This is a genomic window from Paenarthrobacter sp. (genome assembly GCF_031180005.1).
In the GTDB taxonomy this organism is placed as follows: domain Bacteria; phylum Actinomycetota; class Actinomycetes; order Actinomycetales; family Micrococcaceae; genus Arthrobacter.
The window spans coordinates 1-57,671 of sequence record NZ_JAPSHI010000020.1; the positions used below are offsets into that span (position 1 = coordinate 1).

The following is a 57,671-nucleotide window of genomic DNA, read 5'->3' on the forward strand; positions in this document are numbered from 1 at the left end:
CCCAACGACTTCGCCTCCCTCGGAGCAGACGGCTTCGGCTTCTCCGACACCCGCCAAGCCGCACGCCGCTACTTCAAAAACGACACCCACTCCATCGTCGCCAAAACCCTCCAGTTACTGGCGGCGAAGGGCGAAGTTGAAGAAGGTGCGCTGGAAAAGGCGATCGAAAAGTACCGGCTGCTGGATGTGAACGCCGGCACCACCGGCGGAGCAGGCGGCGACGCCTAACTGTTCGTCGGGTTACCCGCGGCAAAAGCAACGACAGTTATATCCGCGACGGCGGCTTTCACCGAAAGGTGAGGGCCGCCGTCGGGCGTTAAGGGGGTTGGGACCTACGTGCCGAGGACGTGACCAGCAACAACACGAGTTGTAGCCTTCTCACAAATGGAGCTTGCCCGCGATGGGCCGTATGCTCGTTCCATGGCAGAGCCAAGCAAAACAACCACCAAGCGCAAGGCAGCACCGCAGGCTTTGTCACCCGAAAAGGCAGAAACCCTGCGGCAACTCCGCGCCAACGTGGGCCAACTGTCCACCAGTACCATGCGGCAGCTCGAGAAGTCACTGCCCTGGTATGGCCGCCTGAGCTCCGATGAACGGTCGGCCTTGGGCCTGGTGGCCCAGAACGGCATCGCCGCCTTCGTGACGTGGTACGAACGGCCCAGTTCGCCGTCGTGGATCCTCACTGACGTCTTTGGCAACGCCCCCACGGAACTGACTCGTTCCATCAGCCTGCAAAAGGCCCTGCAACTGATCCGCATCGTGGTGGAAGTCGTGGAGGACCAGGTGCCTGTGATCGCCCCGGAGTCCGACCAGCCGTCACTACGGGAAGCCGTACTGCGCTATTCACGGGAAGTAGCTTTCGCAGCCGCTGATGTTTACGCGCGGGCTGCGGAATCCCGCGGTTCCTGGGATACACGCTTGGAAGCGTTGATAGTTGACGCCATTTTGCGAGGCGAGAACACCGATGCGTTAAGGTCCAGGATCGCAGCCCTCGGCTGGAAAGCGCAGGAGCGATTCACCGTAATGGTGGGAAACTCGCCGTCAGAGCCCAGCGCCAGCTATGTCAGCGAACTACGCCGTACCGCCGGGCGCTTCGCCGAGGATGCACTGGTGGGAATCCAGGGCGACCGTCTCATCTTGATCCTTGGCGGGGTGCAGGACCGCGACACAGCCTATATCAAGCTCAGTGAGCTCTTCGCACCGGGCGCCGTGGTTTACGGCCCGGAAGCAGGCTCCTTGCTTGAGGCGAGCAGTTCCGCCCAGGCGGCGTTCGCAGGGCTGACCGCAGCCCGGGCATGGCCTTCCGCACCACGGCCTGTTGCTGCGGATGACCTCCTCCCTGAGCGTGTCGTTTCCGGGGATGACGCCGCGCGAAGGTCACTGATCAAGAACATTTACCGACCCCTGCTCGCGGCCTCGAACGGGCTCGTGGAGACCTTGGGCACGTACTTGGAGCTCGGCCACTCGCTGGAAGCAACAGCACGCGAACTATTCGTCCATGCCAACACCGTGCGCTACCGTTTGAAGCGTGTCTGCGATGTGACAGGCTGGGATCCGCTCCTTCCCAGGGAGGCGTTTGTGCTGCAAACGGCGTTGGTGGTGGGCCGCCTTTCAGCCCAACCAAAAGCCGCTACCGAACGTCACGCGTCACGTTCTCAGAACTGAACCGTTGTAGACTTCCTACAAACTGACCCAGTGAGCTTGGTGTACCAAAACACCAGTGGATCACGTGGCAATTTGGAAAGCTGGATACGTGCTTGCAATCGTCTGCCCTGGACAGGGCTCCCAGACCCCCGGATTTTTGGCCCCTTGGCTGGAACTCCCCTCCGTCGAAGGCCAATTGGCCGCACTGAGCGAAATCGCAGGCATTGACCTCAAGGCCCACGGAACCACCTCGGATGAAGAGACCATCAAGGATACTGCCGTAGCGCAGCCATTGATCGTCGCCGCCGGCCTGGTTGCTGCCAAGTCATTGTTCGATGTCGAACTCAGCTCCCTTCCGGTCATCCTCGCCGGGCACTCGGTGGGCGAAATCACGGCCTCGGCCCTCGCGGGCGTCCTCACCGAGTCCGAGGCAATGACCTTCGTTCGGGAGCGCGCCAACAGCATGGCCGCAGCAGCCGCCGTGACCCCCACGGGCATGAGCGCCGTTGTGGGCGGAGACCCTGCCGAGGTCCTGTCGGCCATTACTGCCGCGGGTGCCACACCAGCCAATGTCAACGGCGCGGGACAAACCGTCGCCGCAGGTACCTTCGAGCAACTCAAGGCCTTGGCGGACAACCCGCCAGCGAAGGCCCGCGTCATACCCCTCAAGGTGGCCGGCGCCTTCCATACTTCCCACATGGCACCGGCAGTCAGCGCCCTTGAGGCCCTCAAGCCGTCCCTGTCGCCGCAAAACCCGGCAGTTCCACTGTTGTCGAACTACGATGGCAAAGAGGTCACAGCAGGCCATGCCGCCGTCGAAAGCCTGATCGCACAAGTCTCACGCCCGGTCCGCTGGGATCAGTGCATGGAAACCCTCGTTGAACGCGGTGTCACCGGTGTGATCGAACTTGCCCCTGCCGGCACACTCACAGGTCTTGCCAAGCGTGGCATGCCTGGCGTCAAGACGGTTGCTGTCAAAACCCCGGAGGATCTCTCCGCGGCTCTCGCACTCTTTGCTGAATTGGAGGGGCAGGCATGAGCACTCCAGTACTCAACAAGGCTGCTGTCAACGAGAACGCACGCATCCTGGGCATCGGCGCCTACCGGCCGGACGTCATCGTCACCAACGACGACGTGTGCCAGTGGATTGACTCCTCGGACGAGTGGATCCGCCAGCGCACCGGCATCATCACCCGTCATCGTGCAGCCGCGGATGTCAGCGTGATCGACATGGCCGAAGGCGCCGCACGTGAGGCCCTCAAGCAGGCGGGAATTGAACCGTCCCAGCTGGGTGCCGTCATTGTGCCCACCGTGACACACCCCTATGCGACCCCTTCTGCTGCCGCTGCACTTACTGACCGACTGGGTGCGACGCCGGCACCGGCCTTCGACATCTCGGCCGCCTGCGCAGGATACTGCTACGGCGTGGCCCAGGCTGATGCCCTTGTCCGTTCCGGCGCTGCCGAGTACGTACTAGTGGTCGGCGCTGAGAAACTCTCAGACGTCATCGACAACCACGAACGGACTATCTCGTTCCTCCTCGGCGACGGCGCCGGCGCTGTGGTGGTTGGCCCGTCCGACACCCCTGGCATCGGACCTTCCGTCTGGGGCTCGGACGGCAGCAAGTGGGACGCGATCGGCATGACCCACTCCCTTGAGGACGTCAAAAAGCTTGGCGAGTCGGCCCGGCACTCGGATGAGACCGACGACCTCGCCATCATCTCAGCCACCCAGGATGTCTGGCCCACCCTGCGCCAAGACGGCCAGACAGTGTTCCGCTGGGCTGTCTGGGAAATGGCCAAGGTTGCCCAGCAGGCCCTGGATGCTGCAGGCATCGAGGCCAGCGATCTCGCAGCTTTCGTTCCTCACCAAGCGAACATGCGCATCATTGACGAGATGGTCAAGAAGCTCAAGCTTCCCGAATCCGTTGTCATCGGCCGCGACATCGCCCAGGCGGGAAATACGTCGGCGGCATCCATTCCCTTGGCAACGCACCGCTTGCTTCAGGAGAACCCTGAGCTGAGCGGCGGCTTGGCACTGCAGATCGGTTTCGGCGCCGGATTGGTCTTCGGCGCGCAGGTAGTGGTTCTGCCGTAGGTCGGGACTCATCCCGGCTCACCAGCCAACTGAATACGACTTACAAACCCAAGCCGCAACCCGCGGTTTGCCCCCTTTCCGGCAGTAGCCGGTACAACAAGAAAAGGAGCCAACAATGGCTAGCAACGAAGAGATCCTGGCCGGCCTGGCTGAAATCGTCAACGAGGAAACGGGTCTTGCAACCGAAGCCGTGGAGCTGGACAAGTCCTTCACCGAGGACCTGGACATCGACTCCATCTCGATGATGACCATCGTCGTCAACGCTGAAGAGAAGTTCGGCGTTCGCATCCCGGACGAAGAGGTCAAGAACCTCAAGACCGTCGGCGACGCCGTCAGCTTCATCGCCAACGCACAGGCCTAGTACCTGACACCAGCTGTGCCGGGCCAGGATTCCTATCCTTGCGCCCGGCACAGCCGCAGTAACACCCATAGATTTTTATGCCTCCCCCTGTGAACCGCGCATGCGGGACGGCTATCCGACAGAGAGTGATCGCATGGCACGCAAAGTAGTCATAACCGGTCTGGGGGCCACCACTCCCATCGGCGGCGACGTACCCACAATGTGGCAGAACGCGCTGAAAGGGGTCTCCGGCGCCCGCACGCTCGGTGACGAGTGGGTGGCCAAGTACGACCTCCCCGTCCACTTTGCTGCCCGGTGCTCGACGCCGGCACTTGAGGTCCTGAGCCGCGTTGAGGCAAAGCGTATGGACCCCTCCACGCAGTTTGGTGTCATCGCAGCCCGTGAGGCCTGGTCAGACTCCGGGATTGAAGAAATCGACCACGACCGGCTCGCCGTGGCATTCGCCACAGGCATCGGCGGCGTCTGGACGCTCCTTGATGCTTGGGACACGCTCAGGGACAAGGGCCCCCGCAGGGTCCTGCCGATGACCGTCCCCATGCTCATGCCCAATGGCGTGGCAGCGGCGGTCAGCCTCGACCTCGGCGCCCGGGCCGGCGCGCACACTCCCGTCTCGGCCTGCGCGTCCGGAACCGAGGCCCTCCACCTCGGCTTGGACCTGATACGGTCCGGCAAGGCGGACGTTGTAGTGTGCGGTGGCGCTGAAGCTGCCATCCACCCGATGCCGTTGGCAGCCTTCTCCTCCATGCAGGCCTTGTCCCGCCGCAATGACGAGCCGGAGCGCGCCTCGCGCCCGTACGACATCGATCGCGACGGTTTCGTCATGGGTGAAGGTGCCGGTGCGCTGGTACTGGAAGCCGAGGAGCACGCGATCGCCCGCGGCGCCCGCATTTACGCCGAACTCGCGGGGACGTCCGTGACAGCGGACGCATATCACATCACAGCACCGGACCCTGAGGGTCTGGGCGCTACCCGTGCGCTGAAGGCTGCCATGTTCGATGGGCGTATCCAGGCGGAGGACGTGGTCCACGTCAACGCGCACGCCACCTCGACTCCTGTTGGCGACAAGCCCGAGTACACAGCCCTGCGCGCCGCCCTGGGGACCCACGTGGACAATGTGGCGGTCTCCGCTACGAAGTCGCAAATGGGCCACCTCCTGGGCGCCTCAGGGGCTGTTGAAGCTGTACTGACCGTGCTGGCCGTCTACGAGCGCAAAGCACCAGTCACCATCAACCTCGAAAACCAGGATCCCGAAATCCCCCTCGACGTAGTGACGTCCGTCCGTGACTTGCCCAGTGGCGACATCGTGGCACTGAGCAACTCCTTCGGCTTCGGCGGGCACAATGCCGTCATCGCTGTCAGGAACGTCTAAGTCCCGCTTTTCACCGCTGCCCCAATGAGACATGAGAAGGGCCCCACCAGCAGGTGGGGCCCTTCTCATTGCTATGGAAGACGCTGTTGAGTCAGTGCCGCTAATGGATTGCAGCTAGCCGACCTGGTGCAACCAGCGCACGGGAGCACCTTCAGCTGCGTGGCGGAACGGCTCGAGTTCCTCATCCCACGCTTCACCGAGCGCTAAAGAGAGCTCATGGTAGACGGCTGAGGGATCCCCTGCGCCGGACTCATAGGCGTAGCGGATGCGGTCCTCTGTCACCATGATATTGCCGTGCACGTCAGTGACTGCATGGAAAATACCCAGTTCGGGGGTGTGCGACCAACGCGCACCATCCACCCCTTGGCTGGGTTCTTCGGTCACCTCGTAGCGCAAGTGGGCCCAACCCCTCAGGGCCGATGCCAATTGCGCGCCGGTACCGGGCGCCCCGGTCCAGGACAACTCCGCCCGGAACATTCCTGGCGCTGCAGGCTGAGGGGTCCACTCAAGATCGGTTCGCTTATCCACGACCGATCCGATGGCCCATTCAACATGCGGGCAAAGCGCCGTTGGGGCCGAGTGCACGAATAAGACACCGCGGGTTGTTGCAACAGACATTCCATCCTCCATAGCTGTAGGTACGTCTTCCCCAACGACCTCTGCCTGGATGTTTTGCTGTTGCTGCCGGATGCCATGAAACTCATGCGGGCCCTGACAGGCTATTCAGTTTTTAGTACTACAGACGATATTGGCACAGATATAACCCTCAACCGTGAATTGAAGGTTTCCCCGTGGTGCTTTCATTTTGCCGTACGCTGCCCGTTTCCGCCAGTGCGGCACTTGAGGCGTCATGCTCAGGCCCTCGGGTGCGCCTGTTGGTAGCTCTTCCGGAGTCGGTCCACGGACACATGCGTATAGATCTGCGTGGTTGCCAGGCTGCTGTGCCCAAGAATTTCCTGCACAGCCCGCAGGTCTGCTCCGCCATCCAGCAGATGCGTGGCCGCGCTGTGCCTGAGCGCATGCGGCCCTGTGGCGGATGTGTCTCCCAGCGCCTGCAGCAGTTCGCTGACCACCGCGCGGATTTGGCGGGGATCAACGCGGTTGCCACGCGCGCCCAGGAACAAGGCAGCTCCGCTCGTTGCTGTTACCACTGCCGGTCGGCCCCGCCTGAGCCAGTCGTCCACAGCCACAGCCGCGGGTACGCCGAACGGGACAGTGCGCTCCTTGTTGCCCTTACCCAATACGCGGAGCGTACGGCGATCCGGATCAAGGTCATCTATATCCAGCCCAGCCAGCTCACCGACGCGAACTCCGGTGGCATACAAAAGTTCCACCATCGCCCTATTTCGTAAGGCCAGGGCGCCCCCGTCGGCGGCTGCGGTGTTCAGATCATCCACCATCCGGGAGACTTGCTGCTGCTGAAGGACCCCTGGCAAGGACTTGTCCCGCTTGGGCGCTTGCAGGCGGACCGCGGGATCCGTCTTGATGAGTTCTTCCCGAAGCGCCCAACCCGTAAACGACCTGGCGGTTGCCGCTCGACGCGCCAACGTGGCCCGGGCCATGCCGGCCTCACTCTGCGCACCAAGCCAGCGACGCAGGGAACCCAACTCCAGCTGCCCTAGTTCCTGGATTCCCTCCTGCACGGCGAAGCCAAGGAGACTCTCGACATCGGCAAGGTAGGCACGGACTGTGTGCGCAGACCGGGCACGTTCGCCCTCCAAGTACCGGCGAAAGCCATCGACTGCCTTTTGAAGGGGCATTGGTAATGATTGTCCGTCCACCTTCCCACTGTGCCAGTCGCCGGGACAAAAGGGGGCATCAACATGCTTGTCCTTACCGGACTAAGCTTTCTTGACGCGTTTCCACCCTCCCCGTTCCGAGCCCGCCAAACCCAGCAACCCCAGCCGACCAAGGCCAGCGCGGACAGTATCCGCGCTCAGTCCTGCCACCACGGTCAGCTTCTCCACCGAGCTCGCGGACCGGAGGGGCAGTGCGTCCAGGAGGATGAGATCCTCCAAGGACAGGCCATCGTGCACCGCCGCCCCGGAATCCTTTTCCTCGCTTGTGGCTTCTCCTATGGCGCCGGCAAGCTCCGCAATTTCGCCGACGTCGGTAACACAAACGGCTCCTCCATCCCGGAAGAGGCGGTGACAGCCTGCTGAGTTGGCACTGTGGATGGAGCCCGGGACGGCAGCAACAACCCTTCCGATGGTTTCAGCATGGTGGGCTGTGTTGAGGGCGCCCGATCTCCAGCGCGCCTCCACCACCACCGTTACTGATGCCAAAGCGGCAATGATCCGGTTCCGTTGAAGGAACCTGTAGCGGGTTGGCGCGGATCCCGGTGGTACCTCCGAGATGACAGCGCCTTGAATGGACACTGCGCGAAGCAGGTCCTCGTTACCCGATGGGTAGAAACGGTCCACGCCTCCTGCCATGACTGCGATGGTGGGCACGCTGGCGACTCCGCCGCTCAAGGCTCCGCGATGTGCGTGGGCATCGATGCCATAGGCTCCACCGGAAACCACGGTATAACCGCGCTGCGCCAAGCCATAAGCGAGATCACCTGTGACGGAAGCTCCGTAGTTGGTACTGTCCCTGGAACCCACCAGGGCGATGGTTTGGCGGGCGGCGGGCAACTCCTGCTCCTGTCCCCGCCACCACAAACAGAGCGGCTCCTGGAGTCCCAGGTCTTCCAACTGCTCCGGCCACAAGTCATCACCGGGGACGATCAATCTCCCACCCAATCGACGCATGGTCTCCAAGTCGCGGTCAGGCGCGAGGTCGGCGACACGCGGCGCCCATCGTCGAAGGCTGGCCGGAAGCCCTGCCCAGGACGATGCTCCTCCTCCGTCTACAAGCAAGGAAGAGATCTCTTGTTCCAGGTTTGGGCCTGTACCCAGCTCGCCTGTGGCAACACCCAGGGCATCCACGGCACCTACTGCCCGGACCAACGCGAGTCCTACGGAGTCCTGTGGCTCCATGAGCCGGGCCAATGCCGCTCTGGCAATCCGTTCTTTGTCTTGCTTCCCCAATACAGCCATGGCCGTGAGTCCCTTCGCGTCGTTATTACTCATGTCGCAGCCGCAGCTTGCCGCAGGCTCAAGGCCTGGCCAATATGATCGATGTCCGGTGTATCGCTGTGCCCCAGATCTGCCAGCGTCCACGCCAGCCGGAGGACGCGGTCGTAGCCGCGGGCAGTGAGGGCACCACGTTCCAGCGCAGTGTCCAGAATCCGCGTGGTCCCGGGAGGCAGCCGCAATTCCCCCCGCAAGGTCCGCCCCGGCACCTGCGAATTCGTTTCAAGCCCCATGGCGACCAAGCGCTCAAGTTGCCGTTTCCTGGCCGCCAGCACGCGTTTTGCGACGACGCGACTATCTTCCTCTTCACCCGCATGGCCGAAGTCGGCCAAGGACACCCGCTCAACTTGCAATTGGATATCCACGCGGTCCAACAGTGGCCCTGAGATTCGCCCGAAGTACCTGCGCCGCATCATGGCCGTGCACGAGCAGTCCATGCCTTTGCCTGAAGCTTTGCCGCATGGGCAGGGATTTGCGGCAAGTATGAGCTGAAACCGAGCCGGGTATGCCGCAGTTCCCGCTGAGCGGTGTATGACCAGCTCTCCGCTCTCCAACGGTTGACGGAGGGCATCCAGTACCCGGCGCTCATACTCTGGAGCTTCGTCCAGGAACAACACGCCCCGGTGCGCGCGCGAGGCTGCCCCGGGCCGCGGAAGGCCTGAACCTCCACCGATGATGGCAGCGGCGGTGGCACTGTGGTGGGGATTTTCGAATGGCGGCCTGCGGACGAGCCGCACCGTAGACGACCGGACAGCAGCCAGCGATCGGATGGCCGTAACCTCCATGGCCGCTGTATCGGCTAAATCCGGCAGCAAGCCCGGCAAGCGCTCAGCCAACATGGTCTTACCGGCTCCCGGCGGCCCGGTCAGCAACATGTGATGACCGCCGGCAGCTGCTACCTCCAGGGCACGGCGGGCCTCGCCCTGTCCTGACACATCGGAAAGGTCCGGCACAGCGGCCGGGACATCGCCCTCTTCATCCGGCGTATCGGGGTCCGTAGGGTTGTAATCGAGGGCGAGGTCCTTGGGATCCGCGCCAAAGTCGAAGGCGAGCCGGGCCAGTGTCTTGTATCCGCGAACCTTCGCTCCAGGAACCAGCGAGGCCTCCACGGCATTGGCGTCGGCCACCACAATGTCCGGGTAGCCTGCGTGAACAGCGGCCATCACGGCAGGCAGTATGCCACGTACCGGCCTCAGTCTTCCATCCAAACCCAGCTCCGCGATGAACACCGTTCCCCCGATGTCACGGATATCGTCGGCGGCGCGGAGCACGGCCATGGTGATGGCCAGATCGAATCCCGAGCCCCGCTTAGGGAGGGACGCCGGAATCAGGTTGGCCGTGATCTTCCGTCTGCTCAGCGGAATACCGGAATTTTGCGCCGCAGATCGAATGCGTTCCTTCGCCTCATTCAGGGAAGCATCAGGGAGCCCCAGGATCACGAAGTTCGGCAGGGTTTGGCCAATGTCAGCCTCGACCTCCACGATGTAGCCGTTGAGCCCGACGAGGGCAATACTATAACTGCGCCCGATTCCCATCAGCCAACACCCCGCAGATGGTCCAGCTGCGGCTCACTGACGCCGTTATCCACCACGGAGATGACATCGATGCGCCTCCGCGCGGCGTTGAGGTCGTGCTCCCGGCACCACAATGACGAGAGCCGGTGGAGACGGGCCAGCTTGGCCGCGTCCACCGCCTCAAAAGGATGTCCGTAGTCCAGGCTCTTCCGGGTCTTCACTTCGGCAACAACCAGGGTGTCGCCCTCGATTGCCACGATGTCGATTTCGCCGTCCGGACACCGCCAATTGCGATCGACGATCCGCATTCCCTGGTTTTCCAGAAATTCGGCCGCCAGTGCTTCGCCGTTTCGGCCAAGCAGGTCTTTTGCTCTCATGACCACCACCTCCGCTCACCAGCTTTCAGGCTGGCGGAGAGCGGCGGCAGGGGCCTATGAAGCTATGTGGGTAAACGTGGCCAAATAGATGTTGTGGAGGACTACTCCCGGCAGAGAAAGGCGCTAGTTACCGAGATCGCCCAAATCACCGAGCCCGCCGTCCTTGGGCAGGGCCAGCTCCTCATTTCGCGGCAGTTCTTCCACGTTGACGTCCTTGAAAGTGATCACCCGGACGTTCTTCACGAAACGGGCTGAGCGGTATACATCCCAAACCCAGGCATCCTGCAGGGTCAGGTCAAAATAGACTTCACCGTCCGCACTGCGCGCCTGCAGGTCCACATGGTTAGCCAAGTAGAACCGCCGCTCGGTTTCCACTACATAGCTGAACAGACCGACAACGTCCCGGTACTCGCGGTAGAGCTGAAGCTCCATGTCGGTTTCATAGTTCTCAAGGTCCTCGGCGCTCATACTTCCATCTTGCACTATCAGCCGGGCGGCCCGCGTCATGGGAAGCCGGCAGCATCACTCAGGGTGACGTCAGAGCAGTTCCGGCCCAGTGAGGTTCCAGCTTGTCCGGTGGTGCGCGCTTGGGCCCTGCAGCCGGATCACGTCCCGGTGGGCAGAGGTAGCGTAGCCCTTGTTATCGTTCCAGCCGTAGGCAGGAAGTTCCGAATGCAGGTCCACCATGATGCGGTCCCGGGCAACTTTGGCCAGAACACTGGCAGCGGCAACACTGAGGCAACTCATATCGGCCTTTACCTTGGTATGGACAGGCGCTTCGCACCACGGTCCCGAGTCGGACGCATCGAAGAGAGAGGCCTGAACCTCGGGCGACAACCAGTTATGGCTGCCGTCAAGCAGCACAGCATCAGGAGTAACGCCGCCAGCCAGGATCTCGAACCAGGCACGGGTTCCGGCCAAACGGAGCGCCGCGATGATGCCGATCTGGTCAATCTCCCGGGACGATGCGTGCCCAACGGCTGAGGCCACGGCCCACTCCCGAACCAGTGGTTCCAGCCTGTCGCGATCCTCAGGCTTGAGCAGTTTGCTGTCCCGGACGTCTGCCAACAAGCTGTGGTTCTCGAGGTTGACCACGGCAATACCCACGCTCACGGGACCAGCCAATGCTCCCCGCCCAACCTCATCCACGCCGGCCAACAAGCGCACTCCGGAGGACAAAAAAGATCGTTCGACGTCAAGGGTAGGGAAACCCACCGGCTTCTTGGCTTTGGTGGTGGATTTCGCCGTTGTCTTGGAGGCGGCCTTGACCTTCGCCTTGCCCTTCGTGCCGCTAGCCGTTGTTGCCATTACTTTGCCGCGATGCCTTACTTTGACGAGGTGCCTTGAGGAACGTCACGGAAAACGTCCTGATAGTTATCGAGGATGGTCCAGCGGTTGATCGGCCAAGCGATGACGGTGGCTTTGCCTTCAACATCCTCAATGTTAATGAAACCACCGTTGACTTCCTGGTGCGCCCGGGAGTCCTCTGAGTGGTTTCGGTTATCGCCCATCACCCAGACTTTTCCTTCCGGAACAACGATGTCGAATGTCGTGGGCGAAGGCACTTCTGCCGGGTTGATATAGGACTCGTTGACCGGAACCCCGTTGATCGAAAGACGGCCCTCAGCATCACAACAGGAAACCCTGTCACCCGGGAGCCCGATGATGCGCTTAACAAGGTGCTGCTCGTTGTCATCAGGGGCCAAACCTACGAACTCCAGACCGTCTCCCACCCAGTCCATGGGTCCGGCCGGTTTCTTGGCCATTGGCGGCAACCAAGCCTGAGCATCCTTGAAGACCACGACGTCCCCGCGCTCAAGATCGAACGGCCCAGGCACCAGGAGATTGATGAAGATGCGATCGTTAACGTCCAAGGTGCTTTCCATGGACTCGGAAGGAATGTAGAACGCCCTGAACAGGAAAGTTTTGAGAAGGAAGGACAGCACCAGCGCAATAGCCACCACCGTGACGATCTCCTTCACCCACACGAGCACCGGATTTTTGCGCGGCTTCTCTGCAGCGTGGGAGCCGCCTTCAGAATCACGGGAACGGGGCTCGTCCGCGGCGTCGCGCGAGCCGGATGTGACGCCGTCGACCTGGCGCGGCTCAGCCACACCGGCAGCGGCATTTGCCGTTCCGTCCGAGAGCCGGGCGTCGTCGTCGTACCGCTCGGGATTCTCAGGAGCTTTGTCCGGCATTTACTGTCCGTTCTTCGATGATGTTTCAGCCTGCGCTGAGCGAGGCATCTCTGCAAATCTATCAAGTGGCCAAACAATCCGGACCGGTCGCCCGATAACACGCTCGACCGGGACCATGCCGCCACCTGGCGCTCCCAGTAGTCCACGGGAGTCAGCAGAACGCGAACGGTGGTCACCCATGAGCCATAGACGGCCATCAGGAACTACGACGTCGAATTTCTGCGTGCTGGGCTCATCCCCCGGATACAGATATGGTTCCTCAAGAATCTGACCATTGACCGTGAGATGCCCTGCTGCGTCACAGCACTGGACGTGGTCGCCCCCGATCCCAATGACCCGCTTGACGTATGTCGTGTCACTGCCGGTAAGCCCGAACCATTGGCTTGCAGCCGACACCGTGTCAACGAACGGGCCCTGGCCGCTGCTCAAGGGGGCGAAGGAACCGCGGCCGTCGAACACCACAACGTCACCGCGGCGGATCGGCTCGGCGCTGAAGGCCGTCCGCGAAACCAGGATCCTATCCCCTTCAACGAGGAGGGGCTCCATGGACTCGGACGGAATGTAGTAGACATCCAGCCACGAGGACCGGACCAAGCCGCTGATCGCGACCGCCAGCACCAGTGCGAGCAAAACAAAACGCCAGCCCTGTTTACGGGGCTGGCGTTCTGTTGTGTCCATGACTCGTATCCCTGTTGCGTTGCGGATTGCTCCGGAACTACCGGGCACGAATCCTGGACCCGTTGCGTAAGTCGCAGGACTTACTTGGCGAAGTCGCGCTTTTCCTTGATCTTCGCAGCCTTACCGCGCAGTGCGCGCATGTAGTAAAGCTTCGCGCGGCGGACGTCACCCTTGGTGACGACCTCGATCTTGTCGATGATCGGGGAGTGCACCGGGAAGGTACGCTCTACGCCGACACCGAAGGAAACCTTGCGCACGGTGAAAGTTTCGCGAACGCCGTCACCCTGGCGGCCCAGGACGAAGCCCTGGAATACCTGGACACGGGAGTTCTTGCCTTCGATGATGTTGACGTGAACCTTGAGGGTGTCGCCCGCGCGGAACTCCGGAACATCGTTACGCAGCGAGGCTGCATCTACGCTATCGAGGATATGCATTAATCCACTCCTGGTGAACGCCACAGGTCATTCACTTTGGGTTACGGCAGACAAGCCCGGGCATGAAAGCAGCCGGAAATCTCCGCCGAAGTTTCTTAGTGTCCAGCTCCGCCACTGATTGGCGTCGCCGGGTTGTCCGACTGTTGGCTGAACTCCCCCTGTGGCAGGTGTCAGCCCAGCAGACACAAGGGTTAATTCTGCCATAGTCGCCACCATCCGGCCAACTGCCATGACTTCCGGACGTTCGACGGCGGGAAGTGGACTTAGTTTTCGATGTCGCCGCCGGGCCTGGCCTTGAGGCGGCCGTCAACGACGTCGTACCCGAGGTCTGCGAGGGCTTGGCGGTCCGCGCGACTCAACACACCGGCGTCGAACCCCTCCATAAGATCAGGCCTCCGCTCAGCCGTCCGGCGGAACTGCTCGTGGCGACGCCACTGCGCAATCTTGCCGTGGTTACCGCTGAGGAGGATCGGAGGGACGTCGTGTTCCCGCCATGCCGACGGTTTGGTGTACACGGGATACTCCAGGAGGCCATCGGAGTGGGACTCCTCTACCAAAGACTCAGGGTTGCCAACCACGCCGGGAAGGAGGCGGCCAATGGCCTCGACCATGGCCAACACGGCCACTTCTCCGCCGTTGAGGACGTAGTCACCGAGACTTACGGGCCGGACCGTGAAGTGTTCCTGCGCCCAATCGATGACGCGCTCGTCGATGCCTTCGTAGCGTCCGCAGGCGAAGACCAGCTGCTCTTCTTCGGCTAGCTCATAGGCCAAGGCCTGGTTGAACTTCTCCCCTGCCGGCGAAGGGACAATCAGCACAGGCCTGGAGCCCTCACGGGCGGCTGCGACCGATTCGAGCGCCTGCGCCCAAGGCTCGGCTTTCATGACCATTCCGGCGCCACCACCATACGGCGTGTCATCTACAGTCCTGTGCTTGTCCGTGGTGAAGGTGCGCAGATCGTGGACGTTAAGCTCCAACAACCCGTCCTGGCGGGCCTTGCCTATGAGCGATAACTCCAGTGGAGCCAGGTACTCAGGAAAAATGCTGACAACATCAATCCTCATTCAGGCATCATCCCCGGCGTCGTCCTTGGACTCCTTGGGATTCTCGTCATTGATCTCAAAGAGGCCGGCCGGCGGAGTGATCAGGATGTACCCGCCCTCGACATTGACCTCCGGCACGATTTCCTCGACGAAGGGAACCAAGATTTCCTTGCCGTCGTCGGCCTTGACCGTCAACAGATCCTGAACGGGCAGTGTGGTGAGGGCGGCAACCTTGCCCACCACTCGCGAACCGACCCGGGCCTCGAGGCCAACGAGCTCGTGCTCGTACCAGCCCTCGTCATCATCCCCGTCGTCCAGTTCCTCGGTTTCGACGAAGAGCTTCGCCCCACGGATGACCTCGGCGGCATTGCGGTCGGCAACTTCTTCGAAGCCAAGCAGGAGGATGTCCTTGTTCCACCTGGCACTGCGGATGGTCAAAGGTCCAGCGGAGGCGGGCTCAACGACGAACTCCGTTCCGGCGACGAAGCGCTCGGAGGGGGCATCGGTGAGAACCTGCACCGTAACCTCGCCGCGGATGCCATGGGGTTTGCCGATCCGGGCCACCTGGAGCTGCATGGGTTCCTCTGAATTCTTGTAGTGCCCGCGCCACCGGGCGGCAACGGACAGGAAAATGTGGATAAAGCAATCCGGCCCCTCCACCATATTCGGTGAAGGGGCCGGATCTAAGACAAGTAGTGCTGAGCGCGTTACCGGCGACGGTCGGTATCGACGACGTCGACCCTGACCTGCTCGCCACCAGCCAAAGCTGCAACCACAGTGCGCAATGCGCGTGCGGTGCGTCCCTGACGGCCGATCACCCGTCCGAGGTCCTCCTGGTGAACGCGCACCTCGAGGGATTCCCCGCGGCGGTTGTTCTTGGCACTGACCTTGACATCCTCAGGGCTGTCAACGATCCCACGGACCAAGTGCTCGAGCGCTTCTGCCAGCAACTTACTCAGCCTCGGTGGTCTCTGCTTCAGCCTCGGCCGGAGCTTCGGCTTCGTCCTTCTTGGCCTTCTTGGTGATGGCTTCCGGAATGATGACGGAACCCTTCTCCGGGGCTACGAAGGCTTCCTTCGGAGCTTTGGTCTTCAGGGTGCCTTCCTGGCCCGGCAGGCCCTTGAACTTCTGCCAGTCACCGGTGATCTTCAGGATCGCGGCAACCTGCTCGGTGGGCTGGGCGCCAACGGAAAGCCAGTACTGGGCGCGCTCGGAAGCGACCTCGATGTACGACGGCTCTTCGGTGGGGTGGTACTTGCCGATTTCTTCAATGGCACGGCCATCGCGCTTGGCGCGGGCATCCATGACGACAATGCGGTAGTACGGTGCGCGCATCTTACCGAAGCGCTTAAGGCGAATCTTTACGGCCACTTTTGTGGTCACTCCTGTTTCTGAAACGAGGTGAACCCGACGTTTTGCACCCGTGGGGCGGGCCATACTTGACGGTTCGAAGGACAAGATACGAGCACGGAGAGAGGGGCCGCACCGATCGAGTACCTGTCTATTGTGCCAGATGCCCGGAGCAAATACGACTTAGCCCATGTTGAGCGGCGTGTTCTTGCCCACTCCCCCGGTTATAACGTGCCGCGCTTGTCCGGATCAATGCCTCATTCAGACCAGACGAAGAGCCCGGAGCGCTCCGCCTTCTCAACGTCCGTGGCAAGGGCGGCCAACTGCTGGACGTACTGGCGCGATCGCGCTGCATCAAACGGCATATCGTCCTGTGCGGCCCAGGCAGCAGCCACGTCATCGAGGACGTTCGCGTCCCCTTCGCTTTCATAGGTGAGGAGTTCGGCCAAGGCCCGCACCATGGCCTCAGGAACGCCCAGGAGCGCATCACTGGTGACATCAACCAAAGCAAGCTCATAATCAGCTCCGGCGGCGTGGACAGCTTGTCCTGCGAGGTCGCCCAACTGCTCCACCTCGAAGTCGGTGATTCCCTCAATCCTCACGGCGGGGCCGGTTACGTCAGCCCCCTTTTCAAGGGCAGCTGCCCGCTTGAGTGCTTCATCGTGGGTGGCTACAAAAATTTCGGCAAAGCCCATGGAGAGTACTCTCATTCCTTCGTGCTGACGGGGCGGCGGCACGAATCCGAATGGCTTCGTGCCGTCACTGCCCAGCCTAGTGCAGGAGGGAGCCTGTGCAGGAGGGAGCCTGCGCAGGAGTGGCAGCAAGCTGCTAGCGGACGGCAACCCGCAGCTTGTTCCGCCAGGGGTCCTCAAACCGAAGCTCAGCTCCTGTGTGATGATTCTGCACTCCTGCGACCTTCAAGCGATCGGCCAGCGCTGCGACGTCGTCACTGCCGGGGACTTCGATCAGAACCTCCCCGAGGCCGAGCGTGTCCTTTCGGGGGCCTGCTCCGCGACTGTTCCAGACGTTCATGGCCATGTGATGGTGGTAGCCGCCGGCGGAAACGAATAGTGCCTGGCCATGCCAGCCTGCGGTTCGCTCGAAGCCGAGAGTCTCCACGTAGAACTTTTGCGCAGTTTCGACGTCACCCACTTGCAGGTGCACGTGTCCGATCCCGGCAGCGGCCTCGCGTTGACCTGTCACCGCAGCTTCACTCAGGTGCTGCTGAAGGAAGCGCTGCGGTGGCAAAGCCACATTGTCCATCACAACATTCTTGCCGTCCCACTGCCAGAGCTCACGCGGCTTGTCGTAGTACAGCTCAATTCCGTTGCCTTCGGGATCAGTGAAGTAGAACGCTTCGCTCACCAGGTGGTCGGCGCTGCCCGCGAAAGCACGAGGCTCGTACTCCGCGGCCGTAGCAATAGTCGCGGCCAGCGACGGCTGATCTTGGAACAGGATTGCCGTGTGGAACAGACCAGCCTCTCCCCGCCCGGGAATCTGCAACCCAGCAGCGGGGGCAAGGTGGACGACGGGCTTTCCCACGCGCCCCAGGTACAGCCCACCATCCTGCTCGGCCACAACTTCCAGGCCGAGTGCCCGCTGATAGTAGTCGCTCATGACTTTCATATCGCCCACCTTGAGCATGACAGTGCCCATGGTGAGTTCGGCAGGCAGAAGATCCTGGCTGAATGATGAGGTCATGTGAAGCTCCCGGGTTCTGAGGCGGCCGCGCATCGGCACCTTCTTACCTATCTAAATTACTTGAAGCTTCAATTTATTCCTAACGGACGACATTGCCCCTGAGCACGACATGCTTGAGCGCCGCGACGGTACCCGGATGACGACGCGGATCGTCACTGCACAGCACGACGTCGGCACTTGCGCCTTCGCCGATGGCCTCGACTCCCAGCCACTCACGGGCGCCCCAGGTGGCGGCGTGCAGCACCGCCGCCGGCGGAAGGCCGGCGTCGTGCAGTTCCATCATTTCGTCCGCAATCCTGCCGTGTTTGATCACGCTGCCGGCGTCAGTACCTGCATAAATTGAAACCCCTGATTCGAAGGCCTCCAGCACCCGCTCGCGACGACGCTCCCAGAGACGAATCATGTGGGCCGCGTAGTCAGGAAACTTCGGCCCTGCCTGGGCAGCGATATCCGGGAAGGTAGCGATGTTGACCAAGGTGGGGACGATAGGCACTGACTGTTCCACCAAGCGCGGCAGATGCCGCGGAAGGAGACCAGTGGCGTGCTCTATGCAGTCGATATTGGCGTCGAGCATGTCATCTATGGTGGCCTCGCCGAAACAATGTGCGGTGACCCTTGCGCCCTCATCGTGCGCCGCCGAGATGGCTTCCTTGACGATCTTCGCAGGGAACGAGGCTGCGAGGTCTCCAACACCGCGATCGATCCAGTCGCCCACCAGTTTTACCCAGCCATCGCCGTCGTGGGCTTCCTTCCGGACCGTCTCCACTAGTTCTCCGGGCTCAATTTCATGGCCCAACCCGCGGAGATAACGTCGGCTCCGGGCGATATGCCGACCCGACCTGATCAGTCGGGGCAAGTCCGTTCGTTGCTGCACCCAGCGGGTGTCGCCGGGCGATCCGCAATCGCGGATCAGCAGCGTTCCAGCGTCGAGGTCTGCCTGGGCCTGGGCCTGCGTGACCTGTTCGTCCACAGCTCCTCCAGCGCCGAGCCCAATGTGGCAGTGGGCATCAACGAAACCCGGCAGAACCCAGCCATCCAACACCCTGTCCGGCGTCGCAAAGGGACGCTCGAACGTCAGCTTGCCGTCTACGGACCACAGCCCATGGCGTTCTTCGGCTGCCGATACGAGCACGGGTCCGCTGAATTCGATGATGTTGGCCATGGCAAAAGCGTAGCGGGGGGAGGTGCGATGGAGCCTGGTGCCTGCATGTGACTGGGAGCCCGTCGGGAGCTGTGGTAGCTTCGTCTACGACCACACGGGGGCCCCTGCAGGGGCTGAGATCGGACTGACGCAGTCTGCGACCGTTGAACCTGTCCGGGTAATGCCGGCGAAGGAAGTGAGTATTCCCTTGAGCACCACAGAAACACAGCACAGCCCTGCCCAAAACCAGACCAATACAGTCCAAAACCAGATCAATACGGCGGAAACCGTCACGCAATCCTTGAAGTCCCATTCGTTGGCTTGGCTGGAAGATCCAAACAACGGCATACGGGTCCCCGTCACGGAGATCGCGTTGGAGCCCTCCCCCAATGGGCAAGCCAACAAGCCTCTGCAGGTATACCGAACAGCGGGCCCCGGAAGCGATCCCGTGGTGGGCCTTGAGCCTTTCCGTGCACCATGGATCGAATCCCGCGGAGACACGGAGGAGTATTCGGGGCGGGAACGGAACCTGCTCGACGACGGCAAGTCCGCGGTTCGGCGTGGAGCCGCGTCAGCGGAGTGGAAGGGTGCGCAACCGGTGCCGCGCCGCGCCGTCGCGGGTAAGACCGTCACGCAAATGCACTACGCGAAACAAGGCGTCGTGACTCCGGAGATGCAGTTCGTTGCGTTGCGGGAGAACTGTGACGTTGAGCTGGTCCGCAGCGAAGTTGCCGCGGGAAGGGCAATCATTCCGAACAACATCAACCACCCTGAATCAGAACCGATGATCATTGGCAAGGCATTCTTGGTCAAGATCAACGCCAACATCGGCAACTCGGCAGTCACCAGCTCCATTGCAGAGGAAGTGGACAAACTGCAGTGGGCAGCCCAGTGGGGTGCTGACACCGTGATGGACCTCTCCACGGGAGATGACATCCACACCACGCGGGAGTGGATCATCCGAAACTCGCCCGTTCCGATCGGAACAGTCCCCATCTACCAGGCGCTGGAGAAGGTGAACGGCGAGGCGAATCAGCTCACGTGGGAGATCTTCCGCGATACCGTGATCGAACAATGCGAGCAGGGCGTGGACTACATGACCATCCACGCGGGAGTTCTGCTGAGGTACGTGCCCTTGACCGCCAACCGCGTCACGGGCATCGTCTCCCGCGGGGGTTCAATTATGGCCGGATGGTGCCTGGCGCATCACCAGGAGAACTTCCTCTACACGCACTTTGACGAGTTGTGCGAAATCTTCGCCAAATACGATGTCGCGTTCTCCCTGGGTGACGGGCTTCGTCCCGGTTCCATCGCCGACGCGAACGACGCCGCGCAGTTCGCGGAGCTGGATACGCTCGCTGAGCTGACGCAACGGGCGTGGGAATTCGATGTCCAAGTCATGGTGGAGGGCCCCGGGCATATTCCTTTCCATCTGGTGCGCGAAAATGTGGAGCGCCAGCAGGAACTGTGCAAGGGTGCGCCGTTCTACACGCTGGGTCCCCTGGTTACTGATATCGCACCTGGCTATGACCACATCACCTCAGCTATCGGCGCCACGGAAATCGCCCGCTACGGCACCGCGATGCTTTGCTACGTGACCCCGAAGGAACATCTGGGGCTTCCCAACAAGGACGACGTCAAGACGGGTGTGATCACGTATAAGATCGCGGCTCACGCAGCTGACCTCGCCAAGGGACATCCGGGGGCCCATGAGCGTGATGATGCGCTTTCCAAGGCACGGTTCGAGTTCCGCTGGAGGGACCAGTTCGCTTTGTCCCTCGACCCGGTCACGGCAGAATCCTTCCACGACGAGACCTTGCCCGCTGAACCAGCGAAGACCGCGCATTTCTGCTCCATGTGCGGCCCCAAGTTCTGTTCGATGCGCATCAGCCAGGACATCCGTGACGAGTATGGTTCGGCAGAGTCACAGGCCGCAATCGCAGGGATGTACAGCGGGATGCGGGAAAAGAGCGAGGAGTTCCTGGCCTCAGGTGGAAAGGTCTACCTGCCGGAACTTCAGGTACCGGCGAACCAGGGTGGGAGCGAAAGCAGCTCAGGAAGCCTGAGCTGACATTGCCCGTCCAACATCTGCGATGAACGAGCGGATTACCTGAGCGCCATCAACGGAATCCTGGGGCCGGTGTCCACCCGCTGCCACACGGCGGAGGGCACCGGTCTCCTGGAGATAGCCGGCGATCTCCTCATACAAGGGCTCCCAACCGCCAGTGAGAACCAGTGTGGGGACGCCCGGAACAATGTGAAGCGGGGCTTCCCACGGTGGTGCTTGGAGCCGGAGCCTGCGGGCTGACCGCCGCGCCTCCGGAGTGTCCAGTCCGCCGGTCTCGGCAGAGAAAGCGCGCCGGTAATACTCACGTTGGTAATCGGCGTCGTTAAGCTGGCTCCGCACATCGAACAGCGGTTCCATCAGGGCCCGATAGGAAGCAGTCGCCGGAAGCTCAGCGGTCAGGGACAAGCAGGAAGGCTCCACCAAACAAAGTGAGTGCACAAGGTCCGGGCGCTCGACTGCCGCCAGCATGGCCGAAATGGCGCCTTGTTCGTGGGCAACGATATGGCCGCCACCGGAATCAGCCAAGGCGTTGATCACTATTGCGACGTCGGCCGCCACGTTGGACTCTACCGGTTCGGCCACGGAGTCAAAGCCGTGCCGCCGTAGGAAGAGTGCATCATAAGCAAGGGCCATGCCATGTTGCTTCGGCCATGCCGCAGCACCGAAACTTCCCAGGCCGTGGACGAAGGCTACGCGCTGCTTATGCATTGATTCAGCCTATTCCACGGCTCCGACATCCCAACTGCGGCGCGGTTGGGATGTCAGCCACGGTTTACTTTCCCAGGAACTTGTCGAAGCCCTTGGGGAGGTTGAGCGATGAGGGATCGAAGTCTGCCGCGCCTTGGCCGAAAGCTGCGCCCGTGGGGGCTGCCGAGGCTGCGTTTGCCCGTTTGGCTTCTGCATCCCGCAGCTCCTGGGCTGCCTTGGCAGGGTTGCCCGAGCGCGCCTTCTTCTTCGGGGCGTTTTTGCCTCCCTTGCGTCCTCCGCCGGGGCCTCCAAGGCCAGGCATCCCGGGCATACCCGGCATGCCACCACCCTGCGCGAGCTTCTTCATCATCTTTTGGGCCTGGGCGAAGCGCTCCAGCAGGCCATTGACCTCAGACACGTGCACACCGGAACCCTTGGCGATACGGGCGCGACGGGAACCGTTGATGATCTTCGGAGCTACACGCTCGTGCGGAGTCATGGAGCGGACGATGGCCTCGACGCGGTCGATCTCTTTTTCGTCGAAGTTCTCCAATTGCTGCCGGATGTTTTGCGCGCCCGGCATCATCATGAGCATCTTCTTCATGGAGCCCATGTTGCGGATCTGCTGCATCTGGGCGAGGAAGTCATCCAGGGTGAAGTCTTCCTGGTCAGCGAACTTCTTCGCCATCCGGGCGGCTTCGTCTTTGTCCCACGCCTTCTCGGCCTGTTCGATCAGGGTGAGGACGTCACCCATGTCCAGGATGCGGGAGGCCATGCGGTCCGGGTGGAACAGTTCGAAATCGTCCAGGCCTTCACCGGTGGACGCGAACATGACCGGCTTACCGGTTACGGACGCTACCGAAAGCGCGGCACCACCGCGGGCGTCGCCGTCGAGCTTGGAGAGCACGATACCCGTGAAGTTGACGCCTTCATCGAAGGCCATCGCCGTGTTGACGGCATCCTGGCCAATCATTGAGTCGATGACGAAAAGAACTTCGTTGGGGATGATGGCCTGACGGATGCGGCGGGCTTGATCCATCATCTCGGCGTCAACGCCAAGACGGCCGGCGGTGTCAACGATCACGACGTCGTGCAGCTTCTGGCGCGCTTCCTCGACGCCGGCCTTGGCTACGGCCACCGGGTCACCGGCAGGGTGCTCGAGCTCGGACGTAGCACCGGGGTGCGGAGCGAACACCGGGACGCCCGCGCGCTGACCAACAACCTGAAGCTGGGTCACGGCGTTGGGTCGCTGAAGGTCACAGGCCACCAGCATGGGGCTGTGGCCCTGGGCCTTGAGCCACTTGGACAGTTTGCCGGCGAGGGTGGTCTTACCGGCACCTTGGAGACCGGCAAGCATGATGATGGTGGGGCCCGTCTTGGCCAGGCGGATGCGGCGGGTTTCGCCACCAAGGATCTCCTTGAGTTCCTCGTTGACGATCTTCACGATCTGCTGGCTCGGGTTCAATGCTCCTGAGACTTCGGCACCCAAGGCCCGTTCGCGAACGCGGCCTGTGAACTCGCGGACCACGGATACGGCAACGTCCGCATCCAGCAAGGCACGGCGAATCTCCCGAACCGTGGCATCGACATCAGCCTCGGTGAGGCGGCCCTTGCCACGAAGGTTCTTGAAGGTTGCTGTCAAGCGGTCAGAGAGTGAATTGAACACGCGCCGTGCACTTCTTTCGATGGTCTACGAATGGCGGCCAATGCGGCACGCCAGAGTCTTGACGATTGCCCCAACAAATATGTCTCAACCCAGCAAATCTGAATCGACAAGGGGACTCGACTATCTAGGGTACCAAGTCGCACCTGCAAGATGGCATGCTGGCACAGTGACCAGCAAAAGAACCGTAAAAACGTTGCTCATCCTCGGCGCGTCGGGGGACCTGACAGGGAGGCTGCTCCTGCCCGGGCTTGCCGGGCTCCTGGCCTCCGGCCGGGCACCCGGGCTTCGTTTGGTAGGGGCGGGTTCTGACCCGTGGTCCCCTGAACAGTGGCAGGAACGGGTCCAGGGCGCCTTTGCTGCCGCATCGGATGCAGCCGATGCGACAGGCCGCGCTGCTCTGGCTGCTGTAGCCGCGGCAACCGAATACCATCAGCTGGATGTCACGGCAGACGGGCCTTTGGCGGAGCTGCTGGCCCGGTTGGAAGGCCCGGTAGCCATCTACTTCGCCCTACCGCCCCACATCAGCCAGAAGGCCTGCGAGGTTCTTCACAAGGATCAGCTGCCCACGGGTACACGCTTGGTGATGGAGAAGCCATTCGGTTCGGGAACAGAATCTGCGTATGAGCTGAACAAGACACTCGCCGCGCTGGTGCCCGAGGACCACATCCACCGCGTAGACCATTTCCTTGGCAAAGCCACGGTGTTGAACATCCTGGGTCTTCGTTTCGCCAACACGTTCCTGGAACCGGTGTGGAACCGCGATCACATCGAGAAAGTGGAGGTCATCTTTGACGAGGACCTGGCACTTGAGGGCCGCGCCCGTTACTACGACACCGCCGGGGCGCTCCGCGACATGATCCAGAGCCACCTCCTTCACATCATGGCTTTCCTGGCCATCGACGCGCCAGCCACCATCGAGGAAAGGGACCTGCGTGACGCCGTGGGGACGGTCCTGCGAGCCAGCAGCATCAAAGCCCCGTACACCGATTCCACACGCCGTGCCCGATACACCACGGGAACCCTCGGAGAACGAACGGTTCCGGATTACGCTGCCGAGGAAGGCGTGGACCCGGCCCGCAATACTGAAACCCTTGCAGAGGTCCGGGTGGACATCGATAACTGGCGTTGGAAGGGTGTCCCGTTCATCCTTCGCTCCGGCAAGGCCATGGGACGCCGACGCAAGGAGGCCGTGATCACCTTCCGTCCGGTCCCCCACCTGCCGAAGGGATTTTCGGGCGTGGACTCCCCCAACCAGCTGCGGATCGGCTTCGGTCCGGACGTGCTCCGTCTCGACGTAGATGTGAACGGCCCCGGTGACATCTTCACGCTGGACCGCGCCAGCTTGGTTGCTCAACTCAACGCAGACGGAATGCTGCCGTATGGAGAAGTACTGGAAGGTATCCTCAACGGCGACCCCTTGTTGTCCGTTCGGGGCGATACAGCCGAAGACTGTTGGCGGATCATCGAGCCCGTTCTTCGCTCCTGGGAGGGCGGCGACGTCCCGCTCCAGGAGTACGACGCCGGCAGCGCGGGGCCGGCGGACTGGCCCACCGTCGTCGAGGACTAAAGAAGATATGAATTAAAGACACCGCCAACACCGCAAGCGGGCCGGGTACCTTGAACTGGTACCCGGCCCGCTGTGTCTTGGCTGAAGGACTTAGATTGCGGCTGCGCCGCGCTCCCCGGTCCTGACTCGGACTGCTTCGTAGACATCCACGGTCCACACCTTGCCGTCACCGGCGCGGCCTGTGTTTGAGCTGGCGATGAGGACATCCAGGATGTCGTCTGCCTGCTCATCCGTGGCGAGGACCTCGATGCGGATCTTGGGAAGGAGGTCCACGTTGTACTCGGCTCCGCGATACACCTCCGTGTAGCCGCGCTGACGGCCGTAGCCACTGGCCGCGCTGACCGTCAGGCCCTGGACCCCGTAGGACTCGAGGCCTTCCCGGACTGCTTCAAGCTTTTCGGGACGGACGATCGCTGTAATGAGCTTCATGCCTGGACACTCTCCTTGCCTTCTGCGGGGCTCTTGGCATCTTCGGTGCTGTCCTGCTTTCCAGTCATTGCGTTGTGCACCGGCTGGAAGCTTCCACCGTGGCCGTTGACGCCGAACTCATAAGCCGTCTCAGCGTGCAGGCTGAGGTCTACGCCCACGTTTTCCTGTTCCGTGGAGACCCGGAAGCCCATGGTCTTGTGGATGGCGAAGGCGATGATGGCTGTCATGATGGCCGAGAATGCGATAGCGATGCCGGCTGCTGCCAACTGGGCCCACATCTGGGCCATGCCGCCGCCGTAGAAGAGGCCACCACCAACGCCGTCGGTGGGAAGGGCGATGAAGCCCAGTGCCACGGTGCCGATGATGCCGGAGACAAGGTGGACGCCTACAACGTCAAGGGAGTCATCGAAGCCCCAGCGGAACTTCAGGCCTACGGCCAGGGCCGACGCCACACCGGCAACCACACCGAGTCCAAGGGCGCCTACCGGGCTGACGTTGGCACATGCAGGGGTGATGGCCACAAGGCCGGCAACCACACCGGATGCTGCGCCCAGCGACGTCGGGTGTCCATCACGGATGCGTTCGGTGATGAGCCAGCCGATCATGGCTGCTGCCGGAGCTGCGAGGGTGTTGATCCAGATCAGGCCACCCTGCTCTGCGGTAGTTGCTGCGCCGCCGTTGAAACCGAACCAGCCAAACCACAGGATGGCTGCACCGAGCATGACGAACGGGATGTTGTGAGGGCGGTGGTTCGGGTCTTTGCCGAAGCCGCGACGGTTGCCAATGATCAGCACCAGGACCAGCGCTGCAACACCGGCGTTGATGTGCACCACGGTGCCGCCGGCGAAGTCGATGGCGGGGCCAAGGGCCTGGCCGATTGCGCCCTCAGGGCCGAAGAGTCCCCCGCCCCAGACCATGTAGGCAAGGGGGCAGTAGACCAGGGTGACCCAGACCGGAACAAAGATGCTCCACGCGCCAAACTTGGCACGGTCCGCGATGGCGCCACTGATAAGGGCAACAGTGATGATGGCGAAGGTGGCTGCGTAGCCCACCTTGATCAGACCATCCGGGGTATCGATACCCTCAAGGCCGAAGGTGGCAAACGGACTGCCGACGATCTGCATGAAACCTTCGCCGGAGCTCATCGAAGCGCCCCACAGCACCCAGACGACGCCCACGATGCCGATGGAGATGAAGCTCATCATCATCATGTTCAGGGCTGCTTTGGCGCGTGTCATGCCGCCGTAGAAAAATGCCAGACCAGGTGTCATGAACAGCACAAGCGCCGCCGCCACCATGACCCATACGTGACCTGCGGTAAGTTCCATGGTGCACGTTCCTCTCTTGCTAGATCTGCGGTTCACCCGCTGTCCTGACGCCGTTTGCGTCCTGCTTAAGAGTTTTGTGCCGCCGTGTTTCACCTGCGCAGGTTTTACATTGCGGGCTCGTTACAACAACCTCCCCAACGTAAATGGTGCATATCCCCGGTGTTACGGATATGTTTCAGGCGTCGGACTTCACTGGAATTACCCGGTTTTAGGCCACAGGCACCTCAATATCCCCGGAACTACCACCACAAACCCACATGAAGGACCCGCATAGTATGACCGAGTCGCCCAGATCCGTGAGAGCCCCAAGGATCAGGCCGGATAAGGCTCCCCTTCCGCGCGACATCAAGGTGATGTTGGCTGCCGCGTTCCTGATCGCCTTGGGCTTTGGCTTGGTGGCGCCGGTTCTGCCGCAGTTCGCTACGACGTTCGATGTTGGCGCCACGGCCGCCGCGGTGATTGTCAGCATCTTCGCCTTCATGCGGTTGGTCTTCGCCCCTGCCGGCGGCGCTTTGATTGGACGGTTCGGTGAGCGGAACGTCTACGTCACCGGTTTGTTGATCGTGGCCGTCTCCACCGCGGCGTGCGCCTTCGCACAGGACTATTGGCAACTACTGATTTTCCGGGGCCTCGGCGGGGCCGGCTCGGTGATGTTTACTGTTGCCGCCATGGGACTGCTCATCCGTCTCGCACCGCCCGAGCGTCGGGGCCGCGTATCCGGGGCCTACGCCTCCGCATTCCTGATCGGAAGCGTCCTGGGTCCAGTAGTCGGCGGTTTACTGGCGGGCTTCGGACTTCGGGTACCGTTCCTTGCCTACGCAGGAGCATTGTTGGTGGCCGCCCTTGTGGTGCGCACCATGCTCAGCGGGGAAGGCAACGCCGCGGCGGACGCTACACCTGCCCCGGCCATGACTCTGAAGGAAGCCTTGGCGGACTCCGCTTACCGTGCCGCCATCTTTTCGAGTTTCGGCAACGGCTGGGTGACGTTCGGCGTCCGAATGGCCACCATCCCGCTATTCGCCGTTGCCGTCCTGCAGTCAGCGCCCGAGACCGCTGCTTGGGCGCTGGCCATCTTTGCTGTGGGCAACGCCTTGGCGCTGACCTTCAGCGGGCGGCTCGCCGACGCTTGGGGGCGTAAGCCCCTGCTCATCCCCGGCTTGCTCATCACGGGCGCGGCCACCGCGGTCATCGGACTCACCACCGACCTGACCGCATTCCTCATCGCATCCGCGGTGGCGGGTTTCGGCTCAGGCTTGCTGGGCCCGGCACAACAAGCCGCCGTCGCCGATGTCATCGGCCGCGAACGCTCGGGAGGGAAAGTACTTGCCATCTTCCAGATGGCGGCCGACACGGGCGCGATTGTCGGTCCGATTGTTGCCGGCTTGCTCGCTGACCGCCTCGGCTACGGGTGGGCGTTCGGCATCACCGGAGGGGTGCTCCTCCTCACCGCAGTGGCATGGCTGCCGGCACGCGAGCCCTCGAAGCACTCCCCCCTCCGGTGACAACGCTAGTTGAGCAGTGCGTCCACAAAGCTTTCGGCATCAAATGGTGCGAGGTCGTCCGGGCCTTCGCCCAGGCCAATGAGCTTCACCGGAACGCCGAGTGACTTTTGAATCGCTACGACGATGCCACCCTTGGCGGTTCCATCCAGCTTGGTCAGCACGATGCCCGTGATGTTCACCACCTCAGCGAAGACGCGGGCCTGGTTGAGGCCGTTCTGTCCGGTGGTGGCGTCCAGGACCAGCAGGACTTCATCAACTTCGGCCAGCTTCTCGATAACGCGCTTGACCTTGCCTAGCTCATCCATGAGGCCGGTCTTGTTCTGCAGGCGTCCTGCGGTGTCGACCATGACCACATCGACTTCCTGATCGATGCCGGCTTTAACGGCTTCGTAGGCCACGGAGGCGGGATCGGCGCCGTCGATGTCGGACTTGACGGTGGGCACACCCACGCGCTGTCCCCACGTGGCCAGCTGCTCCGCAGCAGCTGCGCGGAAAGTATCAGCGGCACCCAACAGGACGTCCTTGTCTTCAGCCACCAACACACGTGCCAGCTTGCCCACTGTGGTGGTCTTGCCAACACCGTTCACGCCCACAACAAGCACGACGGCGGGACGGTCAGCCTTGCGCTCGACGTTCAAGGAGCGGTCCATGGAGGGATCAACCAGCTTGATGAGCTCCTCACGGAGCATCGCCTTGACGTCCTCGGGGCTGCGGGTGCCCAGCACCTTGACGCGCTCACGCAGGGCATCGACCAGCTGCATGGTGGGCTCAGTGCCAAGATCGGCCAGCAGGAGGGTTTCCTCCACCTCATCCCAGACGTTTTCATCGATCTTGTCGCCCGACAGCAGGGCCAGGAGGCCCTTGCCCAGGATGTTGTTGGACTTGATCAAGCGGGCGCGGAGGCGGGTGAGCCTACCCTCCACCGGCGCCGGAGTATCAATGGCGATGGTTTCGAGCCCGGCGGCATCATCCGGGACATCCGTATCCTCCACTGTCCCGTCGAAGGTTGGGGCCGGGGCCTGCACCGCATCCGGGCGGTCCTCCACAAGGGTTCCGCCGCCTGCTGCCGATGACTGAAGGGGGTCGTTCGCGTCGCGTGTTCCGGGGTACTTGGCGCCGGCCTTCCGGGCTTTCATCAGTACCGGCACGAGTCCGCCGACCACTACGAGCGCAGCGAGAATGGACAGAATTATGGGTAGGAAATCGTTCACTCCCCTACCTTCTCATAAAGCTACGCCCCGGCACCGAGCCTCTGGCTGATGACCGTGGAGACGCCGTCGCCCCTCATAGTGACTCCGTAAAGTGCGTCCGCCACTTCCATGGTGCGCTTCTGGTGGGTGATCACGATCAACTGGCTGGACTCGCGCAGTTCCTCGAAAATGGTGATGAGCCTGCCCAAGTTGGTATCGTCCAGCGCCGCCTCCACTTCGTCCATGACATAGAACGGTGAGGGACGGGCTTTGAAGATGGCCACCAGCAGTGCCACTGCCGTCAGTGAACGCTCCCCGCCGGAGAGCAGCGAAAGCCTCTTGATTTTCTTGCCCGCAGGCCGGGCCTCTACTTCGATTCCGGTGGTGAGCATGTCGTCAGGATCCGTGAGCACCAGCCTGCCCTCACCACCGGGAAAGAGGCGGGCAAAGACGTGGTCGAATTGGGCCGAAGTATCAGCAAAAGCCTCGGTGAATACCTGCTGGACACGGTTGTCCACCTCTTTGATGATGTCCAGCAGGTCTTTACGGCTGGATTTGAGGTCCTCAAGTTGCGAGCTGAGAAACTGATGCCGTTCTTCCAGTGCGGCGAACTCTTCCAATGCGAGGGGGTTCACTTTGCCCAGCGCCGCGAGCTCCCGCTCGGCCTTCTTGAGCCTCTTTTCCTGCTCCGCACGGACGAACGGAATTCCCTCAATGATGGCCTCGCCATTCTCATCCACGGGCGCCCGCAGTTCAGCCCACTTATCGGTGGTGGTTCCAGGAGGCAAAGGAACCGGTTGATCGGGACCATAGTCTGCGATGAGTTGTTCAGCGGAGAGGCCCAGTTCTTCTACGGACCGCGTCTCCAGGGCCTCGATACGGAGCCGCTGCTGTGTCCGTGCCATCTCGTCCCGGTGGACGGAGTCGGTAAGTTGGGCAAGCTCCCGGGCCAAGGCATCGTTACTGGTGCGGACCTCGGTGAGTTCCTTCTCCAGCTGCTCCCGCTTTTGCTCGGCAAGGTCACGGTCATAGCTCGCCAAGTCCACCGAAATATCGATGAACCGGAGGGTCTGCTCCACTGCTGATGCGACTGCCGCGGCACGCTGAGCCTGGGCGCGTCGGCGTTGAGCCCGACGAGCGGCTTCTTCACGGGCGCGGCGTTCGGTCGCTGCTGCCCGCTCAAGCGATGCAGCCCTGTTGCTGATGGCCCCCAACTGTTCCTCGGACGTGCGGAGCGCGAGGCGGGCCTCCGTTTCCAGTGCCCGGGCGGTTCTGGCCCTGGCAGCGAGTTCATCCCGTTGGTCCGTGGACGGTTCCTCGTCCGGAGCCTCCTGGGCAGCGGCGAGGCGCTCCGCCGCAACTTCAAGGTCCATTTGAGCTTCGGCGATGTTCGCCTCAGCCTTGGCCATGGAAGCTGCGAGCCGTTCGCTTTCGCCAACAGCACTGCGAAGAACCGAATTAAGGTGACCCAATCGCTCTGCTACCGCCGCAAGCCGGGCATCCGATTCGTGCAGCCGCTCCAACGCGGCGTCGGCGCGGTCCTGCGCTTCAGCGCGGCGGGACTGAGCCCCGGCCAGGGCGAAGCGTCCACGTTCCAGACGGGCTGTGACCTCCTGAAGCCGGGCAACGGCGTCGTCAACTGCTGCCTGGACCTCAAGCAGTGACGGTGCGTTGGCCGATCCTCCTGTGATGGTGAGGGAGGTCAGGACGTCACCTTCACGGGTGACGGCCGTGAGGTGATGATGTTCCGCGATGAAGGCTGCCGCCGCCTCCAGATCATCGACGACGGCGGTCCGGGCCAGGAGCCCGAGCGCGCCTTGGGCAGCGGGATCAGCGATCTTGACAAGATCCGCTGCCCAGCGGCTGCCTAGGGGAAGAACGTGGTTCGCGCGGGCATCTTCACCTGCGGTGTCACCGCCGGCTAGAAGCAGTGCTGCCCGCCCGCCGTCGTCATCCTTCAACAATCGAATGGCTTCTACGGCACTATCCGTATTGGCAACCACCAAGGCATCGGAGGCACTGCCCAAGGCGGCAGCAATGGCGGCCTCGTACCCCGGCTCAATGGTGACCAGCGCGGCCAAAGGTCCAAGCACGCCGTCGGCTGTGAGCAGACTTCCGGACCCGTCCTTGCGGTTGAGTCCAAGCTGAAGGGCTTCGCGTCGTGCCGTCAGCGCGTCCCGCTCGCGGACAGCCTCCCGCTCAGAAGCTTTCAGTTCTTCGATCTCCTCGAGGACTGCATCGAGGACGTCGTTGGCATCCTCGTATTCAGCATCAAGGCTCTCTTCGCCATCTTCTACGCCGGCCACCTGCGATTCGAGGGCCGTGAACTCGCTTTGGGCTTTGCGGCGCCGTTCATCACCGGCGGCAAGGGATTCCCTGAGGCGGCCTCGTTCCGCCTCGGCAGCTTCAGCCCTGGACCTGGCCGCGGCCACCTGCCCTGCCAGTCTCGCCAGCCCCTCCCGACGGTCGGCGGCTGCCCTCAGCATTGCCGTTAAGCGTTTGTCCTCCGCAGCCGCGAGCGCTTCGACCGAGTCTTTCGCAACTGTGGCTTCCAAGAGCGCCGCTTGCTTTGCAAGGATGTCGTGCTCCAGAGCAGCTTGTTCCTCCCGGACCTTGGCCGCCTGGCGTTCGAGTTGCTCAGGGTCGCGTCCGGTGTCCGGGGACGTCTCGGACGAACCCAGGAGCCTTCTGCGCTCGGTGGCCAGAGACCCCAGTGAGCGGAGTCGTTCCCTGTTGGCTGAGAGCTGGTACCAATGGTCGCGCGCAGCGTTGAGTCGCGGTGTGGCTTCGGCGGCCTGCTGTTCCAAGGCCGCTTGGCGTCGCCTTCCCGCACCCAGCTCCGCCTCAACCACCTGGCGGCGCTCCTTGAGGGCGGCTTCGTCGGCAACGTCCTTTTCAAGCGTTGTGGTCAGTTGCACGAGGTCGTCCGCAAGAAGTCGGGCGCGGGCATCACGGACATCGAACTGGACTGTTTGGGCACGTCGGGCTATTTCTGCCTGCTTGCCCAACGGAGTTAATTGCCGCCGTATCTCCGCCGTAAGGTCACCGAGCCGTGCGAGGTTGGCCTGCATGGCTTCCAGTTTGCGGACAGTCTTTTCCTTGCGGCGGCGGTGCTTAAGGATTCCTGCGGCTTCTTCAATGAAGCCACGGCGGTCCTCCGGAGTGGCATGGAGTACGCGGTCCAGCTGGCCCTGTCCCACGATGACGTGCATTTCGCGGCCGAGGCCGGAATCGGAAAGGAGTTCCTGGATGTCCAGGAGCCTGCAGGGTGCGCCGTTGATGGCGTACTCGGACCCGCCCGTACGGAAGAGGGTCCGGGAGATAGTGACTTCGCTGTACTCGATGGGGAGCGCGTTGTCTGCATTGTCGATTGTCAGGGCTACATGGGCCCTGCCCAATGGTGGCCGGCCGGACGTACCCGCAAAGATGACATCTTCCATCTTGCCGCCGCGGAGGGTTTTGGCGCCCTGCTCTCCCATGACCCAGGCCAGGGCATCCACCACATTGGATTTGCCCGAGCCGTTGGGACCAACGACGGCAGTGACGCCCGGCTCAAAGTCGAAGGTCGTGGCAGACGCAAACGACTTGAATCCTCGGACAGTCAAACTTTTCAGGTGCAAGGCGCTTCGGTTCTCCTGGGTGGCCCGGGTGTCTGTATCCACTAAATCTACTGCGGTTTGTGCGAAATCCGCGGATCTGAAGGCGTAAGGCCTTGCGGGCGGCAAGCCACGCCCCTACACTCCTGCCAAGGGTTACTTGGCGGATTCGTTCCTGTGATCCGGCTTCGGCTTGAACTTCTGTTCGGTCATTGCCGGACCCGGTCCCGATCTTCGGAACATCCATCCATGGTAATCCTGAGTTTCATAACTGAAGATCTTGGTTTGACCCTGGCTGGGGAGCGGCAAGCAGGGGCTGCGCTTACTGCGTGGCCCCGTCTTAGCAATCGGCGTACCACTCCAGGAGTTCTCATGCCCGGTCCTTCAGCTACCCAACCGCAGCGGGTCTTCAAAGGGTTTCTTGTGCCCTTGGTGCTTGCCATGGTGGCAGCGCTGCTGCCTCTTACAGCACCAGCAGCAGTTGCAGCAGGGCCTTGCGACCCCGTGGTGAACCCTGTGGTCTGCGAGAACTCCAAACCGGGCAGTCCACCATCGGAGTGGGACATCCTTGGAGCCGGGGATGACAGCATTCAAGGCTTCTCCACCGAGATCAGCGTCAATGCCGGCCAGCCCATCCGCTTTAAGGTGGATACGAATGCGCCGAGCTACACCATAGCGATCTACCGCACAGGCTGGTACGGCGGCAATGGAGCGCGCAAGATCGCGGATGTAGTGCCGTCGGTCCTCCGCCAGAATCAACCTGCCTGCCGGAGTGACCTCACCACGGAGCTGTACGACTGCGGTACGTGGGCTGTATCAGCAACATGGCAGGTACCGGCAACAGCAGTATCAGGTGTTTATGTGGCCCTGCTGACGCGGCCTGATACCGGCGGTCAAAGCCACATAACGTTCATTGTCCGCCAGGACGCCAGCCGCTCCGACGTGGTTTTCCAAACCAGTGACACCACATGGCAGGCGTACAACACTTACGGAGGCTCCAGCTTCTATGAAGGCGGTGACAATGGCAGGGCCTACAAGATCAGTTACAACCGGCCCATGAACAGCCGCGGCGGACCCGATGGCAGGGATTTCTACTTTGCCAACGAGTACCCGATGGTCCGCTTCCTGGAGCAAAACGGCTATGACGTCAGCTACATCAGCGGGCTCGACACTGACCGCAGCGGGAGTTTGCTGCTCAACCACAAGGTGTTTTTATCCGTGGGACACGATGAATACTGGTCCGGCCCGCAGCGTGCCAACGTCACAGCGGCCCGCGATGCGGGCGTCAACCTGCAGTTCCTGTCCGGAAACGAGATGTATTGGAGGACCCGTTTCGAACCCTCAATAGTGGATGGGGCTGCCGGGCGTACGCTGACTTCCTACAAGGAGACTTGGTCCAACGGCAAAATAGACCCGAGCCCACAGTGGACAGGCACCTGGCGGGACCCGCGCTTCGCATCGCAGGCCAACGGTGGAGGACTCCCTGAGAACGGGTTAACGGGAACGCTGTACATGTCCAATTATTCCGACCTTCCCGTGACCGTCAGCTCCGAGGAAGGCAAAACACGGCTATGGCGCAATACCACCCTGGCGTCCCTCCCGGCAGGCTCGTCGGCGGCGTTGGCTCCCCACACCGTGGGGTATGAGTCAAACGAGGACATCGACAATGGGTTCCGTCCGGCGGGCCTCATCCGCCTATCAACAACGGTAGGCAGCGTATCCGAATATCTTCAGGACTACGGGAACACGGTGAAACCCGGAACGACCACCCATAACGTTACGCTGTATCGCGCTGCGAGCGGGGCTTTGGTGTTCTCAGCCGGCAGCGTGCAATGGACCTGGGGCCTTGATCAGGAACACGACGGCAATGGGGCGCCAGCTGATCCGAGGATGCGCCAAGCCCAAGTCAACCTTCTTGCTGACATGGGGGCGCAGCCGGCTTCGCGTGCAGCAGGTCTCGTGGCCGCTGCCGCGAGCAGCGATCGGACAGGACCCACGGTTACTGTTACCGCCCCGGCGAATGGGGCCACCATCCCCCACGGCACTAAGGTGACCGTCAGCGGCACCGCAGCCGACACCGGCGGGGTGGTTGCCGGCGTCGAGGTTTCCACGGACGGCGGCAGCACTTGGCACCCTGCCGTGGGAAAGCAGAACTGGACCTACAGTTACATACAGCAGGGCTTGGCAACTGCTTCCATCCAAGTCCGGGCGATCGACGACAGCGCCAACATTGGAACGACGACCACCCGCAGCCTCGTAGTGAGCGGACCATACAGCGTGTTCGGCCAGACGATTCCCGCGATCCAGGACTCCGGCGACGGTGGCGCCTACGAAATGGGACTACGCTTCACTCCCACAGTGGACGGCTTTATCACCGGCGTCCGCTTTTACAAGAGCGCGGCAAACACAGGCACGCATACGGGCTCGCTCTGGAGCTCCTCCGGCGAGCGCCTGGCCACGGCCACCTTTACCAACGAGACTGCCACGGGCTGGCAGAGCACGCTGTTCAGCCAACCCGTGGCTGTCGCCGCCGGGCAGAAATACACGGTCTCGTACTGGGCACCACAGGGGCACTACGCCACCAAAGAGTTCCAATGGGCGAGCTTCGGATCCACTGCTGCACCGCTGACTGTGGCTGGTGGTTTTGGCGCTGAACCGGCTGGCGTGTACAGCACATCGCAGAGCTTTCCGACCGCCAGTTTCAACGGGGGCAACTACTTCGCCGACGCCATCTTCAGCACCGTGGACAACTCCCCGCTGACGGTGTCCGGGCATTCCCCCATCCCGTCGTCATCGAGCATTGCGGTTGCCACCAAGGTCAGCGCGGTGTTCTCCAAGCCCGTCACGACCGCCAGCGTCCAGTTGACGTTGCGGTCTGCTGCCGGCCCGGTAGCCGGAACCACAGCCTACGACGCCGCTACCCGCCGCGCCACGTTCACGCCGACGTCGCAGCTGGCCTTCAGTACGCAGTACACGGCGACGCTTGCCGGTACCGACACGGTAGGCGGCCAGGTAACCTCAGGCGGCACGTGGACGTTCACCACAGCGGCCACGTTGCCGGTACCCGGTTCCTGCCCATGCAGTCTCTACGATGACAGCGTGACGCCAGGGATTGCGGAGATTCGTGATGGCGTTCCGTTGACTTTGGGCGTGCGGTTCTCAAGTGTTTCGGCAGGCGAGGTCACCGGCATCCGCTTCTACAAGTCCGCCGGCAACACCGGCACGCACACAGGCGCCCTCTACACGGCTACTGGCCAGCAGTTGGCAACAGTTACCTTCGCCAACGAGAGCAGCTCCGGATGGCAGACCGCAATGTTCAGCCAGCCCGTCCAAATTGCTGCGAACACTGAATACATAGCGTCCTACAAGTCACCCACGGGCGCCTACTCGGCCACGTCAAACGGCTTCGGGTCCGGTATGAGCGTTGGCCCCCTGAGGACCGTCTCGGACGCGGGCGCTTACACGTACAGTGGCGATTTCCCTGGTTCGCGGTCGTCCGCCAGCTACTTGGTGGACGTGGTGGTCATGGTTCCGACACCGCCGTTCACCGTAGGCGGCCATAACCCGATCCCGAACGCCTCCAGTGTCCCGCTGAACTCGACCGTGAGCGCAGTACTTTCAGAGGCCGCAGTTGCATCAAGCGTCAACTTGTCCCTCAAGACTGCCGCCGGCGTCGCGGTTTCAGGAACCACCGCCTACGACACAGCAACGCGTAAGGTCACGTTCACTCCCGCGGCCCCTTTGGCGGCGGGTACAACGTACACGGCAACGGTGACCGCGACGGCGGCTTCCGGACAACCGATGTCTGCCGGTGGTACCTGGCAGTTCACCACTGTCCCGCCGGCCGGCACGCCTGGTACGTGCCCCTGTACCTTGTACGAGGACACAGTGACGCCAACCACCCTTGAAGTCAATGATGGAGTGCCTCTGACGTTGGGCGTCCGGTTCACCAGTGACACCGCCGGCCAGGTGACCGGCGTGCGCTTCTACAAGTCAGCGGGGAACACCGGGACCCACACCGGATCCCTGTACACGGCGGCCGGCCAGGTTTTGGCTACCGTCACCTTCACCAATGAATCCAGCACCGGCTGGCAAACAGCCACCTTCAGTCAACCGGTGAACATCCAGGCCGACACAGAGTATGTAGCCGCCTACAAGACGACTACAGGTAAATACTCGTACACCGCCGGAGGATTTAGCGAGGGCTTCACCAGGGGACCGCTGAAGACCGAGCCTGGTTCCGGGGCCTACTCCTACAGCGGCGACTTCCCGAACACCTCATCCACGACAAGCTACCTCGTGGATCTGGTATTCACCGTAGAGGCACCGCCACTGACGGTGGCGGCGCAGGTGCCCGCTCCCGGCGCAACGGCGATTCCGACTGACGTGAAACCGTCCATCACGTTCTCCACGGCCATAAATCCCGGGGCCTCGTTCACGTTGACCGCGAACGGCTCGTCCGTGGCCGGGACGGCTGCCTTGTCCGCCGATGCCCGGACGATCACCTTCACGCCCACGGCTGTCCTGCCGGCCAACACAGTGATTTCCGTCAGCGTCTCCGGTGTGGCATCTCCACAGGGGCAGACCCTACCCCCGAGCAATTGGCAATTCACCACGGCTAGCGCCGAAGTGCAGCAGAGCACCATCTTCGGTTCGCTGCTCCCACAAGTAGCGGCCGTCTCGGAAACCAAGTCGGTGGAGCTCGGGACGGCCTTCACGGTTTCGCAGGCAGGAAACGTGACCGGCATCCGGTTCTACAAGGGAACGGGCAACACTGGTACTCACTTCGGATCCCTGTGGAATTCTGCGGGTAGCCGCCTTGCTCAGGTGACATTTACGAATGAAACCGCCACCGGCTGGCAGACGGCGACGCTGTCCGCCCCAGTCGCCTTGTCCACGGGCCAAACCTATGTGGTGTCTTACCGGGCACCCAACGGCAGGTACTCCTATACACAAGGCTTCTTCAACCAAACGTGGACAAGTGGTGTGTTCACTGCCTCCGGCCCGAATAACGGGCTCTATCGGTACGGATCCGGCGGCGTGATGCCGACCAACTCCTGGAACGCCACGAACTACTTCGTTGACGTGGTCTACTCCACAACGGCCCCGGCCCAGCAGCAGACAGCACCATTGGCCACAGCCACTCCAACGGCCACAGCCACCACCACCACTGCCACGCCGACACCAACAGCAACAGCGACAGCGACCCCGACGGCGACTGCCACCCCCAGTCCGACCCCGAGTCCCACACAAACCGGCGGGCTTCTCTGCGGGCTGCTACGGGTCTGCTGACGGTCAGCAGGTAGCGGAGAACAATCAGCGGACGACGCTGGGCGACCATCCGTGGGCGATGAACAAGCTTGGCTGGGACGTGGGGTCCGTTCCGAGTTTCCAGATGTTACTGTCACCATTGCCGCCCTCGGCTGCCAAGCCATAGAGCAGGTTCTGGTTGTCCAGCCACTCGATCTGGTCATCAACGCTGCGCTTCTCGGAGAGCACGGTTTGTTCTCCCGTAGCGAGCTCAAGGACCGCGACCTTCCAGTGTGCGGCCAGCGCCCCGCCGTCGTTCTTCTTAAACGCGATCCGCGTGCCATCAGGCGAGATGGACGGACATTCGACGTTGTCATGAATGGCAGTCAGGGTCTTCGCGGACAGGCTCCCCCGAACCAGCCAGGTGCGCCCCGAGGAAGCGGCCGTTGCGTAGAAAACATCGCTCTCGCCAGGAGCGAACGTCACGCCCCAAATGTTCCTGTCCATGGCAAGAAGCCGCTCGCCGTTCACCATCAGGGCGAAGTCCTCGAGGTTCCCGGATGTGCCTTCCGGAAGGCTGATCTCGGTGGCGGTGGAAAAACCAGCCGTGGCATAGGAGTGGCCCGAGACGAACACCGTAGTGGCAATCATGGATCCGTCGGGGCTGATGCGGGTCCTGCTGGGTATTCCCGGAACCGGCCATGCCCGTTGTTGCTCCCAGTTGCGGTCCAGGACAGCAGCTTCAAACGCCGTCACGAGTCCCCGGTTTGTCTTCAGGCACACTACCTTCTCCGGCGTTCCGTAAACGCGGTCGCATTCCTGCCCACTGACGGCCCGGGGCCCATCGGGAGATGCCAACGGAACAGTGGCCGCGTTTCCGTAGCCTTGGCCCGATGCTGTGTTGCGAAACAGGATAAAGGGTCCTGCCGGAAGCGGCTGGCTGGCCGTGACGCCCACGGACGAGGCCGCTGTGCGGCTTTCCTCGAAACGCTGGTAGGCCCCCACCGCATAGACACCAGCCGCCACCAAAACCAGTGCCGTGACGGCGAGGAGGGCGCCCCACCGCAGCTTGCCTTCAGTGAGCGCGCCGCTCATGCCTCGTTGCTCGCGTCATCCGAGTCCCCGGACGCTGCGACCCGTGCCCCACGCAGGATGAAGGCCACAGCCACAACAGCGCAAGCGAGCAACCCACCGGCCACCATCATGGCCGTCGGAGCACCAACCGCATACCAGAGGACACCAAAACCTGCCGATGCCAACATCCGGGTGAGCGCCACTACGGTCTGTGCGGACGCGATGCCAGTAGCGAGTTTTCCCGGAGGTGTCAGTTGGCTGGCCAATGCGGCCAACACACCGTCGGTGGCTGCGTAGAACGCCCCCAGAAGGATCAGGCAACCCACGGTGGCCCACAGCCCTCCGAAGGGTGCCGCCGCGAGGAGGTACGTTGCCAGCAGTGCGATATGTCCACCCACGAACACCGGGATTTTTCCCACCCGGTCAGCCAGCCGTCCGAACGGGATGGCGAACGCCAGGAACACCACATTCGTGCCTACGAACAACAGCGGAAACCATTGAACAGCGAAGGAATCCCGCGCCTGCAGCACCAGATAGATGAAACCGTCGCCAATGGTCACCAAGCCCAGCAACCCGGCCGCGATCAACAGCTTGCCCAGCCCTGGCTCCTTCAGGTGCGACCAGGAAAAAGCAAAAAGACGGCGACCTTCGCGTTCCGCAGTGCCTTTGACGCCATGTGCCTTGATATCAGGCACAACCAAGGCGAGGACGGCAACACCGATCACGGCGAACGCCAGCGACACCACGAACACCGTGCTGAAACCGTTGGGAATCATCAACAACACGAAAAAGGCGATCAACGGCCCGGCTGCAGCGCCGATATTGTCCAGCATGCGATGCACGCCAAACGAACGAGCCAGATGTTCGGGCTGTGCTGAGACTGAAATGAGGGCGTCCCGCGGCGCCGTGCGAATGCCCTTTCCGATCCTGTCGCCGGTCACTATCGCCGCAATGGCCCAGAACCCGCCCGCGAAAAGGAATCCGATCCTGGCAAGCATGGATAAGCCGTAGCCGGCCAACGCTATCCGTTTGGGGTGTCCGCTGCGGTCGGCAGCCCAGCCGGCGGCGATCCTGACGATTGCACTGGCGCCTTGGTTGATACCGTCGATGAACCCGAAGGCAATCGTGGACAGACCCAGGAATCCTGTCACGTACAACGGGAGGATCGCGGTGACCGATTCCGAGGAAACATCGGTCACCATACTGACAATGCCCAGCCACAGAATGACCGGAGACAAACGGAACGGCACTTCGCTCGATAGTGCCGTTCGTGTTCCTTCCGGCTTGTCCCGTTTGCCACGGTCCGAGAGTGAAATGTACATCGCTGCCCCTAGTCCGCCGCCGTGTGCAGGCTGCCCAACAGCTGGAAGCGTGAGTTGCCTGTGCCAGTCGTCGACACTGAAACCGTGACCGTGTCTGTGCCTCGCACGAATCGTTCGGCTAGTGCGCCCTCTGCGGCGGGCGCCGGCTCAGACCAGAACCCGTGGGCAACCAACGACTGACGGAAGGACGCCAAGACCTCTGGTTGTGGCTTGGCAATGATGCCATCAGCAGCCACTTGTAGGACATTTCCCGACGTCGACACTGACGTGGAACCGATCGTTGTTCCTTCGGGCAACGTCAGGATGTCGGCAGGCCACCCGTCAACCACTCCACCGGCGGCGCTGCCGGGCTCGGGCAACCCGGTGACCAGCGGCGCGGGGGCAGATGGTTGAGGCAGTCCTGTGGGGGTAGCCGTCACCGGAGGCAGGACTTCAAGCGGCTTGGCAGTGGACTGGCCAGCATCACCCTCACCGCTGTTGCCTGCGCTGCCGTCATCATTGCCATCAGCCCCCGACGTCGGGCTGCCGGACAGAGGATCGCCGGTGGGATCTCCGGCACCGCCAGGGGATGCTCCCCCGGACGAGGTATTGCTGGAGCCCGCGCTCGGAGCGGACGACGATGTGCTTTGGGCGGCAGATGGCCCTGGTTGCCCAGCCATCTGGTCCAGAATTATGGCGCCGGCGGCGATCAGCACAGCAAGGCAAATGCCCACAATGACCAACCGCCGCGCCATCATGGCATGCCCGGGGTGATTGGGCTGCCGACAGGTTGGTGGGCCTTTTCACGAAGGACGGCGGATAGAACTGACGCCACCCACATTGTGGTGGCGTTGATCTTTGCGATGGCGATTCGAAGCGCCAAGCTGTTCATGGGGACAGTCTGCCATTGCGATCCGGATTCCGGAACAGTTTTGGGCCTACCAACGTCCATTCCGAGGCCGCGGTTGGCATACAGGGCAGGTGTAGGAAGATCGGTTCATAAACTGTTCCCGCTTAATGGTGCTGTGCAGGCCCAGCGCCTCGCAGCGGCCGCACAATTCACCAGCACGTCCGTAGACATTCAGCGACCGGGCGAAGTACCCGGAATCGCCGTTGACATTAACATAAAGCGAGTCGAAACTGGTGCCTCCTGCGGCAAGGGCTGCGTTCATGACGTCTTTCACAGCATCCACCAGCCTTTCAGCATCCGCCCGGCGTAGCGCGTCCGTAGCCCTGGCGTAATGGAGGCGGGCGCGCCACAAGGCCTCGTCGGCATAGATGTTCCCGATGCCGGAAATAACCGACTGGTCGAGCAGGGCCCGCTTCAGTCCCGTCTTCCGCCCCCTGACCTTGCGGTAAAACGCTTCGAACGAGAAAAAGGGGTCAAGCGGATCCCTGGCAATGTGCGCTGCTTCTTCTGCGATCTCCGGCAGGGGCGTTTCGCCCAAGCCGCCCGGTCCGCCGTCGACAGTTGGCACCAGGGACGTCACGAACAGGCCGCCGAAAATTCTTTGGTCCACGAAACGCAGCTGCTCCGGCATACCGTCCACGGGACTGAGCCTGATCCTCACTTTGAGGTGCTTTTCATCCGATACTTCAGGGTCCTGCATCAGCAGCTGGCCGCTCATTCCCAGATGCGCCATCAGCGCCACCTTCGGGAAACCCTCGCTGAGGTCCGATGCTTTTGCGGAATCAGTTTCAGGCGAGTCGGACATGGCCAGTGGCATCCAAAGGAATTTCCCCCGCCGTACGACGTCCATCACAGTGGCTTGCTCAAGATTTCCGATGAAATCTTCGGTGCCCAGTGTGTGTCGTCGGATGGAGCGCGGATCGAGGACGTCCACGCCAGTAACAGTCCGGCCACGAACCCAGCGGGCCAGGCCGCGGCGGACTACCTCTACTTCGGGAAGTTCAGGCATCTGGCTTCAAGAGGAAGCAGGACCGGCAGTAGTGGGATCCAAGGCGGTCAGAGCGCGCCAGGCATCAGCGGCGGCTTCCTGTTCCGCTTCTTTCTTGGAGTGGCCCGAGCCCCGACCGTAGGGAGTTCCGCCGATGTTCAGAACTGCCTCGAACGTGCGGGCATGGTCCGGCCCTGAACCTTCCACGGCATAGTGGATGGCACCCAGCTGCCGGCTGGCCGTAAGTTCCTGGATGCTCGTCTTCCAGTCAGTACCCGCCCCAAGTGCGCCTGCATCCTTGAGGAGCGGGCCTACCAGGCGCATGACCAGTTGACGTGCGGTCTCGATATCGTTCGAGAGATAGGTAGCCCCGATCAGGGCTTCCATGGTGTCAGCCAGGATGGATGCCTTGTTCTTACCGTCGGTGAGCTTCTCGCCCTGCCCAAGGTAGATGAACTCCCCGACGCCGATCTGCCGGCCAATCCCGGCCAGCGCGCGCGTACTAACGACGGCGGAGCGTCGCTTTGCGAGTTCACCTTCCGGCAGCGAGGGGTTCTCACGGTAAAGAGAATCGGTCACCGAAAATCCCAGGATGGAGTCTCCAAGGAACTCGAGGCGCTCGTTGGTGGGAATCCCGCCGTTCTCATACGCGTATGAGCGATGTGTCAGAGCAAGACGAAGCGTCTCGGTGTCAATCGAGACACCGAGACGCTTCAGAAGCTCTTCAGTTGAAGACATCCTTAGTCAGCCTGTACGGCAGATTAGGCGTCTGCGACCTTGCGGCCCTTGTATTCAAGGAACAGCGCGGTGCCGGCAGAGTCAGTGACGACCTTTGCCTGGTGCGGCAGGCTGTAGGTAACCTGACCGTTTTCGATGGTCTTGACCAAGTTGGGGGCAGTTGCCTTCCACTGGGCACGGCGGGCGCGTGTATTTGCGCGAGACATTTTCCGCTTGGGAACAGCCACGGCTATCTCATTTCTCTCTTAGACGAACACTTACTAATCGGTTTGCCGGTCAGTCTTAGCCAGATCAGCTAGGGCAGCCCAGCGAGGGTCAATGACCTCGTGGTGGTGCCCCGGCTCGTCTTCCAGGCGCGCTCCACATTCGGAACACAGGCCCTGGCAGTCTTCCCGGCACACCGGCTGGAACGGCAGCATAGTGACAACTGCGTCCCGCAACACCGGCTCAAGATCGATTAGATCGTACTCGACTCGACGTTGCTCTTCATCGTCTTCTTCGCCTGAAAGCTCAACGCCTTCATAGAAGAAAAGTTCTTGCACATTGACCTCAAGGTCATACGCAAGGGGATCCAGGCATCGACCGCATTCGCCGGTTACTTCGACGACTACGGTTCCGGATACCAGAATTCCTTCGTGTACGGCCTCAAGACGAAGATCCAGCTCGATTTCCGAGCCTTCCTTTACGCCAATGAGCGCCACACCAAGGTCACTTGGCGCAGGTACATGCTCGTTGAGTGTCCGCATGGTCCCTGGACTGCGTCCAAGGTCCTTGACTACCAGCGCCAAGGGCGAACTTGCATCTCGCTTAATGAGAACTCCTGTAGAACATATGACCGACGTACCATCTTAGCCTGATCACGCTTGAGGACTCAAACCGACGCCGGGCGCGCGTAAATGCGCGGTGATTTCAGCTTGGGGACTCTGCGCGAAGGCGCAAGGTACCCGACAAGCCTACCCCTTGCGCGGCGGTTCCGTTGGCGGCTCGCCAGCGAGGAGCCTCTTCAGCACCGATTTGGGGACGAAATCGGAGATGTCTCCACCGAGGACGTTGACCTCTTTTATCAACGTCGAGGAAAGGTGCACGTAATGCGCTTCCGCAGGCAGAAAGACCGTTTCGATGCCGGCCAACTGGCGATTCATGGTGGCCATCGGCAACTCGTAATCAAAGTCCGACGATGAACGAAGGCCCTTGACTATGGCTGAGACACCGCGGTGGCGGCAATACTCCGCCAGCAGCCCTTCACCCATCGGCTCAACGATGATGCCGCGCAAAGAGGCCAATGTTTCCCGCGCCATCTCCATTCGGTCCTCGAGGCTGAACCTGTACTTCTTGGCGTAGTTGGTGGACACGGCCACGATGACTTCGTCGAACAGGCCCGCGGCCCGGGCGATGACTTCGAGATGTCCATTATGGATAGGGTCAAAGGATCCAGGGCATACCGCGCGTCTCATGAGACGAACCTACCCCATGGCTTTGCCGGGATACCATGTCTGACATGGCATCCGCAGGCAGCAATTCTTCCCTTGATATGAGCGCGGGCACCACCGCAGGTAACAACGCAACACCATGGCAGCGGGCGGCCATGGGCGCCAACCTGCTCTCCCCCGAAGGAACGCTGGGCGTGACCATTTTCGAGGAAATGACCACCTTGGCACTGTCCACTGGTGCCATCAACCTCGGCCAAGGTTTTCCCGATGAAGACGGGCCCGCGGAAATCAAAGCGGCAGCCCAGTCTGCCATCGCCGCTGGAGCAAACCAATATGCGCCCGGTAAAGGCGTTCCCGCGTTGAGGGAAGCCATCGCCACCCACCAGCAACGCTTTTACGGGCTGAACCCGGACCCCGATACCGAGGTTCTCGTCACGACGGGCGCAACAGAAGCGATCGCAGCGACACTGCTCGCGTTCATCCAGCCCGGCGACGAAGTCCTGACCTTCGAACCGTTCTACGACTCCTACGGGGCCATCATCGGCGTGGCTGGAGCCAAACACGTCACCGCTCCCCTGCTGGCCCCGGACTTCCTTCCCGACCTCGCGATGTTGGAAAACTCCTTCAGCAACCGCACCAGGGTTGTCCTCCTGAACAACCCGCACAACCCCACGGGTGCCGTCTTTCCGGAGTCCGTCTTGTCCACGATTGTGGAACTGGCTGCAAAGTACGGCGCGATCATCGTCAGCGACGAAGTCTACGAGCACCTCACCTTCGGCGTACCCCACATACCCATTACGTCGCTGCCCGGCGCCGCCGAACGTACCATCACCATTTCATCCGCCGGAAAGACGTTTTCCTTCACCGGCTGGAAAATCGGCTGGCTCAGCGGTCCGGCACATTTGGTGGCGGCAGTGCGCACGGTGAAGCAGTTCCTGACCTACAGTTCAGGCACCCCCTTCCAGAACGCCATCGCAGTGGGCCTTGGCCTTCCCGATGAGTTCTATAAAGGCATCGCCGATCAACTGCGCCACAAACGAGACATCCTCGCACAAGGCCTCCGGGCCGCCGGCTTCGGCGTTTACAACCCAAGCGGCACCTACTTCATCAACGTGGACACGGCACCGCTGGGGATCCGCGACTCCGTTGACCTCGCAAGGCGACTGCCAGGGCTCGTAGGCGTGGCAGCTATCCCCGTCCCGGTCTTCTGCCATCCGGAAGGAGCCGAGCGTATGCGAAGCCTGCTGCGTTTCGCGTTCTGCAAGAAGACCGACGTCCTGCAGGAAGCGGCCGAACGCCTTGCCACCTTGAAGGATCGGCTCTGAACGCCAAGGGCTCCGGCCAGCACCAGGCAACACGCTTCCTACGAACAACAGGACAACACGCCACTATCGAGAAAGACACCCTCGTTGAAGGCGGCTTCGTCCTTAGTATTGGCGGGGCCGAACAATCGCACGTGAACCTGGCCCATCCCTCGGAGATCTTCTATGAGTACCTCCGCAGAATCGGGCACGTGGTGGATTTGGCTGCAGAACCCGGAAACCCCATCAGCGCCCTGCATCTGGGCGCCGGTGCCCTCACCCTGGCTCGATATATCCAAGCCACCCGTCCGGGCTCAGAGCAATACGCAGTTGAGCTTGAGCGTGAGCTTTTGGACTTCGTACTTCAGAAGCTGCCCATGCCTGAAGGCACCACGATGACCACCCACATCGGCGACGCCCGCGACGCACTGGCGGAGCTCCCCGCGCACGTGATGTTCGACGTCGTAATTCTTGATATCTTCTCCGGGCCGGAGGCCCCTGCCCATATTGCCTGCCGGGAATTCTACGAGGAAGCCGCAGGCAGGCTTCGGCCGGAAGGGGTGTTGATCGTCAATGTGGGTGACGAACCTGCGCTGACGCTCGTCCGTAGTCAAGTGGCCGCGCTGCGCCAGGCGATGCCGGACGTCGCCGCCTTCGCTGAGACGGGAATGTTCGCTGGCCGCTACCCGGGCAACATCGTTTTGGTAGGCACATGCAAGCCGTGGTCCCCGGACTGGACGGCGCAACTGCTGGCGCGTGGCCCCCACCCCGCCACCGTCCTCACCGGTGTAGACCTGGACAGGATCACGGGCTAACGAGACGGTCCGTTAGGCCGGCTCAGCGAACCACAACTTGGTCTCGCCATATTTCTTGTCGGCGAAACATTCCAAGGCGTCGGGCCACTCAGGCTCAGGGCTCCGCGAACTCCGCTCCACCACAACAACGGCCGCATCGTCCAAATGCGGCCCCAACTTTGCCAGTACAGCACTCAAGGCAGGCTCGTCCAAGGGGTATGGCGGATCAAGGAAGACGAGATCCCACATGTCCGTGTCACCCGCACGCTCCAGGAATGACTCCACCTTGGAACGATGGACTGAGACCCTTTTCCCGCCCAGTAGTTGGTTCACCAGATCCGCATTGCGCTGGCAGACGTCGCTTGCCTTCGCATCAAACTCCACCAGATCCACAGTCCGGGCCCCTCGGCTGGCACTTTCGATGCCCAAGGATCCAGAGCCTGCATAAAGGTCCAGGACCCGGGCATCGTCAATGACTGCCAAGGATTCCAAACGGGAAAAGAGCGCCTCCTTGACCCTGTCCGTGGTGGGACGCGTGGCCGTTCCGGGGACGCTGGCCAGCGGGTTCCCTCCACCAACTCCGGCGATGATCCGGCTCACAGGGATTCCCCATGAGCGCGCTTCCATGGATCTCTAACCGCGTTCAAGGAACGCCTCCTTCTCCGGGTTCAAATAGTCATCTATTGCGGCGGCAAGTGCCGGCTGTCGTTGCAGGGCAGGATCTTCCGACACCAGGCCTTGGGCATCGGTACGTGCGCGGGCAATGATGTCTTCGTGTTCAAGTACACGGAGCAACTTCAAGGTGGAGCGTCCGCCCGATTGCGAAGCACCAAGAATGTCGCCTTCCCGGCGGAGTTTCAAGTCTTCCTGGGACAGCTCAAAGCCGTCAGTCGTTGAAGCAACGGCATCAAGCCGGCGGCGACTCGGATGTCCGGGTTCCAACGTGGTTACAAGCAGGCAAGTGCCGGGCAACCCTCCACGGCCCACCCGCCCACGCAACTGGTGGAGCTGTGAGATGCCAAAGCGGTCGGCGTCAAGAATCACCATGAGGGTGGCGTTGTGGACATCGACGCCCACCTCAATGACGGTGGTCGACACCAGCACTTTGGTGTTGTTGGAGGCGAACGAAGCCATCGTCTCTGACTTCACCTGCGGATCCTGCCGTCCATGGAGCGGGGCCACCGGGACGCCAGCCAGGGCCGGCTCCTGCAGGAGGCTTTCGACGACGGCTGTCACTGAGGCGAGTTCCCGCGCCGGTCCCTCATCCGCGAGGTCGGCATCGCTGGGTTCTGCTTCGCCTGGACTGAAGTCACCGTCGTCATCCGAGCCAATCTTGGGGCACACCACGTACACCTGATGACCCGAATCGACTTCTTCGCGGGAACGCTTCCAAATGCGATCTACCCAGCCGGGATTCTCCGCGAGCCCCACTACGTGAGTGGAAATTGGCGCACGCCCGGCTGGAAGTTCATCCAGGATGGAGGTCTCAAGGTCACCGAATACGGTCATGGCCACCGTGCGGGGAATCGGCGTGGCTGTCATGACCAGCAAATGTGGAGGCCGCTGTGCCTTGGCCCGGAGGGCATCGCGCTGCTCCACACCAAAGCGATGTTGCTCATCCACCACGATCAACCCGAGGTCTTGAAAGCTGGTTTTGTCGCTCAGCAAAGCGTGAGTGCCAATGACAATTCCCGCATTTCCGGAGGCCGCGTCAAGCATTGCTTGTTTGCGCGCCGCGGTGGGCATGGAACCGGTCAGGAGCGTCACTTGGACGGCTGCCTGGGAGGAGTCGCCGCCAAGCATTCCGGCACCGCCGAAGATGTGGTCACCAGCCAAGGCACCCAACGTCTTGCGGATGGAGTGGAAATGCTGGGCCGCCAGGACCTCCGTGGGCGCAAGGAGCGCTGCCTGGCCGCCTGCGTCCACTACCTGCAACATGGCCCGCAGGGCGACGATCGTCTTTCCCGAGCCCACTTCACCTTGCAGCAGCCGGTTCATGGGAGTGTCGCGACCGAGCTCTTCAGCCAGCGTCTTTCCGACGGCGGATTGGCCGGCAGTCAGGGTAAAGGGCAAATTTTGATCGAATTTAGTGAGCAAACCTCCCACGCGGGGACGGCGCGCAGTGGTTTCTTCTGCAGCCAGCTGTGCCCGCCGGCGTGCCAGGGCGGTTTGAAGCACCAGGGCTTCCTGATACCTAAAACGTTCCTGGGCCCGTTGCCAGTCCTTGGCAATCCCGGGCGAATGGATCAAGTGGTAGGCCTCAGCGACACTGAGCAGCCCGTCCCTTCGGACGATGCTTGCCGGCAGGGGATCTTCCAAGGAATCAAGGTCCATGGTTTGGAGCAGGGCAGTGATCACTTTGTGGATGGACCAACTGGTCAGCTTGGCCGTCGCCGGATAAATGGGGATGGGCATTGCTGCGAGCTTTTCGGGATCCACGGAACCCTCGGCTTCCGGATCCTCGTCGAGCAGAAGGAAGTCGGGGTTGGTCAAGCCGAGGGCTCCGCCGTAGCGGGTCACCTTGCCTGAAAACATGGCCCGACGGCCAGCAAGGAGTTCTGCCTTTGCCCGGAACCCGTTGAAGAAGCTGACCTTCAACGTACCTGGAACACCGCTGCCACCAGCCTCATCCGTCACCACCACATCCGTGATCGAACCACGGCGGGCCCTCATCTGGCGGGTGCTGTTGGACAGCACCCGGGCAATCAGCGTGACCTCTTCATCCAGCGGGAGCTTGCTGATGGGTGTTAACTCACCGCGGTTCAAGTATCTGCGAGGAAAGTAGTTCAGTAAGGCACCGGCAGTTTTTAGGCCCAAGTGCTTGTCTATGACAGCCGCGGACCGTTTGCCAATCCTGCGTTCGAGGGGCAGCTCCAGTTCAGTATTCATGCCGTGACTGGCCTGAGGAATTGAAAGCTTCTTTGATGCTGGTTGATCCGCTGCCGGCCGGTTCTTGTGTGTCGGCCGGGTGCTGCCCGTCATCACGGGGTATTGCCAGCTGGCTTACGGCTATATCGGTGGGTTCTCCCAGCGAACGAATGAATGCGACGGCCGGCTCCGGGTCGGCGACGTGCACATGAACGCGCCACCGGTAGCTGATTTCCACAGTGGATTCGTCGTCGTCATCATCAGCGCCCTGTGCACCGCCTACTTGGCTCATGATGACGGAATCGCCCATCTCGTCCAGGCGTTGCCGAAGGATGGCCGCATTCAAGGGCGAGAGATTGATGGTGCACATGACTTCCACGCCGTCGTCGGCCGGCATGTGCTCATGGATGTGGGGATCCTGCAATTTGTAGCCGTGGAGTCCATCAAGCAATTCCTCCTGGAGTTCCTCACCGAGGACCGCGGCCCGGAGGCAATCCAGTACCAGCAACATCCCCACACCCCCTGCATCCACAACGTGTGCTTCATGGAGTTGTGCCAGTTCATCCTCTGTCCGGATGACGGCTTGGTAGGCGGCCTCCACCACAGCGTCGAGCGAGAGGCCCAATGCATGGTTACTGTCGTCGCCATTTTGGGATGCGTCCGCGGCCTCAGCGGCATGAGCGGCCGCTTCCAATACCGAAAGCATGGTGCCCGCCACAGGTTCACTCAGGGCAGACCAGGCACGGATCTGTGCCCTGTTCAACGCAGTGGCAAGCAAGGGTGCGCTGAGGCGGGTTTTTCCGGCCAAGGGCTCTGCAGCGGCGCACAGGAACACTGCAAAGAGTGTGCCCGAATTGCCTCGGGCTTGCTCCATTGCAGCCTGTCCGGCACGGGACAGTACCGCGCCGACGTCGTTGCCGTTTTCACTGGAGTCAGGCGCAGTTCCGCCCAGGGCAGCGACCGCTGCCCGAACGGTGAGGTAAAGGTTCGTTCCGGTATCGCCGTCCGCTACAGGGAAGACGTTGATCGCATTGAGACGGTCGCTGTGGTTGCCGAGGACCACCTCCGCCTTGCCGAGCCAACGTTTCATGGCGTGTGCATTCGCGGCGATCTTAGTCTGCAAAGTGATCCCATCCAACGGTGTCAGCAGTTTGCCCGGCAACCCGGACGCCACTGCCTGGCGGCTCGACAACGGCTTGCACCGAGCCTATCGCAGTGAAGCCCTGCGGCAGCTGAATTCCTGCTGGGAACGTAGCAAGCAACCCGTGGTCTTCTCCCCCGCCAAGCACCCACCGCATGGCTTCTCCTCCCAGAAGCGCAGCTGCTGGTTCCAAAGAGGCTGCGTGAGTCTTCAAAGCAACGGGATCAAAATCAAGAACCACATTGCTCGCCCCGGCCAGGCGGCCGCCATCGCGCAGCAGGCCGTCGGAAATGTCCATCATGGCTGTAGCACCCGTACGCGCAGCCAGTGGTCCCGCGGCCAGTGGTGGTATTGGCCGGCATTGGTTGTCCATCAAGCTCCGCAGCTCCGGAGGCAGCTTGTCGAACGGAATGTCGCTTTCCAGTAGAGCCCAGCCCGCAGCTGCCCTTCCCAACGTCCCTGAAACCGCCACGACATCACCGGGCTTGGCACCGGACCGTAACACCGGTGCGACACCTGCAAGCGTTCCGACGACGGCGACGGTCACCGCCAATTCGCGGCCCCTTCCAAGGTCTCCGCCGGCCACCGAGCAATCCGAAGCACCCAGGCCAACAATTGCCGCAGTGAGCCCGTCAGCAAACGCTTCAACCCATTCGACGGGCGTTTCCGTGGGCATGGTGAGGCTTACCACGAGACTCGTGGCACTGCCGCCCATAGCGTTGATGTCGCTGAGGTTTTGCGCTGCAGCCTTCCAGCCGACGTCGTATCCGGTGGTCCGGTAGCCGTTACGCCACTCAAGCCTGAAGTCCTGGTCCTGCGTTTGGGTGTCGATGGAGATGAGCGCCCTGCCATCCGGCGCTGCTATCAGGGCGGCGTCGTCACCGGGTCCCAGCAGGACGCCGGGGCTATGGTGCAGGCGCGGAAAAATCCGCGCGAGGAGCTCGGACTCCGAAAGGTCTTGGACGGTCAACGGTTCTTCTGGCACTGCTGTCAACTCTTCTCTTGGCACGGCGCCCGCGTCTTCTCATGGCACCGCTCTACGCTATCGCGATCCACCGACAGAATAATGCGGGCGCTCCGGACGGCAGTTCCGCAGGGATGTGACCCGGGCTACGCAAATCTGCCTGCCGGTGCTTGCGGGATAGGCTGGATAAATGCACCGAAAGACCCTTCCCCGGACCGCTCTGGCCATCGCTTTGGCCTCCGCGTCCGTCACCGCTCTGACAGCCTGTGCGCCCGCCGTGGACGTCACAGCGGCCGCCGACGCAGCAAATCCTGCCTGCGCACCAATGATGGTGGCTCTGCCGGACCGGATCGGCGATGCGGCCCTCCGCAAAACCAACAGCCAGGCGACAGCTGCCTGGGGCGATCCTTCGCAGGTCATCCTCCGATGCGGAGTGAACGTTCCCGGACCTACGACGGACCGTTGCGTGAGCGTCAACGACATCGACTGGGTCATCAAGGAAGGCGATCCCGTTTACACCTTGACCACGTTCGGCCGCGAACCAGCCACTGAGATCTTGATAGATCCGGTCAAGCTGGAGGCGGCAAACATCAGTTCAGCAACTGTCCTGACTGAGTTGGCGGCCGCGGTTGGCAAGATCAAGGCAACCGGAAAGTGCGTGGGCCAGGAAGACCTGCAAAATCTGCCCTCCGCGCAGTAGTGCTTTAGCGCAGCCCCGTCTTGCGTGTCAGAGCCAGGTGGATCAGTTCGTCGATCAAGTCCCCGTAAGCCAGGCCGGACGCCGCCCACATCTGCGGGTACATGCTTTTGGGCGTAAAACCGGGCATGGTGTTGATCTCATTGATGATCAGCTCGCCAGCAGGGGTGTAGAAGAAATCCACGCGGCTAAGGCCTTCCGCCCCCACGGCGTCGAACGCCACGGCGGCGAGTTCACGCACGCGTGCGATTGCCTCGTCCGGCATGTCAGCCGGGCAACTCAGGGCTGCGGCGCCGTCCTCAACATACTTGGCGGCAAAGTCATAGAACTGGTGCTCACCGGCTGCCACCGCAATCTCACCCGGCATGGAAGTACGGGGCGCATCCGTGCCGCGACCCTGAAGGACAGCACACTCGATCTCGCGGCCCACGATGCCGGCTTCAATGACCAGCTTCAGGTCATGGCGGCGGGCTTCCTCGATGGCAGCGTCCAGCCCTTCCATCGAGTCAACCTTGGAGATACCCATGGACGAACCCGCGCGGGCTGGCTTCACGAACACGGGGTACCCGAGTTTGTCCACCCGCTTACGGACAGCCTCCGCGTCCGTGGTCCATTCTCGGTCTGTGACCGCTACGTACGGTCCTACGCTCAGTCCGGCAGATTCAAACACCACCTTCATGAAATGCTTGTCCATCCCCACGGCCGAGGCCAGCACACCGGCTCCGACATAGCGCGTGTCTGAAAGCTCCAGAAGGCCCTGGATGGTCCCGTCTTCGCCCCACGGCCCATGAAGCAGGGGGAAGACAACGTCCACGGACCCCAGTTCCTGGGGAACGGCATTGGGCTCGGTGACGATGAGTTGATGCACGCCAGCCACTTCGGCCAAAGTCACGGTCCTGCCCGACGGCGCCACCTCGGGAAGCGCTGCCGAACTCAACGACCAGTCGCTGGTGTCGCCCGAAGCGAGTACCCATTGCCCGGATTTGGCGATGCCAATCGGTATGACTTCATACTTGTTCTTGTCGATCGCCCCCATGACACCAGCTGCAGTGACGCAGCTGACGGCGTGTTCACTGGAGCGCCCCCCGAAGAGAATCGCTACACGGGGCCGGCCCGTCACGGGGGTGGATTGGTCAGTCACCATCAGTAGTCGCCTTCGGACTTCAGTGCCCGGGCCAACAGTCGTGGCCCCAGGTCATCAACGGACATTCTGCCTTCAAGCACCGCCACGACGGCAGCCGTAATGGGCATTTCAACATTCAATTTGCCAGCCAGTTCGTGAACAGCGGGGCCGGACTTGATGCCTTCTGCTGTCTGCGTCATCTGTTCGGCCACTTGCTCAAGGCTGAGGCCTTCACCAAGCAACCTGCCAGCGGTGTGATTCCGCGAGAGGGCTGAGGAGCACGTGGCAACAAGATCGCCGAGTCCGGCAAGACCGGCCATGGTGTGGGCTTCGCCGCCAAGGGCCAGGGCAAGCCGGGACGTCTCAGCAAGTCCGCGCGTGATCACCGAAGCCTTTGTGTTGTCGCCCATCTGGCGGCCTTCACAAATACCCACAGCAAGCGCAATCACATTTTTCACGATCCCGCCGATTTCCACCCCCACAACATCAGTGCTGGTGTAGGGCCGGAAGTACGGTGCCGTGCAGCACAGCGCTATGGCAGCAGCGGTGTCGGCGTCGCTGCAGGCAACAACTGAGGCTGTTGGCTGCTCGCGGGCAATCTCCATCGCCAGGTTGGGGCCCGACACTACTGCTACGCGCGGCGCGGGAAGACCCAACTCCTGGGCAATGACTTCGCTCATCCGGGCGTCCGTGCCCAGTTCCAGGCCCTTCATCAAGGACACAACCACGGCATCGGGCGCAAGGAACGCCTTCCACTCCCCGAGCTGTGGTCGTAGCGACTGGGCAGGCACGGCGAGGACCACCAAGGTGGCATCCCTCAGCACCTCCTCCACATCTGTGGATGCTGTTACGGATGGTGGAAGCTCAATGTCTTTGAGGTACTGCTCATTGCGGTGCGAAGAGTTGATCTGCTCCACGACCTCCGCCCGACGACCCCAGATCCGGATACTACGTTCAGATCCGGTGGCCGTCGCGGCATCAGCCAGGACCTTCGCAAACGTTGTTCCCCACGAACCCGCACCCAAGACAGCCACGATGTCCGGTGTGGAGACATTCGTTTCCACTGCAGTCATTTCCCGTCCTCGCCTTCGCCGGCATCAGGAGAACCACCCTGAATGAAGCGGCCGTGCTTGGACTGCTTGTGAACAGCCGGATCCCAGCGTTCCGCCGGTGCAGGTTCACCTCGAAGGGTTTCAAGGAGTTCCGTGATGGCAGCCATGATGACTTCAGTGGCCGCGGTCAGTGTTGCGCGGTCCAGCGGCTGTTCCCTGAACGCACTGAGATCAACGGGCTTGCCAACAAGCACGCGGACGGTTTTGCGCGGGAAGATGTGGAACCGCTTGGCGTACCGGGGGAAAACCTCTTGTGCACCCCAGTGCGCCATGGGCACCACAGGGGCTCCGGTCTGCAGGGCAAGTCTGGCGGCCCCGGTGTGGCCCTTCATCGGCCAAAGATCAGGGTCGCGGGTGAGAGTGCCCTCGGGGTAGATGATGATGGCACCACCGGCGTCCACCACTTCTTTGGCGACTTGAAGCGAGCGGTTCGCTCCCGCCGTCGAGCGTTCAACCGGTATCTGCTTTGTGGCGTGCAGCAGGGAACCCAGCACGGGCACGTTGAAGAGGCCGGTCTTCGCGAGGAAGTGCGGTGGCCGCTTCTGGTTGTACACCATGTGTCCGATCACGATGGGGTCGATCTCGGTGCAATGGTTGGGTACTGCGATGAAGCCGCCGGGTGGAAGGTTCTCCATGCCTTCCCACTTCTTGGCCATCAGGACGTTCATCAACGGACGCGCAAGACCCGCCAGCAGCATAAACGTTGCACGGCTCTTGGCCGATTCCTTCAAAGGAGCCCCCGCTACTTGGTGGTGGTGATATCGAAATCGGCGCCCAGGCCGGCCAGCTTCTCGGTAAAGCGCTCGTAACCGCGGTTGATGATGTCGATGCCCGTAACGCGTGACGTGCCCGTAGCAGCCAGCGCTGCGATGAGGTGGCTGAAACCACCCCGGAGGTCAGGGATGTCAATATCGGTGCCCCTGAGCGGGGTGGGGCCTGAAATCACTGCTGAGTGCAGGAAGTTCCGCTGTCCGAACCGGCAGGGAACACTGCCCAGGCACTCGCGGTGCACCTGGATGTTCGCACCCATCCGTGCAAGGGCGTCCGTGAATCCGAAGCGGTTCTCGTAGACAGTCTCGTGGACGATGGAGACGCCCTCGGCCTGTGTCAAGGCCACCACCAGCGGCTGCTGCCAGTCCGTCATGAAGCCCGGGTGGACATCTGTCTCCAGGACCAGCGGGGAGAGCTTACCGCCCTGGTGGTAGAAGCGGATGCCGTCGTCGCCGATGTCCATGCCGCCACCGACCTTGCGGTAGGTATTCAGGAACGTCATCATGTCGCGCTGAGAAGCGCCCTCAACAAATATGTCGCCACGGGTAACCAGAGCAGCAGAGGCCCAGGATGCGGATTCGTTGCGGTCCGGGAGGGCCCGGTGGTTGTAGCCACGAAGGTCTTTGACGCCCTCAATCCGGATGGTCCGGTCAGTCTGAACGCTGATGATGGCGCCCATCTTCTGCAGGACAGCAATGAGGTCGATGATCTCGGGTTCGGTGGCCGCACCAATGAGTTCAGTAATGCCCTCGGCACGCGTTGCGCTCAGCAGCACCTGCTCAGTGGCCCCCACCGATGGATACGGCAGCGAAATTTTGGCTCCATGCAAACCGTTCGGGGCAGAAATGTGGATGCCGCCCGGGCGCTTTTCCACCACGGCGCCGAACTGCCGCAGGACGTTCAGGTGATAGTCAATGGGCCTGTCGCCGATCTTGCAACCGCCCAGATCCGGGATGAAGGCCTCGCCGATCGCGTGAATCAACGGTCCGCACAGCAGGATGGGAATCCGCGAATCGCCAGCATGCGCGTCAATGGCCGTGCTGGAGGCCGTCTTTGCATCTTTGGGATCCAAGGTGAGGTCGCCCGATACCGGATCCTTCACGACGGTCACGCCGTGCAGCTGCAGCAGGCTGGTGACAACCTCGACGTCCTTGATTTCCGGCACGTTCCTCAGCACCGATGGTTCGCTGCCCAGCAACGCCGCCACCATGGCCTTGGGCACCAGGTTCTTGGCACCGCGAACGGTCACTCGCCCGGTCAAGGGGACGCCACCGCGGATTGTCAGAACACTACTCATCTATACCGGTTTCCTCACGACTACTCGCCCCCCAAACTTACAAAGGCTCCAGCTAAGCATAGAAGCTCGCTTTACCGATCCGAAATGGAACCGCCCGACACCCCGCGTATCAGGCTTCGCGTGTTCGCCAACGAAAAAGGACCGGCAGACGCTCCCGAAGGGGGCCTGCCGGTCCGTTATCCGCGGAGTTGCGGCCTCAGATGATGGGCTATCCGGCATCAACCTTCGCCGGAAGCGTCTTCGGCTTAAAGGCCGGGCGCGTGGCCTCGTAAGCCGTGATGTCTGCCTCATGCTGAAGGGTCAGCCCGATGTCGTCCAGGCCTTCCAGGAGACGCCAACGGGTGTAGTCATCAATATCGAAAGGCGCCACCACGTTGCCACACTCAACCGTTTTGGAGACCAAGTCAACCTTGACTTCAGTTCCGGGGTGGTTTTCCAGAACCTTCCAAATGAGTTCAATGTCATCCTGCGCCAACTGTGCGGCGAGCAGGCCCTGCTTGCCGGAGTTGCCGCGGAAAATGTCGGCGAACCGGGAGGACAGAACGGCCTTGAAACCATAGTCCTTCAACGCCCAGACAGCGTGCTCACGGGATGACCCTGTACCGAAATCCGGGCCGGCAACCAGTACGGAGCCGGCATTGAACGGGGCTTGGTTCAGGATGAAGGACTCGTCCTTCCGCCAAGCAGCGAACAAAGCGTCCTCGAAGCCTGTGCGCGTGATGCGCTTCAGGTACACAGCAGGGATGATCTGGTCAGTGTCAACGTTGCTTTGGCGCAGGGGAACGCCGATGCCGGTGTGGGTGGTAAATGCTTCCATGATGAATCCTCCTAGACTGCGATTCCGGTCGGTGTGCCCGCGGAAGCGGACTCGAGGTCCGATGGCGAACTCAACGTG

General features: G+C 61.9%; 55 protein-coding genes and 1 riboswitch (1 of these 56 running past the window's edge). Of the genes, 13 read left to right on the plus strand and 42 right to left on the minus strand.

From position 1 onward, the window contains the following. The 6 genes from RIF72_RS14535 to RIF72_RS14560 form a co-directional block, all read left to right on the plus strand. Window positions 1-228: hypothetical protein (locus RIF72_RS14535; RefSeq protein ID WP_309075560.1), on the plus strand; the 228-nt coding region annotated here is incomplete at its 5' end. Between the two features lie 192 nt (window positions 229-420). Continuing rightward, the gene (locus RIF72_RS14540; RefSeq protein WP_309075561.1) at window positions 421-1,665 is read left to right on the plus strand and encodes a helix-turn-helix domain-containing protein; all 1,245 of its coding nucleotides are present in this window, start codon (window positions 421-423) and stop codon (window positions 1,663-1,665) included. Window positions 1,666-1,753: 88 nt separating this feature from the next. Next, the gene (locus RIF72_RS14545; RefSeq protein ID WP_309075613.1) at window positions 1,754-2,683 is read left to right on the plus strand and encodes an ACP S-malonyltransferase; all 930 of its coding nucleotides are present in this window, start codon (window positions 1,754-1,756) and stop codon (window positions 2,681-2,683) included. After that, on the plus strand, window positions 2,680-3,741 hold the full coding sequence (locus RIF72_RS14550) for a beta-ketoacyl-ACP synthase III (RefSeq protein WP_309075562.1): 1,062 nt from the start codon (window positions 2,680-2,682) through the stop codon (window positions 3,739-3,741). The genes RIF72_RS14545 and RIF72_RS14550 overlap by 4 nt, the downstream gene beginning before the upstream one ends. Before the next feature lie 115 nt (window positions 3,742-3,856). After that, window positions 3,857-4,102, plus strand: coding sequence for an acyl carrier protein (locus tag RIF72_RS14555; protein ID WP_011692310.1), 246 nt, complete (start codon window positions 3,857-3,859; stop codon window positions 4,100-4,102). A gap of 133 nt (window positions 4,103-4,235) precedes the next feature. Further along, the gene (locus RIF72_RS14560) at window positions 4,236-5,471 is read left to right on the plus strand and encodes a beta-ketoacyl-[acyl-carrier-protein] synthase II (protein ID WP_309075563.1); all 1,236 of its coding nucleotides are present in this window, start codon (window positions 4,236-4,238) and stop codon (window positions 5,469-5,471) included. A 114-nt stretch (window positions 5,472-5,585) separates the two neighbouring features. On the opposite strand, the gene RIF72_RS14565 is transcribed toward RIF72_RS14560, so the two are convergent. The 17 genes from RIF72_RS14565 to RIF72_RS14645 all read right to left on the minus strand — a co-directional run bounded on the left by RIF72_RS14565 (window position 5,586) and on the right by RIF72_RS14645 (window position 19,005). Continuing rightward, window positions 5,586-6,089, minus strand: a complete 504-nt coding sequence (locus RIF72_RS14565; protein ID WP_018776197.1) for a DUF3145 domain-containing protein — start codon at window positions 6,087-6,089, stop codon at window positions 5,586-5,588. Window positions 6,090-6,325: 236 nt separating this feature from the next. Beyond that, window positions 6,326-7,231: a tyrosine recombinase XerC gene (locus tag RIF72_RS14570; protein ID WP_309075564.1), complete on the minus strand. Its 906-nt coding sequence runs from the start codon at window positions 7,229-7,231 to the stop codon at window positions 6,326-6,328. A gap of 81 nt (window positions 7,232-7,312) precedes the next feature. Further along, window positions 7,313-8,545, minus strand: coding sequence for a DNA-processing protein DprA (gene dprA / locus RIF72_RS14575; protein WP_309075565.1), 1,233 nt, complete (start codon window positions 8,543-8,545; stop codon window positions 7,313-7,315). Beyond that, window positions 8,542-10,083 carry a YifB family Mg chelatase-like AAA ATPase gene (locus tag RIF72_RS14580; RefSeq protein WP_309075566.1) on the minus strand — a complete coding sequence of 514 codons (1,542 nt, stop codon included), beginning with the start codon at window positions 10,081-10,083 and terminating at the stop codon, window positions 8,542-8,544. Before RIF72_RS14580 ends, dprA begins: the two co-directional genes overlap by 4 nt. Continuing rightward, complete coding sequence (locus tag RIF72_RS14585; protein WP_309075567.1) at window positions 10,083-10,448, minus strand: YraN family protein; 366 nt, start codon at window positions 10,446-10,448, stop codon at window positions 10,083-10,085. Before RIF72_RS14585 ends, RIF72_RS14580 begins: the two co-directional genes overlap by 1 nt. A 114-nt stretch (window positions 10,449-10,562) precedes the next feature. Next, the gene (locus RIF72_RS14590) at window positions 10,563-10,907 is read right to left on the minus strand and encodes a DUF2469 domain-containing protein (protein WP_026005632.1); all 345 of its coding nucleotides are present in this window, start codon (window positions 10,905-10,907) and stop codon (window positions 10,563-10,565) included. Window positions 10,908-10,976: 69 nt separating this feature from the next. Then, the gene (locus tag RIF72_RS14595; protein ID WP_309075568.1) at window positions 10,977-11,747 is read right to left on the minus strand and encodes a ribonuclease HII; all 771 of its coding nucleotides are present in this window, start codon (window positions 11,745-11,747) and stop codon (window positions 10,977-10,979) included. A 17-nt stretch (window positions 11,748-11,764) separates the two neighbouring features. Continuing rightward, window positions 11,765-12,637 (minus strand): signal peptidase I, encoded by an 873-nt coding sequence (gene lepB / locus RIF72_RS14600; RefSeq protein ID WP_309075569.1) that lies wholly within the window; start codon window positions 12,635-12,637, stop codon window positions 11,765-11,767. Next, a complete protein-coding gene (gene lepB / locus RIF72_RS14605; RefSeq protein ID WP_309075570.1) occupies window positions 12,638-13,315 on the minus strand; it encodes a signal peptidase I in 678 nt (225 codons plus the stop codon). Between the two features lie 80 nt (window positions 13,316-13,395). Then, on the minus strand, window positions 13,396-13,749 hold the full coding sequence (rplS, locus tag RIF72_RS14610; protein WP_014922079.1) for a 50S ribosomal protein L19: 354 nt from the start codon (window positions 13,747-13,749) through the stop codon (window positions 13,396-13,398). Window positions 13,750-14,012: 263 nt separating this feature from the next. After that, complete coding sequence (gene trmD, locus RIF72_RS14615) at window positions 14,013-14,813, minus strand: tRNA (guanosine(37)-N1)-methyltransferase TrmD (RefSeq protein ID WP_309075571.1); 801 nt, start codon at window positions 14,811-14,813, stop codon at window positions 14,013-14,015. Continuing rightward, a complete protein-coding gene (rimM, locus tag RIF72_RS14620) occupies window positions 14,814-15,368 on the minus strand; it encodes a ribosome maturation factor RimM (RefSeq protein ID WP_309075572.1) in 555 nt (184 codons plus the stop codon). It lies immediately after the preceding gene. Between the two features lie 131 nt (window positions 15,369-15,499). Further along, the gene (locus RIF72_RS14625; RefSeq protein WP_011775119.1) at window positions 15,500-15,742 is read right to left on the minus strand and encodes an RNA-binding protein; all 243 of its coding nucleotides are present in this window, start codon (window positions 15,740-15,742) and stop codon (window positions 15,500-15,502) included. 1 nt (window position 15,743) lies between these two features. Continuing rightward, a complete protein-coding gene (rpsP, locus tag RIF72_RS14630; protein ID WP_017199647.1) occupies window positions 15,744-16,163 on the minus strand; it encodes a 30S ribosomal protein S16 in 420 nt (139 codons plus the stop codon). A 236-nt stretch (window positions 16,164-16,399) separates the two neighbouring features. Next, a complete protein-coding gene (locus RIF72_RS14635) occupies window positions 16,400-16,852 on the minus strand; it encodes a hypothetical protein (protein WP_091468112.1) in 453 nt (150 codons plus the stop codon). 118 nt (window positions 16,853-16,970) lie between these two features. Then, window positions 16,971-17,843: a VOC family protein gene (locus RIF72_RS14640; RefSeq protein WP_309075573.1), complete on the minus strand. Its 873-nt coding sequence runs from the start codon at window positions 17,841-17,843 to the stop codon at window positions 16,971-16,973. 79 nt (window positions 17,844-17,922) lie between these two features. After that, a complete protein-coding gene (locus tag RIF72_RS14645) occupies window positions 17,923-19,005 on the minus strand; it encodes an amidohydrolase family protein (protein WP_309075574.1) in 1,083 nt (360 codons plus the stop codon). Window positions 19,006-19,089: 84 nt separating this feature from the next. After that, window positions 19,090-19,197, plus strand: a riboswitch (TPP riboswitch). On the opposite strand from RIF72_RS14645, the gene thiC reads away from it, so the two are divergent. Then, entirely contained in the window at window positions 19,193-21,055 is a 1,863-nt protein-coding gene (gene thiC, locus RIF72_RS14650) for a phosphomethylpyrimidine synthase ThiC (RefSeq protein WP_309075575.1), read from the plus strand. Its footprint overlaps the riboswitch before it by 5 nt. On the opposite strand, the gene RIF72_RS14655 is transcribed toward thiC, so the two are convergent. Together RIF72_RS14655 and ffh are read right to left on the minus strand one after the other, a co-directional pair. After that, on the minus strand, window positions 21,038-21,760 hold the full coding sequence (locus RIF72_RS14655; RefSeq protein WP_309075576.1) for an alpha/beta hydrolase: 723 nt from the start codon (window positions 21,758-21,760) through the stop codon (window positions 21,038-21,040). The genes thiC and RIF72_RS14655 overlap by 18 nt on opposite strands. 64 nt (window positions 21,761-21,824) lie before the next feature. Beyond that, window positions 21,825-23,405, minus strand: coding sequence for a signal recognition particle protein (gene ffh, locus RIF72_RS14660; RefSeq protein ID WP_309075577.1), 1,581 nt, complete (start codon window positions 23,403-23,405; stop codon window positions 21,825-21,827). 166 nt (window positions 23,406-23,571) lie between these two features. On the opposite strand from ffh, the gene RIF72_RS14665 reads away from it, so the two are divergent. Next, complete coding sequence (locus RIF72_RS14665; RefSeq protein ID WP_309075578.1) at window positions 23,572-24,972, plus strand: glucose-6-phosphate dehydrogenase; 1,401 nt, start codon at window positions 23,572-23,574, stop codon at window positions 24,970-24,972. 90 nt (window positions 24,973-25,062) lie between these two features. Here RIF72_RS14665 and RIF72_RS14670 read toward each other — a convergent pair whose 3' ends face one another. Both RIF72_RS14670 and RIF72_RS14675 read right to left on the minus strand, forming a co-directional pair. Beyond that, window positions 25,063-25,401, minus strand: coding sequence for a P-II family nitrogen regulator (locus tag RIF72_RS14670; RefSeq protein ID WP_011775128.1), 339 nt, complete (start codon window positions 25,399-25,401; stop codon window positions 25,063-25,065). Next, entirely contained in the window at window positions 25,398-26,729 is a 1,332-nt protein-coding gene (locus RIF72_RS14675; protein WP_309075579.1) for an ammonium transporter, read from the minus strand. The genes RIF72_RS14670 and RIF72_RS14675 overlap by 4 nt, the downstream gene beginning before the upstream one ends. 275 nt (window positions 26,730-27,004) lie before the next feature. Between RIF72_RS14675 and RIF72_RS14680 the strand changes: the two genes are divergently transcribed. Further along, a complete protein-coding gene (locus RIF72_RS14680; RefSeq protein WP_309075580.1) occupies window positions 27,005-28,231 on the plus strand; it encodes an MFS transporter in 1,227 nt (408 codons plus the stop codon). Between the two features lie 5 nt (window positions 28,232-28,236). Here RIF72_RS14680 and ftsY read toward each other — a convergent pair whose 3' ends face one another. Together ftsY and smc are read right to left on the minus strand one after the other, a co-directional pair. Further along, entirely contained in the window at window positions 28,237-29,442 is a 1,206-nt protein-coding gene (ftsY, locus tag RIF72_RS14685; protein ID WP_309075581.1) for a signal recognition particle-docking protein FtsY, read from the minus strand. Between the two features lie 20 nt (window positions 29,443-29,462). Continuing rightward, window positions 29,463-33,041: a chromosome segregation protein SMC gene (gene smc, locus RIF72_RS14690; RefSeq protein ID WP_309075614.1), complete on the minus strand. Its 3,579-nt coding sequence runs from the start codon at window positions 33,039-33,041 to the stop codon at window positions 29,463-29,465. A 348-nt stretch (window positions 33,042-33,389) separates the two neighbouring features. On the opposite strand from smc, the gene RIF72_RS14695 reads away from it, so the two are divergent. Next, window positions 33,390-38,309, plus strand: a complete 4,920-nt coding sequence (locus RIF72_RS14695) for a DUF4082 domain-containing protein (RefSeq protein WP_309075582.1) — start codon at window positions 33,390-33,392, stop codon at window positions 38,307-38,309. 24 nt (window positions 38,310-38,333) lie between these two features. Here RIF72_RS14695 and RIF72_RS14700 read toward each other — a convergent pair whose 3' ends face one another. The 9 genes from RIF72_RS14700 to coaD form a co-directional block, all read right to left on the minus strand. Beyond that, window positions 38,334-39,362: a hypothetical protein gene (locus RIF72_RS14700; protein ID WP_309075583.1), complete on the minus strand. Its 1,029-nt coding sequence runs from the start codon at window positions 39,360-39,362 to the stop codon at window positions 38,334-38,336. Then, on the minus strand, window positions 39,359-40,591 hold the full coding sequence (locus RIF72_RS14705) for an MFS transporter (RefSeq protein WP_309075615.1): 1,233 nt from the start codon (window positions 40,589-40,591) through the stop codon (window positions 39,359-39,361). The genes RIF72_RS14700 and RIF72_RS14705 overlap by 4 nt, the downstream gene beginning before the upstream one ends. Window positions 40,592-40,671: 80 nt before the next feature. Continuing rightward, entirely contained in the window at window positions 40,672-41,400 is a 729-nt protein-coding gene (locus RIF72_RS14710) for a hypothetical protein (protein WP_309075584.1), read from the minus strand. Beyond that, on the minus strand, window positions 41,397-41,534 hold the full coding sequence (locus RIF72_RS14715; RefSeq protein ID WP_309075585.1) for a hypothetical protein: 138 nt from the start codon (window positions 41,532-41,534) through the stop codon (window positions 41,397-41,399). Before RIF72_RS14715 ends, RIF72_RS14710 begins: the two co-directional genes overlap by 4 nt. A 46-nt stretch (window positions 41,535-41,580) precedes the next feature. Beyond that, the gene (gene mutM, locus RIF72_RS14720) at window positions 41,581-42,561 is read right to left on the minus strand and encodes a bifunctional DNA-formamidopyrimidine glycosylase/DNA-(apurinic or apyrimidinic site) lyase (RefSeq protein WP_309075586.1); all 981 of its coding nucleotides are present in this window, start codon (window positions 42,559-42,561) and stop codon (window positions 41,581-41,583) included. Window positions 42,562-42,567: 6 nt separating this feature from the next. Then, window positions 42,568-43,278, minus strand: a complete 711-nt coding sequence (gene rnc / locus RIF72_RS14725; protein ID WP_017199629.1) for a ribonuclease III — start codon at window positions 43,276-43,278, stop codon at window positions 42,568-42,570. Between the two features lie 23 nt (window positions 43,279-43,301). Next, complete coding sequence (rpmF, locus tag RIF72_RS14730) at window positions 43,302-43,505, minus strand: 50S ribosomal protein L32 (RefSeq protein ID WP_011775139.1); 204 nt, start codon at window positions 43,503-43,505, stop codon at window positions 43,302-43,304. 33 nt (window positions 43,506-43,538) lie between these two features. Continuing rightward, window positions 43,539-44,066: a DUF177 domain-containing protein gene (locus RIF72_RS14735; RefSeq protein WP_309075587.1), complete on the minus strand. Its 528-nt coding sequence runs from the start codon at window positions 44,064-44,066 to the stop codon at window positions 43,539-43,541. A 165-nt stretch (window positions 44,067-44,231) separates the two neighbouring features. Further along, window positions 44,232-44,732, minus strand: a complete 501-nt coding sequence (gene coaD, locus RIF72_RS14740) for a pantetheine-phosphate adenylyltransferase (RefSeq protein WP_309075588.1) — start codon at window positions 44,730-44,732, stop codon at window positions 44,232-44,234. 77 nt (window positions 44,733-44,809) lie between these two features. Here coaD and RIF72_RS14745 point away from each other — a divergent pair, with 77 nt between their 5' ends. Beyond that, complete coding sequence (locus RIF72_RS14745; RefSeq protein WP_309075616.1) at window positions 44,810-46,033, plus strand: aminotransferase class I/II-fold pyridoxal phosphate-dependent enzyme; 1,224 nt, start codon at window positions 44,810-44,812, stop codon at window positions 46,031-46,033. A gap of 131 nt (window positions 46,034-46,164) precedes the next feature. After that, a complete protein-coding gene (locus RIF72_RS14750; RefSeq protein WP_309075589.1) occupies window positions 46,165-46,824 on the plus strand; it encodes a fused MFS/spermidine synthase in 660 nt (219 codons plus the stop codon). Window positions 46,825-46,836: 12 nt separating this feature from the next. Here RIF72_RS14750 and rsmD read toward each other — a convergent pair whose 3' ends face one another. From rsmD to thiL, 4 genes are read right to left on the minus strand one after another with little or no spacing between them, the layout of a single operon-like run. Then, entirely contained in the window at window positions 46,837-47,430 is a 594-nt protein-coding gene (gene rsmD / locus RIF72_RS14755) for a 16S rRNA (guanine(966)-N(2))-methyltransferase RsmD (RefSeq protein WP_309075590.1), read from the minus strand. Between the two features lie 6 nt (window positions 47,431-47,436). After that, a complete protein-coding gene (locus RIF72_RS14760; protein WP_309075591.1) occupies window positions 47,437-49,692 on the minus strand; it encodes an ATP-dependent DNA helicase RecG in 2,256 nt (751 codons plus the stop codon). Beyond that, on the minus strand, window positions 49,682-50,761 hold the full coding sequence (locus RIF72_RS14765; protein ID WP_309075592.1) for a DAK2 domain-containing protein: 1,080 nt from the start codon (window positions 50,759-50,761) through the stop codon (window positions 49,682-49,684). Before RIF72_RS14765 ends, RIF72_RS14760 begins: the two co-directional genes overlap by 11 nt. Window positions 50,762-50,783: 22 nt before the next feature. Further along, complete coding sequence (gene thiL, locus RIF72_RS14770) at window positions 50,784-51,782, minus strand: thiamine-phosphate kinase (RefSeq protein ID WP_309075593.1); 999 nt, start codon at window positions 51,780-51,782, stop codon at window positions 50,784-50,786. A gap of 184 nt (window positions 51,783-51,966) precedes the next feature. On the opposite strand from thiL, the gene RIF72_RS14775 reads away from it, so the two are divergent. Next, window positions 51,967-52,476: a DUF3515 family protein gene (locus RIF72_RS14775; protein WP_309075594.1), complete on the plus strand. Its 510-nt coding sequence runs from the start codon at window positions 51,967-51,969 to the stop codon at window positions 52,474-52,476. 4 nt (window positions 52,477-52,480) lie between these two features. Here RIF72_RS14775 and RIF72_RS14780 read toward each other — a convergent pair whose 3' ends face one another. From RIF72_RS14780 to leuC, 6 genes are all read right to left on the minus strand, one after another. Beyond that, on the minus strand, window positions 52,481-53,617 hold the full coding sequence (locus tag RIF72_RS14780) for a D-alanine--D-alanine ligase family protein (protein ID WP_309075595.1): 1,137 nt from the start codon (window positions 53,615-53,617) through the stop codon (window positions 52,481-52,483). Beyond that, complete coding sequence (locus tag RIF72_RS14785; protein WP_309075596.1) at window positions 53,617-54,669, minus strand: NAD(P)H-dependent glycerol-3-phosphate dehydrogenase; 1,053 nt, start codon at window positions 54,667-54,669, stop codon at window positions 53,617-53,619. Before RIF72_RS14785 ends, RIF72_RS14780 begins: the two co-directional genes overlap by 1 nt. Next, entirely contained in the window at window positions 54,666-55,439 is a 774-nt protein-coding gene (locus RIF72_RS14790) for a lysophospholipid acyltransferase family protein (protein ID WP_309075597.1), read from the minus strand. Before RIF72_RS14790 ends, RIF72_RS14785 begins: the two co-directional genes overlap by 4 nt. Before the next feature lie 11 nt (window positions 55,440-55,450). After that, entirely contained in the window at window positions 55,451-56,776 is a 1,326-nt protein-coding gene (gene murA, locus RIF72_RS14795) for a UDP-N-acetylglucosamine 1-carboxyvinyltransferase (protein ID WP_309075598.1), read from the minus strand. Window positions 56,777-56,984: 208 nt separating this feature from the next. Further along, on the minus strand, window positions 56,985-57,593 hold the full coding sequence (gene leuD, locus RIF72_RS14800) for a 3-isopropylmalate dehydratase small subunit (protein ID WP_309075599.1): 609 nt from the start codon (window positions 57,591-57,593) through the stop codon (window positions 56,985-56,987). A gap of 11 nt (window positions 57,594-57,604) precedes the next feature. Continuing rightward, a protein-coding gene (leuC, locus tag RIF72_RS14805) for a 3-isopropylmalate dehydratase large subunit (RefSeq protein ID WP_309075600.1) crosses the window boundary here: on the minus strand, window positions 57,605-57,671 show its 3' end. It continues 1,385 nt past the right edge of the window; only the last 67 of its 1,452 coding nucleotides appear in the window; its start codon lies beyond the right edge, outside the window; it ends in the stop codon at window positions 57,605-57,607.

Bases quoted from the DNA above. Each gene is read 5' to 3' on its own strand.
- RIF72_RS14700 (WP_309075583.1), bottom strand. From the start codon at position 39,362: ATGAGCGGCGCGCTCACTGAAGGCAAGCTGCGGTGGGGCGCCCTCCTC.
- RIF72_RS14645 (WP_309075574.1), bottom strand. From the start codon at position 19,005: ATGGCCAACATCATCGAATTCAGCGGACCCGTGCTCGTATCGGCAGCC.
- RIF72_RS14765 (WP_309075592.1), bottom strand. From the start codon at position 50,761: ATGAAACGTTGGCTCGGCAAGGCGGAGGTGGTCCTCGGCAACCACAGC.
- RIF72_RS14670 (WP_011775128.1), bottom strand. From the start codon at position 25,401: ATGAAGCTCATTACAGCGATCGTCCGTCCCGAAAAGCTTGAAGCAGTC.
- RIF72_RS14550 (WP_309075562.1), top strand. From the start codon at position 2,680: ATGAGCACTCCAGTACTCAACAAGGCTGCTGTCAACGAGAACGCACGC.
- RIF72_RS14785 (WP_309075596.1), bottom strand. From the start codon at position 54,669: ATGACTGCAGTGGAAACGAATGTCTCCACACCGGACATCGTGGCTGTC.
- RIF72_RS14680 (WP_309075580.1), top strand. From the start codon at position 27,005: ATGACCGAGTCGCCCAGATCCGTGAGAGCCCCAAGGATCAGGCCGGAT.
- rsmD (WP_309075590.1), bottom strand. From the start codon at position 47,430: ATGGAAGCGCGCTCATGGGGAATCCCTGTGAGCCGGATCATCGCCGGA.
- leuD (WP_309075599.1), bottom strand. From the start codon at position 57,593: ATGGAAGCATTTACCACCCACACCGGCATCGGCGTTCCCCTGCGCCAA.
- rnc (WP_017199629.1), bottom strand. From the start codon at position 43,278: ATGTCTTCAACTGAAGAGCTTCTGAAGCGTCTCGGTGTCTCGATTGAC.
- dprA (WP_309075565.1), bottom strand. From the start codon at position 8,545: ATGAGTAATAACGACGCGAAGGGACTCACGGCCATGGCTGTATTGGGG.
- RIF72_RS14715 (WP_309075585.1), bottom strand. From the start codon at position 41,534: ATGAACAGCTTGGCGCTTCGAATCGCCATCGCAAAGATCAACGCCACC.
- RIF72_RS14590 (WP_026005632.1), bottom strand. From the start codon at position 10,907: ATGAGCGCCGAGGACCTTGAGAACTATGAAACCGACATGGAGCTTCAG.
- lepB (WP_309075569.1), bottom strand. From the start codon at position 12,637: ATGCCGGACAAAGCTCCTGAGAATCCCGAGCGGTACGACGACGACGCC.
- RIF72_RS14580 (WP_309075566.1), bottom strand. From the start codon at position 10,083: ATGGGAATCGGGCGCAGTTATAGTATTGCCCTCGTCGGGCTCAACGGC.
- rplS (WP_014922079.1), bottom strand. From the start codon at position 13,749: ATGCATATCCTCGATAGCGTAGATGCAGCCTCGCTGCGTAACGATGTT.
- RIF72_RS14695 (WP_309075582.1), top strand. From the start codon at position 33,390: ATGCCCGGTCCTTCAGCTACCCAACCGCAGCGGGTCTTCAAAGGGTTT.
- RIF72_RS14570 (WP_309075564.1), bottom strand. From the start codon at position 7,231: ATGCCCCTTCAAAAGGCAGTCGATGGCTTTCGCCGGTACTTGGAGGGC.
- RIF72_RS14745 (WP_309075616.1), top strand. From the start codon at position 44,810: ATGAGCGCGGGCACCACCGCAGGTAACAACGCAACACCATGGCAGCGG.
- RIF72_RS14555 (WP_011692310.1), top strand. From the start codon at position 3,857: ATGGCTAGCAACGAAGAGATCCTGGCCGGCCTGGCTGAAATCGTCAAC.
- RIF72_RS14540 (WP_309075561.1), top strand. From the start codon at position 421: ATGGCAGAGCCAAGCAAAACAACCACCAAGCGCAAGGCAGCACCGCAG.
- murA (WP_309075598.1), bottom strand. From the start codon at position 56,776: ATGAGTAGTGTTCTGACAATCCGCGGTGGCGTCCCCTTGACCGGGCGA.
- rimM (WP_309075572.1), bottom strand. From the start codon at position 15,368: ATGCAGCTCCAGGTGGCCCGGATCGGCAAACCCCATGGCATCCGCGGC.
- RIF72_RS14675 (WP_309075579.1), bottom strand. From the start codon at position 26,729: ATGGAACTTACCGCAGGTCACGTATGGGTCATGGTGGCGGCGGCGCTT.
- RIF72_RS14635 (WP_091468112.1), bottom strand. From the start codon at position 16,852: ATGAGAGTACTCTCCATGGGCTTTGCCGAAATTTTTGTAGCCACCCAC.
- RIF72_RS14760 (WP_309075591.1), bottom strand. From the start codon at position 49,692: ATGAATACTGAACTGGAGCTGCCCCTCGAACGCAGGATTGGCAAACGG.
- RIF72_RS14780 (WP_309075595.1), bottom strand. From the start codon at position 53,617: ATGGTGACTGACCAATCCACCCCCGTGACGGGCCGGCCCCGTGTAGCG.
- trmD (WP_309075571.1), bottom strand. From the start codon at position 14,813: ATGAGGATTGATGTTGTCAGCATTTTTCCTGAGTACCTGGCTCCACTG.
- RIF72_RS14775 (WP_309075594.1), top strand. From the start codon at position 51,967: ATGCACCGAAAGACCCTTCCCCGGACCGCTCTGGCCATCGCTTTGGCC.
- mutM (WP_309075586.1), bottom strand. From the start codon at position 42,561: ATGCCTGAACTTCCCGAAGTAGAGGTAGTCCGCCGCGGCCTGGCCCGC.
- RIF72_RS14710 (WP_309075584.1), bottom strand. From the start codon at position 41,400: ATGATGGCGCGGCGGTTGGTCATTGTGGGCATTTGCCTTGCTGTGCTG.
- RIF72_RS14560 (WP_309075563.1), top strand. From the start codon at position 4,236: ATGGCACGCAAAGTAGTCATAACCGGTCTGGGGGCCACCACTCCCATC.
- lepB (WP_309075570.1), bottom strand. From the start codon at position 13,315: ATGGACACAACAGAACGCCAGCCCCGTAAACAGGGCTGGCGTTTTGTT.
- RIF72_RS14565 (WP_018776197.1), bottom strand. From the start codon at position 6,089: ATGTCTGTTGCAACAACCCGCGGTGTCTTATTCGTGCACTCGGCCCCA.
- RIF72_RS14655 (WP_309075576.1), bottom strand. From the start codon at position 21,760: ATGCATAAGCAGCGCGTAGCCTTCGTCCACGGCCTGGGAAGTTTCGGT.
- RIF72_RS14640 (WP_309075573.1), bottom strand. From the start codon at position 17,843: ATGACCTCATCATTCAGCCAGGATCTTCTGCCTGCCGAACTCACCATG.
- coaD (WP_309075588.1), bottom strand. From the start codon at position 44,732: ATGAGACGCGCGGTATGCCCTGGATCCTTTGACCCTATCCATAATGGA.
- RIF72_RS14595 (WP_309075568.1), bottom strand. From the start codon at position 11,747: ATGGCAACAACGGCTAGCGGCACGAAGGGCAAGGCGAAGGTCAAGGCC.